The 57671-nt window shown below is 70.3% G+C and carries 52 protein-coding genes and 2 pseudogenes (1 of these 54 running past the window's edge); 31 read left to right on the top strand and 23 right to left on the bottom strand.

Annotated features, from left to right (window positions below; translation table 11 throughout):
• Together G6038_RS15565 and G6038_RS15560 are read right to left on the bottom strand one after the other, a co-directional pair.
• Positions 1-59: the beginning of a CsbD family protein gene (locus G6038_RS15565; RefSeq protein ID WP_165038742.1), read on the bottom strand. 181 nt of this gene lie to the left of the window's left edge; 59 of the gene's 240 nt are visible here — the first part of the coding sequence; its start codon is at positions 57-59; its stop codon lies off the left edge, out of view.
• Between the two features lie 83 nt (positions 60-142).
• Positions 143-406: a DUF6480 family protein gene (locus G6038_RS15560; protein ID WP_165038741.1), complete on the bottom strand. Its 264-nt coding sequence runs from the start codon at positions 404-406 to the stop codon at positions 143-145.
• A gap of 163 nt (positions 407-569) precedes the next feature.
• Here G6038_RS15560 and G6038_RS15555 point away from each other — a divergent pair, with 163 nt between their 5' ends.
• The 4 genes from G6038_RS15555 (at position 570) to G6038_RS15540 (ending at position 2296) form a co-directional block, all read left to right on the top strand.
• Positions 570-1037 carry a DUF4383 domain-containing protein gene (locus G6038_RS15555; RefSeq protein WP_165038740.1) on the top strand — a complete coding sequence of 156 codons (468 nt, stop codon included), beginning with the start codon at positions 570-572 and terminating at the stop codon, positions 1035-1037.
• Positions 1038-1104: 67 nt separating this feature from the next.
• Complete coding sequence (locus G6038_RS15550; protein ID WP_165038739.1) at positions 1105-1347, top strand: hypothetical protein; 243 nt, start codon at positions 1105-1107, stop codon at positions 1345-1347.
• 25 nt (positions 1348-1372) lie between these two features.
• The gene (locus G6038_RS15545) at positions 1373-1735 is read left to right on the top strand and encodes a hypothetical protein (protein WP_346772829.1); all 363 of its coding nucleotides are present in this window, start codon (positions 1373-1375) and stop codon (positions 1733-1735) included.
• Positions 1736-1834: 99 nt separating this feature from the next.
• Positions 1835-2296, top strand: a complete 462-nt coding sequence (locus tag G6038_RS15540) for a DUF4383 domain-containing protein (protein ID WP_165038738.1) — start codon at positions 1835-1837, stop codon at positions 2294-2296.
• Positions 2297-2336: 40 nt separating this feature from the next.
• Here G6038_RS15540 and G6038_RS31880 read toward each other — a convergent pair whose 3' ends face one another.
• Positions 2337-2636: an STAS domain-containing protein gene (locus G6038_RS31880; protein WP_346772828.1), complete on the bottom strand. Its 300-nt coding sequence runs from the start codon at positions 2634-2636 to the stop codon at positions 2337-2339.
• A 407-nt stretch (positions 2637-3043) separates the two neighbouring features.
• On the opposite strand from G6038_RS31880, the gene G6038_RS15530 reads away from it, so the two are divergent.
• Both G6038_RS15530 and G6038_RS15525 read left to right on the top strand, forming a co-directional pair.
• Entirely contained in the window at positions 3044-3475 is a 432-nt protein-coding gene (locus G6038_RS15530) for an ATP-binding protein (protein ID WP_165038736.1), read from the top strand.
• On the top strand, positions 3472-4269 hold the full coding sequence (locus G6038_RS15525; RefSeq protein WP_165038735.1) for a SigB/SigF/SigG family RNA polymerase sigma factor: 798 nt from the start codon (positions 3472-3474) through the stop codon (positions 4267-4269). Before G6038_RS15530 ends, G6038_RS15525 begins: the two co-directional genes overlap by 4 nt.
• 22 nt (positions 4270-4291) lie before the next feature.
• Here the strand turns inward: G6038_RS15525 and G6038_RS15520 are convergent, their stop codons facing one another.
• From G6038_RS15520 to aceA, 5 genes are all read right to left on the bottom strand, one after another.
• A complete protein-coding gene (locus tag G6038_RS15520; protein WP_161994996.1) occupies positions 4292-4558 on the bottom strand; it encodes a DUF4235 domain-containing protein in 267 nt (88 codons plus the stop codon).
• Between the two features lie 69 nt (positions 4559-4627).
• A complete protein-coding gene (locus G6038_RS15515; RefSeq protein WP_165038734.1) occupies positions 4628-5668 on the bottom strand; it encodes an NAD(P)-dependent alcohol dehydrogenase in 1041 nt (346 codons plus the stop codon).
• 88 nt (positions 5669-5756) lie between these two features.
• Complete coding sequence (metE, locus tag G6038_RS15510; RefSeq protein ID WP_165038733.1) at positions 5757-8042, bottom strand: 5-methyltetrahydropteroyltriglutamate--homocysteine S-methyltransferase; 2286 nt, start codon at positions 8040-8042, stop codon at positions 5757-5759.
• Between the two features lie 108 nt (positions 8043-8150).
• Positions 8151-9047 (bottom strand): 3-hydroxybutyryl-CoA dehydrogenase, encoded by an 897-nt coding sequence (locus G6038_RS15505; protein ID WP_165038732.1) that lies wholly within the window; start codon positions 9045-9047, stop codon positions 8151-8153.
• A 120-nt stretch (positions 9048-9167) separates the two neighbouring features.
• Positions 9168-10457, bottom strand: a complete 1290-nt coding sequence (gene aceA, locus G6038_RS15500; protein ID WP_165038731.1) for an isocitrate lyase — start codon at positions 10455-10457, stop codon at positions 9168-9170.
• A gap of 533 nt (positions 10458-10990) precedes the next feature.
• On the opposite strand from aceA, the gene G6038_RS15495 reads away from it, so the two are divergent.
• From G6038_RS15495 to atzF, 13 genes are all read left to right on the top strand, one after another.
• Positions 10991-12139: a globin domain-containing protein gene (locus tag G6038_RS15495; protein ID WP_165038730.1), complete on the top strand. Its 1149-nt coding sequence runs from the start codon at positions 10991-10993 to the stop codon at positions 12137-12139.
• Positions 12140-12198: 59 nt separating this feature from the next.
• Complete coding sequence (ramB, locus tag G6038_RS15490; RefSeq protein WP_165038729.1) at positions 12199-13611, top strand: acetate metabolism transcriptional regulator RamB; 1413 nt, start codon at positions 12199-12201, stop codon at positions 13609-13611.
• 160 nt (positions 13612-13771) lie between these two features.
• The gene (locus tag G6038_RS15485; protein ID WP_165038728.1) at positions 13772-14686 is read left to right on the top strand and encodes a hypothetical protein; all 915 of its coding nucleotides are present in this window, start codon (positions 13772-13774) and stop codon (positions 14684-14686) included.
• A gap of 255 nt (positions 14687-14941) precedes the next feature.
• On the top strand, positions 14942-16210 hold the full coding sequence (urtA, locus tag G6038_RS15480; RefSeq protein WP_165038727.1) for an urea ABC transporter substrate-binding protein: 1269 nt from the start codon (positions 14942-14944) through the stop codon (positions 16208-16210).
• 37 nt (positions 16211-16247) lie between these two features.
• Positions 16248-17132: an urea ABC transporter permease subunit UrtB gene (gene urtB / locus G6038_RS15475; protein WP_165038726.1), complete on the top strand. Its 885-nt coding sequence runs from the start codon at positions 16248-16250 to the stop codon at positions 17130-17132.
• A complete protein-coding gene (gene urtC / locus G6038_RS15470; RefSeq protein ID WP_165038725.1) occupies positions 17132-18250 on the top strand; it encodes an urea ABC transporter permease subunit UrtC in 1119 nt (372 codons plus the stop codon). Before urtB ends, urtC begins: the two co-directional genes overlap by 1 nt.
• Positions 18247-19029 (top strand): urea ABC transporter ATP-binding protein UrtD, encoded by a 783-nt coding sequence (gene urtD / locus G6038_RS15465; protein WP_165038724.1) that lies wholly within the window; start codon positions 18247-18249, stop codon positions 19027-19029. The genes urtC and urtD overlap by 4 nt, the downstream gene beginning before the upstream one ends.
• Position 19030: 1 nt before the next feature.
• Positions 19031-19723 carry an urea ABC transporter ATP-binding subunit UrtE gene (gene urtE, locus G6038_RS15460; RefSeq protein WP_165038723.1) on the top strand — a complete coding sequence of 231 codons (693 nt, stop codon included), beginning with the start codon at positions 19031-19033 and terminating at the stop codon, positions 19721-19723.
• Positions 19723-20412 (top strand): GntR family transcriptional regulator, encoded by a 690-nt coding sequence (locus G6038_RS15455; RefSeq protein ID WP_165038722.1) that lies wholly within the window; start codon positions 19723-19725, stop codon positions 20410-20412. The genes urtE and G6038_RS15455 overlap by 1 nt, the downstream gene beginning before the upstream one ends.
• Before the next feature lie 5 nt (positions 20413-20417).
• Positions 20418-20948 (top strand): carboxymuconolactone decarboxylase family protein, encoded by a 531-nt coding sequence (locus G6038_RS15450; RefSeq protein WP_165038721.1) that lies wholly within the window; start codon positions 20418-20420, stop codon positions 20946-20948.
• 70 nt (positions 20949-21018) lie between these two features.
• Entirely contained in the window at positions 21019-21714 is a 696-nt protein-coding gene (locus G6038_RS15445; protein WP_165038720.1) for a GntR family transcriptional regulator, read from the top strand.
• A 53-nt stretch (positions 21715-21767) separates the two neighbouring features.
• Positions 21768-25379, top strand: coding sequence for an urea carboxylase (gene uca, locus G6038_RS15440; protein ID WP_165038719.1), 3612 nt, complete (start codon positions 21768-21770; stop codon positions 25377-25379).
• Positions 25376-27103 carry an allophanate hydrolase gene (gene atzF, locus G6038_RS15435; protein ID WP_165038718.1) on the top strand — a complete coding sequence of 576 codons (1728 nt, stop codon included), beginning with the start codon at positions 25376-25378 and terminating at the stop codon, positions 27101-27103. The genes uca and atzF overlap by 4 nt, the downstream gene beginning before the upstream one ends.
• A 65-nt stretch (positions 27104-27168) precedes the next feature.
• Here atzF and G6038_RS15430 read toward each other — a convergent pair whose 3' ends face one another.
• Complete coding sequence (locus G6038_RS15430) at positions 27169-28017, bottom strand: SDR family oxidoreductase (protein ID WP_165038717.1); 849 nt, start codon at positions 28015-28017, stop codon at positions 27169-27171.
• 115 nt (positions 28018-28132) lie between these two features.
• Here G6038_RS15430 and G6038_RS15425 point away from each other — a divergent pair, with 115 nt between their 5' ends.
• On the top strand, positions 28133-28513 hold the full coding sequence (locus G6038_RS15425) for a helix-turn-helix domain-containing protein (protein WP_165038716.1): 381 nt from the start codon (positions 28133-28135) through the stop codon (positions 28511-28513).
• Positions 28514-28522: 9 nt separating this feature from the next.
• On the opposite strand, the gene G6038_RS15420 is transcribed toward G6038_RS15425, so the two are convergent.
• From G6038_RS15420 to G6038_RS15400, 5 genes and pseudogenes are all read right to left on the bottom strand, one after another.
• Positions 28523-29932, bottom strand: a complete 1410-nt coding sequence (locus G6038_RS15420; protein WP_165038715.1) for an acyl-CoA desaturase — start codon at positions 29930-29932, stop codon at positions 28523-28525.
• A gap of 16 nt (positions 29933-29948) precedes the next feature.
• A complete protein-coding gene (locus G6038_RS15415; protein WP_165038714.1) occupies positions 29949-31046 on the bottom strand; it encodes a ferredoxin reductase in 1098 nt (365 codons plus the stop codon).
• Positions 31047-31196: 150 nt separating this feature from the next.
• Positions 31197-32600, bottom strand: coding sequence for a dihydrolipoyl dehydrogenase (gene lpdA / locus G6038_RS15410; RefSeq protein ID WP_165038713.1), 1404 nt, complete (start codon positions 32598-32600; stop codon positions 31197-31199).
• A 218-nt stretch (positions 32601-32818) separates the two neighbouring features.
• Positions 32819-33657 (bottom strand): annotated as a pseudogene (locus G6038_RS15405) (SDR family oxidoreductase).
• Positions 33658-33749: 92 nt separating this feature from the next.
• On the bottom strand, positions 33750-35063 hold the full coding sequence (locus G6038_RS15400) for a wax ester/triacylglycerol synthase domain-containing protein (RefSeq protein WP_165038712.1): 1314 nt from the start codon (positions 35061-35063) through the stop codon (positions 33750-33752).
• Between the two features lie 84 nt (positions 35064-35147).
• Here G6038_RS15400 and G6038_RS15395 point away from each other — a divergent pair, with 84 nt between their 5' ends.
• Positions 35148-37163, top strand: coding sequence for a prolyl oligopeptidase family serine peptidase (locus G6038_RS15395; protein WP_165038711.1), 2016 nt, complete (start codon positions 35148-35150; stop codon positions 37161-37163).
• Positions 37164-37173: 10 nt separating this feature from the next.
• Here G6038_RS15395 and G6038_RS15390 read toward each other — a convergent pair whose 3' ends face one another.
• Positions 37174-38025: an alpha/beta fold hydrolase gene (locus tag G6038_RS15390; protein WP_165038710.1), complete on the bottom strand. Its 852-nt coding sequence runs from the start codon at positions 38023-38025 to the stop codon at positions 37174-37176.
• Positions 38026-38034: 9 nt separating this feature from the next.
• Positions 38035-39066: a patatin-like phospholipase family protein gene (locus G6038_RS15385; RefSeq protein WP_165038709.1), complete on the bottom strand. Its 1032-nt coding sequence runs from the start codon at positions 39064-39066 to the stop codon at positions 38035-38037.
• A 174-nt stretch (positions 39067-39240) separates the two neighbouring features.
• Here G6038_RS15385 and G6038_RS15380 point away from each other — a divergent pair, with 174 nt between their 5' ends.
• The 3 genes from G6038_RS15380 to G6038_RS15370 all read left to right on the top strand — a co-directional run bounded on the left by G6038_RS15380 (position 39241) and on the right by G6038_RS15370 (position 40368).
• A complete protein-coding gene (locus tag G6038_RS15380; RefSeq protein ID WP_165038748.1) occupies positions 39241-39585 on the top strand; it encodes a PASTA domain-containing protein in 345 nt (114 codons plus the stop codon).
• Between the two features lie 107 nt (positions 39586-39692).
• Positions 39693-40076 carry a phage holin family protein gene (locus G6038_RS15375; protein WP_165038708.1) on the top strand — a complete coding sequence of 128 codons (384 nt, stop codon included), beginning with the start codon at positions 39693-39695 and terminating at the stop codon, positions 40074-40076.
• Positions 40077-40161: 85 nt separating this feature from the next.
• Positions 40162-40368 carry a PspC domain-containing protein gene (locus G6038_RS15370; RefSeq protein ID WP_029545293.1) on the top strand — a complete coding sequence of 69 codons (207 nt, stop codon included), beginning with the start codon at positions 40162-40164 and terminating at the stop codon, positions 40366-40368.
• A 99-nt stretch (positions 40369-40467) separates the two neighbouring features.
• On the opposite strand, the pseudogene G6038_RS15365 reads toward G6038_RS15370, so the two are convergent.
• Positions 40468-41228, bottom strand: a pseudogene (locus G6038_RS15365) (LysR family transcriptional regulator).
• An 84-nt stretch (positions 41229-41312) separates the two neighbouring features.
• On the opposite strand from G6038_RS15365, the gene G6038_RS15360 reads away from it, so the two are divergent.
• Complete coding sequence (locus tag G6038_RS15360) at positions 41313-42302, top strand: bile acid:sodium symporter family protein (protein ID WP_346772827.1); 990 nt, start codon at positions 41313-41315, stop codon at positions 42300-42302.
• Between the two features lie 1187 nt (positions 42303-43489).
• Here G6038_RS15360 and groL read toward each other — a convergent pair.
• The 4 genes from groL to htpG all read right to left on the bottom strand — a co-directional run bounded on the left by groL (position 43490) and on the right by htpG (position 48833).
• Positions 43490-45115 (bottom strand): chaperonin GroEL, encoded by a 1626-nt coding sequence (gene groL / locus G6038_RS15355; RefSeq protein WP_006932397.1) that lies wholly within the window; start codon positions 45113-45115, stop codon positions 43490-43492.
• A 249-nt stretch (positions 45116-45364) separates the two neighbouring features.
• Positions 45365-45892 carry a DUF6764 family protein gene (locus G6038_RS15350; RefSeq protein ID WP_165038707.1) on the bottom strand — a complete coding sequence of 176 codons (528 nt, stop codon included), beginning with the start codon at positions 45890-45892 and terminating at the stop codon, positions 45365-45367.
• A 109-nt stretch (positions 45893-46001) separates the two neighbouring features.
• Positions 46002-46778: an HAD-IIA family hydrolase gene (locus G6038_RS15345; protein ID WP_165038706.1), complete on the bottom strand. Its 777-nt coding sequence runs from the start codon at positions 46776-46778 to the stop codon at positions 46002-46004.
• Between the two features lie 123 nt (positions 46779-46901).
• Positions 46902-48833 carry a molecular chaperone HtpG gene (htpG, locus tag G6038_RS15340; protein WP_165038705.1) on the bottom strand — a complete coding sequence of 644 codons (1932 nt, stop codon included), beginning with the start codon at positions 48831-48833 and terminating at the stop codon, positions 46902-46904.
• A 212-nt stretch (positions 48834-49045) separates the two neighbouring features.
• Here htpG and hutU point away from each other — a divergent pair, with 212 nt between their 5' ends.
• From hutU to G6038_RS15320, 4 genes are read left to right on the top strand one after another with little or no spacing between them, the layout of a single operon-like run.
• Complete coding sequence (gene hutU, locus G6038_RS15335; RefSeq protein ID WP_165038704.1) at positions 49046-50728, top strand: urocanate hydratase; 1683 nt, start codon at positions 49046-49048, stop codon at positions 50726-50728.
• Positions 50729-50732: 4 nt separating this feature from the next.
• On the top strand, positions 50733-51917 hold the full coding sequence (gene hutI, locus G6038_RS15330; protein WP_165038703.1) for an imidazolonepropionase: 1185 nt from the start codon (positions 50733-50735) through the stop codon (positions 51915-51917).
• Positions 51914-52909: a formimidoylglutamase gene (gene hutG, locus G6038_RS15325; protein ID WP_165038702.1), complete on the top strand. Its 996-nt coding sequence runs from the start codon at positions 51914-51916 to the stop codon at positions 52907-52909. Before hutI ends, hutG begins: the two co-directional genes overlap by 4 nt.
• A gap of 37 nt (positions 52910-52946) precedes the next feature.
• Positions 52947-54185, top strand: a complete 1239-nt coding sequence (locus tag G6038_RS15320; protein WP_165038701.1) for an FAD-dependent oxidoreductase — start codon at positions 52947-52949, stop codon at positions 54183-54185.
• Positions 54186-54188: 3 nt separating this feature from the next.
• On the opposite strand, the gene hutH is transcribed toward G6038_RS15320, so the two are convergent.
• On the bottom strand, positions 54189-55736 hold the full coding sequence (hutH, locus tag G6038_RS15315) for a histidine ammonia-lyase (protein ID WP_165038700.1): 1548 nt from the start codon (positions 55734-55736) through the stop codon (positions 54189-54191).
• 163 nt (positions 55737-55899) lie between these two features.
• Positions 55900-56424, bottom strand: coding sequence for a PadR family transcriptional regulator (locus G6038_RS15310; RefSeq protein WP_165038699.1), 525 nt, complete (start codon positions 56422-56424; stop codon positions 55900-55902).
• Between the two features lie 111 nt (positions 56425-56535).
• Between G6038_RS15310 and G6038_RS15305 the strand changes: the two genes are divergently transcribed.
• Together G6038_RS15305 and G6038_RS15300 are read left to right on the top strand one after the other, a co-directional pair.
• On the top strand, positions 56536-57048 hold the full coding sequence (locus tag G6038_RS15305) for a DUF1707 domain-containing protein (RefSeq protein WP_165038698.1): 513 nt from the start codon (positions 56536-56538) through the stop codon (positions 57046-57048).
• 52 nt (positions 57049-57100) lie between these two features.
• Positions 57101-57568 (top strand): SRPBCC family protein, encoded by a 468-nt coding sequence (locus tag G6038_RS15300; protein ID WP_165038697.1) that lies wholly within the window; start codon positions 57101-57103, stop codon positions 57566-57568.
• Positions 57569-57671 lie beyond the last annotated feature (103 nt).

Genomic DNA, 57671 nt, shown 5'->3' with positions numbered 1-57671 from the left:
TTGACATCTTCGACGACGCCCTTGACGCCTTCGCTCGGACCACTCGTGTTCTCTGCCATGCGAATCTCCCTCGTCGGGCGTTGCTCACCTACGAAACCCGAGTACCCCGCGGCGGGCCGGGCAAACCGTCCAGAACGGTGTGTCACATGAGGATGCCCACGATCGCCACGAGGAAGACGATCACGATGATCACCACGGCGGCGATCGTGAGGATTCCGGTGGGCGGGAATCGATTCCGCGTGCGCGGCTCGGGTGCCGACAGTCCGGACGTGGTGCCCGAGTCGGGCGGTGTCGAGCCGGGCGCGACGCCGCCGCCGGGTTCGAGGTCGGGCGTGCGGGCGGGGTCGGGATCGGTGCTGCGGTGCGCCTGCGGGTCGGGGACATTTCGCGGATCCGGGACGTTCATCGCCCTCTCCTTTCTCTCGATGGTCGGCGGCCCCGGGGAACCCGTCGACAGGCCTCGACCACCAGCGGACCACGTCCGTCGGGTTCCCGGCGGTCCGCCCGGTCAAACCGCATCGGGCAGCCGGCCCAAGGTTGGTGCCGCCCTTCGCGGGTACCCGCCGGACATGACCGAACCACTCGAGCCCGCGCAGCGCGCCGGCCAGCCGGAGAGCACCCGCTCCATCGTCCAGCTCGGCGCACTGTCGGCGGGCACGCTCTTCGTGGTCGTCGGGATCGCCGGCTTCGTCCCCGGGGTGACGAGCAACTACGACGAACTGGCCTTCGGCCACGAGTCCGGCGCCCTGCTCCTGGGCGTGTTCGCCGTATCCGTCCTGCACAACGTGGTGCATCTGGTCTTCGGTCTGGCGGGCGTGGTCGCGGCGCGCCGCGCAGATCTGTCCCGCTGGTACCTGATCGTGGGCGGCCTGATCTACCTCGCGCTGTTCCTGTACGGGCTGATCGTCCGGCCGGAGGGCAGCGCCAACGTCCTGCCGGTCAACGACGCGGACAACTGGCTGCACCTCGGCTTGGCGGTGACCATGCTCGGCCTCGGTCTGGCGGCACCGCGGATCCGGCCGGCGACGACGGTGTGAACCGTTTGACGTGACCGAACGTGGGGCACCCGTTCCGGGGGACAGGAACTCGGAGAGGAGGACCGTGATGGCCACGTGCGACACCTGTGGCAACGACTACGACAAGACCTTCACCGTCACCCGCGGCGACGTCTCGGGCACGTTCGACAGTTTCGAGTGCGCGGCACAGGCGATGGCTCCGCAGTGCGCCCACTGCGGTTGCCGCATTCTCGGGCACGGGGTCGAGGCCGACGGCACCATGTATTGCTGCGCGCACTGCGCCCGGCAGTCGGGTCAGGCCGCGCTCACCGACCGCGCCGACCGGACGTAGGGCCGACCGGACGTAGGGAGGTGCCGTGACGCAGGATGTGGAGAAGCGATGGCGGGACCCGCGCACCGCCCGCGCGGCGGTGCGGTACGCGGCCGTGATCGTCGCCGCCGCCCTGCTGCTGATGGCGGCGGTCGCGATCTGGGCCGCCGCGAGCGGTGACCGATGCGCCGACGAGGAATTCCTCGTGTGCACCGACCCTGCGCGGCTCGTCCTGGCCCTCGGCCCCACCGCGATCCTGCTCCTCGGGGCCGTCGGTGCGTTCGTGCAGACCTACCGGGTGTGGCGCGTGGGCGGAACGTGGCCGATCTGGCACGGCACGGGCTGGGGGCTGATGGTTCTGACCCTGGTGTACGGGTCGATCTCGTCCGGCGTCCTCGTCGCGGGCTGAGCCGCCGCTACGACGGTCGCGGTGGGGTTTCGGGGCGGCCCGCCCGGGCTATCCCTCCGTCCCGGGGCGCGGTGCCCCGCGCACCCCGATGGAGGAACGATGATCCGACCCAGCCCGTATCCCAGGGTGCAGCGCACCCGGATCCAGGGTTATGCCTTCGCGGTCGGCATCGTGTTCCTCCTGATCGGGGCGCTGGGATTCGTGCCCGGACTGACCAGCGGATACGGTTCGATGGCCCTCGCGGGGCAGGAGTCGAATGCGCATCTGCTGGGCTTGTTCCGGGTCTCGATCGCCCACAACGCGCTGCACCTGGCCTACGGTGCCGCGGGGATCCTTGCCGCCCGGCGGATCCGCGCGTCGCGGATCTACCTGATCGTGGGCGGCGCCGGGTACCTCGCGTTGTCGGCCTTCGGCATGCTCGTGGGCCACGACAGCGACGCCAATGTGGTGCCGGTCAACGCCGCCGACAACTGGCTGCACCTGGTGCTGGGCGTGCTGCTGCTCGTATTGGCGGTCGATCCCCGCGGCAACCGCCCCCCGAAGCTCCCGAAGCCGGTGTGACCCGCGCCCGGACCGGAGGACTCGCCTCGGGAGCGACGGATCAGGCCGGAACCCGCAGGGCGTGGATCGCGCTCTCGAGCGAGGCGTGCGCGTAGACCGGGTCGCCGAGCACCCGCAACAGCCGGTGTACCGGTCGCCCGGCCACGAGTGCCCACCGGGAACTTCGGCGCCGCGCCAAGGTGTCGAGCTCGTCGAACACGGTCAGTCCCGCCGACCCGAAGAACTCCACGTCGGAAAGATCGAGCACCAGGCGCGACGACGTGTGCAGCCGGTCGCCGGCGTAGCTGCGTAACGCCGGGGCGTTGCGCATGTCGAGTTCGCCCGCCACCGCGACCCGCACAAGGCCGGAACTGATTCTCTCGGTGGTGAAATCGGCCCCGGCAGACGTAAAGAAGGAGACCGGCGAGCAATCCGATCGGGTGACCCACAGCGAGGTGACTTTGCGCTGAGAAACGACAGACATGAGCTTCCCATCGTGGAAAGGGGATGGAAGCGTCGACAGAGCGGGGACCGCACCGACACCGGTCACCGCGAACGTGCGGCGCCTCCGAGTCAGGCTGTGTGCTCAACCTCACCCATACCCTACGGCAGCCCTTGCGGCACCGCAAAGGGCGGATCGGCCCGGCGCGGTGGGGCCCCGGACCGCACGCGTTCCGCATGATTGAGAACCCCGCGCCGCGGGTAGTCTCGCCATGAACACCCGCTCGCCCGGGGCCCCCAACCTGCCGCAACGGAGAAACGACACACATGGCGAACACGGCACCGATCGACTCGGCCCTCGAACGCACCCACCCCGTAGTGGAGTTGCGGGTACGGGCGGAACCAGGCCAGCTCCCCGTCCTGCGCGCGGTCGCCGCCGCCATCGCTCTGCAGCAGGGCTTCGACCTCGACGCGGTGGCCGACGTCAAGCTCGCGATCGACGAGGCGGGCACCCGGCTGATCACCCGGGCCCCCAAGGGCGCGACGTTGTCGTGCCGATTCCAGGCCATGCCGCCGGCACTGCGGATCAGCGCGTCCGCTCCCACGGTGGACGGTGGATTGACGGCGGACTCGCGGACCTTCGGCTGGCATGTGCTCAACGCGCTCGCCGACTCGGTCGAGGTGAAGGTGGACGAGACCGACGAGGGGTCCGTCACCACGATCGACGTGTCCCTGATCGACGGCAGCGCTGTTCTGTGACGGGGACCGGCGCCCAACGGCGCAGCGGCCGAGCCGCCGACGAATACGCCGACGTCATTCCGCGCTTCGAGGAAATGGCGACGTTCGACGAGGACGATCCCGCGCGCGGAGTCCTGCGGGACAGCCTGGTCGAACGATGCCTGCCACTCGCGGAACACATCGCCCGCCGGTTCGACGGCCGCGGCGAGGCGTTCGACGACCTCCTGCAGGTCGCCCGCCTCGGACTGGTCAACGCCGTGGACCGTTTCGACCCCGAGCGGGGCTCGGACTTCGTGTCCTTCGCGGTTCCGACCATCATGGGCGAGGTACGCCGGCACTTCCGCGACGCCGGTTGGGCGGTGCGGGTGCCGCGCCGGATGAAGGAGATGCATCTGGCGCTGAGCAAGGCGACCGGGGAACTGTCACAGCGCCTGGGCCGCGCCCCCACGGCTGCCGAACTCGCCGCCGAGCTGGACCTCGATCCGGAGGAGGTGGCGGAGGGCCTCGTCGCCGGCAACGCGTACCAGGCGGTCTCGGTCGACCGTCCGGCCCCGGCCGGGGACGACGGCGTCACCCTGGCGGACACTCTCGGCGACTACGACGCCGCGCTCGCGCACGTGGAGAACCACGAGGCACTGCGCCCGTTGCTGGCCGCCCTGCCGGAACGTGAGCGCACGGTCGTGCTGCTGCGGTTCTTCGGGAACATGACCCAGACCCAGATCGCCGAACGGGTCGGCGTGTCCCAGATGCACGTGTCACGGCTGCTGACGAAAACCCTCGCCCAGCTGCGCGAACAACTGGGCGAGGGCTTCTAGGACCCGCAGGCCCCGGGCGTCGTCATTCCTTCCCGGGCCAGGTGCCGGTGACGCGGCGGAAGCCCACCGCGCTCGCACGGTTCGCCGCCGCGCTCACCGCACCGAAGATCGCTCCCTGCACGGCGGCGGAGACCAGCACCTCCCGCCACCCGAAGCGACTGTCCATGGCCTCCGGCGGATCGTCCTGGCCGGCGCCGAGCGCCCACACCTTCCGGAACACCATGCCGGCGGCGACGCCCGCCAGGGAACTCACTGCGAGGCTCACGGGCCGGTACAACGCCTTCTTCACATTTCCTCCACGTCTCGAGGTACGTGGCGGGAGTACCCGGCCGCCGCGGTCTCACACCTGCCGCCCGGCTCAGATGGTGGCGGCGTCGATCACGAACCGATAGCGCACGTCGCTCGCGACGACGCGGTCGTACGCCTCGTTGATCCGGTCGGCCGAGACGACCTCGATCTCCGCCCCGATGCCGTGCTCGGCGCAGAAGTCGAGCATCTCCTGCGTCTGCGGGATGCCGCCGACCATGGAACCGGCGAGGCTGCGCCGGTTCTGCGCGAGCGAGAACGCCCGGACCGTGAGGGGGTGTTCGGGCAGGCCCAGCTCGACGAGGGTGCCGTTGCGGGCGAGCAGCGACAGGTAGGCATCCATGTCGAGGTTCACCGACACGGTGTTGACGATCAGGTCGAACGTGCCCCGCAGGTCCTTGAAGGTCTGCGGATCGGTCGTCGCTCGGTAGTCGACGGCACCGAAGCGCAGTCCGTCCTCCCGCTTGGCCAGCGAGTGCCCCAGCACGGTCACCTCGGCACCCATCGCCGCGGCGATCTTCACGCCGACGTGCCCGAGCCCGCCCATCCCGATCACGGCGACCTTCCTGCCCGGTCCGGCGCCCCAGTGCCGGAGCGGGGAGAACAGGGTGATGCCCGCGCAGAGGAGCGGTGCCGCGGCGTCGAGCGCAAGTCCCTCGGGGATCCTCAGGACGAAGTGCTCGGTGACGACGATGTGGGTGGAGTAGCCGCCCTGGGTCACCTCGCCGTCACGGCCGACGGCGTTGTAGGTGCCGGTGACCCGGTTGGTGCAGTACTGCTCGTCGCCGCTGGTGCAGGCCTCACACGCGAGGCACGAGTCGACGAAGCAGCCGACGCCGACACGATCGCCGACGGCATGCCTGGTCACCTCGGCGCCGACGGCGCTCACCACCCCGACGATCTCGTGGCCGGGCACGACGGGGTAGCGGGTGCCGCCCCACTCGTTGCGGGCGGTGTGGATGTCGGAATGGCAGATCCCGGCGTACCTGATCTCGATGAGCACGTCGAGCGGACCGAGCTCACGCCGCTCGATGGTGGTCTTGACGAGGGGGCTGTCCGCCGCGGTGGCGGCGTACGCGGCAACGGTAGTCATGCATACATGCCTACCGGCCGGCGAAACGACGCGCACCCGCGGGGCTGTCCGCGGGTGCGCGTCGGCGGGCGCGGTCCTGCCTGCCGGCCTACTGCCCGGCCGCGCGTCGCCGCAGACGACGTGCGGCAGCGACGAGGTTGCGCAGCGACGGCTCGAGCTGCCAGTAGTGCCGGGTCTTGAGCCCACCGTCCGGATTGGCCCACAAGCGGTCGAGTTCGACGGACTCCGCTGCGGTGCTGAGCAGTTCGTCGAGTTCGTCGATGTCGGGGATGCGCGCCGATCGGCTCTCGTAGACACCGGGGCCGACACCGTGCGTGAGGGCCTTGTCCTTGATGGCCTCGAGCACCCAGCGGATCGAGCGGGTCGCGACGATCGCCGTGACGTCCGCGTCGAGCCGTTCGATCGCGTCGACCACCGACGCCTGACCGGAGTAGGTCAGGTGCGTGTGGATCTGCGTCTCGGGCTTGGCACCGCCGGTCGCGAGCCGGAACGCGTCGACCGCCCAGTCCAGGTACTCGGCCCGGCCGTCCTGCCGCAACGGCAACAGTTCCCGGATGGCGGGCTCGTCGACCTGGACGATGGCGATGCCCGCCCGCTCGAGATCGGCGATCTCGTCGCGGATGGCGAGCGCCAACTGGTCGGCCGTCTCGTGCAGGGGCTGATCCTGACGCACATACGACCGCGCCAGCATCGTGACCGGGCCGGTGAGCATGCCCTTGACCGGCTTGTCGGTCAGCGACTGTGCGAACGCGATCCACTCCACCGTCATCGGCTTCGGCCGCACGATGTCGCCGTAGAGGATCGGCGGGCGCGTGCACCGCGACCCGTACGCCTGCACCCAGCCGAAGTGCGTCGTGGCGAAGCCCTCGAGCAACTCGGCGAAGTACTGGATCATGTCGTTGCGCTCGTGCTCACCGTGGACGAGCACGTCGAGGCCGATGTCCTCCTGCAGCCGGACGGTGGACTCGATCTCCTCCTGGATGCGCTTGACGTAGTCGTCCCACGACATGCGGCCCTCGCCCAGCTCGTAGCGGGCCTTGCGGATCTCGTCCGTCTGCGGGAACGACCCCAGTGTGGTCGCCGGCACCGGCGGCAGCTTCAGCCGCTCCTGCTGCGCGGCGCGCCGCTCCTCGTACGGGACCCGGCGCCGGTGCTCGGGCCGCAGTGCGTTGACGCGGGCGCGGATCGTGTGCTTCTGCTTGAAGTGCACCGACGTCGGCGGCTTGCGCCACCGCTCCTCCGCGCCGGTGGTCAGCGCCTTGGCGAGCGAGACCACCTCGCCCACCTTCTGCTTGGCGAAGGCCAGCCGGTCGGCCACGTCGCCGGGGATGTCGTACTCGGCGAGCACGTCGTAGGGCACGTGCAGCAGCGAGCACGACGTGGAGACCACCAGGTCGGGCGTTACGGCCGCGAGGCTGTTCAGGTACTCGAGCGTGCGGTGCCGGTCGGCCTTCCACACGTTGCGGCCGTCGACGACCCCCGCGTAGATGCGCTTGCGCTTGAGGCCCGGCACCGCGGCCAGCTCCTCCGCGCTCATCCGGCCGTTGACCAGGTCGAGACCGATGGCCTCGACCTTGGTGGCGGCCAGGATGGGCAACGCCTCGCCGAGGTGACCGTACGGGCCGGTGACGAGGAGGCGCGGGCGCAGCGGCGCGTGGGAGAGCGTGTCGTAGGCGCGCGCGAAGGCCGCGAGCTCCTCCGGGGTGCGGTCCTCGGTGAAGGAGGGCTCGTCGAGCTGCACGCACCAGGCGCCGGCGCGCGCGAGCTCCGCGAACAGCTTCTCGTACTCCGGCAGCAGCCGGTCGAGCAGCTCGAGGGTGGAGAACCCGTCCTGCTCCGACGTCTGCGAGACCTTGGACAGCAGCAGCAGCGACACCGGACCGAGTACGACCGGGCGCAGGTCGATGCCGCGGGCCTTGGCGCGCTCGAACTCGTCGAGTACCGCCGCCGAGTTCAGCGCGAAGGTGGTGTTCTCGTCGAGCTCGGGCTGCCGGTAGTGGTAGTTGCTGCCGAACCAGCGGACCAGCTCGAGCGGCGGGAAGTCCTCGCGGCCCCGGCACAGCGTGAAGTAGAAGTCGAGCGGGTCGAGCTCGCCGACGAGCGGGCGAAACCGCTCGGGGATCGCACCGAACAGCAGCGCGTTGTCGAGCACGTGATCGTAGTAGGAGAACGTGTTACCGGGCACCTGGGTGAGCCCGGTGGCGGCGAGCTCGCTCCAGGTGGACTCCTGGATCTCGCGGGCCACCGCGACGAGCTCGTCGCGGGTGCCGGTGCCGTGCCAGTAGGCCTCGAGGGCACGCTTGAGTTCACGACGGGGTCCGATGCGCGGATACCCGAGGATGCTCGAGCCGTATCCGTCTGCAGTGCTGGCCATTCGGGGTCGACCTTTCCCTCGATGCACCTCGCGCCCGTGTCCCGACAGTCAGCGCGACGGCTGTGCTGTCGGCACACGGGCGCCGAGGTGCGGTGTGGTGCTACCTACCTAGCTGACTTTCTTGGCGGCACGACCGTTGTCGGCGTATTCGTAGAAGCCGGCGCCCGACTTCTTGCCGACGAGGCCGGCCTCGACCATACGCAGCAGGAGCGGCGGAGCCGAGTACAGCGGCTCCTTGAACTCCCCGTACATCGAGTCGGCGATCGACTTGACCGTGTCCAGGCCCACCAGATCGGTGAGCGCGAGCGGACCCATCGGGTGCGCACACCCGAGGACCATCGCCTTGTCGATGTCCTCCTTGGTGGCGAAGCCGGACTCGACCATCCGGATCGCCGACAGCAGGTAGGGCACGAGAAGCGCGTTGGCGATGAAGCCGGCCCGGTCGGAGGACCGGACGACCTGCTTGCCGAGCACCTCGGAGGCGAAGGCCTCCGCGCGCTGGGAGACCACGGGGCCGGTCTTGAGCGTGGTGACCAGCTCGACCAGCGGCAGCACTGGAACCGGATTGAAGAAGTGCATGCCGATGACCCGCTCGGGTCGGGTAGTGGCGATACCCAGCTTCATGATCGGGATCGACGAGGTGTTGGACGCCAGGACCGCGTTCGGATCCGTGACGATCTTGTCGAGTTCCGCGAAGATCTCGGCCTTGACCTTCTCGTCCTCGACGACCGCCTCCACGACGAGCTGGCGATCGGCGAAGTCGCCGAGGTCGGAGGTGAAGCGCAGCCGCCAGGCGGCCTGCTCACGCTCCCGTTCGGTGATCTTGCCGCTGCTGACACCGCGGTCGAGGGACCGGAGGATGCGGGCACGCCCGGCAGCCGCGAGCTCGCGGGTCTGCTCGTACACAAGTACGTCGACATGAGCGCGTGCGCACACCTCGGCGATACCTGCGCCCATGATCCCGGCGCCGATCACGCCGACGCGCTGAATCTTTTCGCTGGTCACGTCAGCTCCTACTCGTCATGTGGGGGTCGTGAAAGGGGGTTCTGACAGGGGGTGGATACGGCGGCGGCGGGACCTGGTCGTCCGAGATCCCGCCGCGCGCCTACATCCGGTTGCCGGTTCCTAGTGGAACTGGCCCTCCTCGGTGGAGCCCTTCAGGGCGGCCGTGGAGGTGTTCGGGTCGACGGTGGTGGCGATGGCGTCGAAGTAGCCGGCGCCGACCTCACGCTGGTGCTTGACGGCGGTGAAGCCACGCTCCGCGGCGGCCTTGAACTCGCGCTCCTGCAGGTCGACGAACGCGGTCATGCCCTGGCGGGCGTAGCCGTGGGCGAGGTCGAACATGCCGTAGTTGAGCGAGTGGAAGCCGGCGAGGGTGATGAACTGGAACTTGAAGCCCATCGCGCCGAGCTCCTTCTGGAACTTCGCGATGGTCGCGTCGTCCAGGTGCGCCTTCCAGTTGAAGGACGGCGAGCAGTTGTAGGCGAGCAGCTGGTCCGGGAACTCGCTGCGGACGGCCTCGGAGAACTTCTTGGCGACCTCGAGGTCCGGCACGCCGGTCTCCATCCAGATCAGATCGGAGTACGGCGCGTACGCCTTGGCGCGCGCAATGCAGGGCTCGATCCCGTTCTTGACGCCGTAGAAGCCTTCGGCGGTGCGGGTGCCGTCGAGGAACTCACGGTCACGCTCGTCGACGTCGGAGGTCAGCAGCGTCGCGGCCTCGGCGTCGGTGCGGGCGATGACGACCGTCGGGACGTCGGCGACGTCGGCCGCGAGACGGGCCGAGGTCAGGGTGCGGATGTGCTGCTGGGTCGGGATGAGCACCTTGCCACCGAGGTGACCGCACTTCTTCTCCGACGCGAGCTGGTCCTCCCAGTGCGAACCGGCGACACCGGCCGCGATCATGGCCTTCTGCAGCTCGTAGACGTTGAGCGCGCCACCGAAGCCGGCCTCACCGTCGGCGACGATCGGGGCGAGCCAGTTGTCGACGGAGGTGTCGCCCTCGACCTTGGCGATCTCGTCGGCGCGCAGCAGCGCGTTGTTGATGCGGCGGACGACCTGCGGCACCGAGTTCGCCGGGTACAGCGACTGGTCCGGGTAGGTGTGGCCGGACAGGTTCGCGTCACCGGCGACCTGCCAGCCGGACAGGTAGATGGCCTTGAGGCCGGCGCGGACCTGCTGCACGGCCTGGTTGCCGGTGAGGGCGCCCAGCGAGTTGATGTAGTCCTCGTTGTTCACGAGGTCCCACAGAATCTCCGAGCCGCGGCGGGCGAGGGTGGCTTCCTCGACGACGGTGCCCTGCAGCTTGACGACCTGCTCGGCCGTGTAGTTGCGGGTGATCCCCTTCCAGCGCGGGTTGGTGTCCCAATCCTTCTGGATTTCCTCAGCGGTCCTCGGGGTGCCGGTGGTCGACATCTAAGCTCCACTCTCTAGATCGGATCCACGCTGAATGCTCTGCAGTACGTGCGTACTACTTCACATCCTTCGCGAACCTTTCGGATGTACCACTCGACAATGACACACCCGGAAAGTGCCGTCTACCTGTTGCTAGTGCCAATCTTCGCTAGTTTTTCCTCCGGCTTTGCAAAGGTTGTAAACCTTTGGCGCCTCCAACGAACCCGGCCCGGGACCCGATAGCTACCCGCCGGTAGCAATCACCTCGGCGTTGTACCGCCCGGTGGGCACACCGACCGGCGGCCGCCGACACCCCCGCACGCGCGGCCCACCAGCGACGGAGCCGTGGTGGGCGGCGGATTTTGTGACCGGTTTCACACATGAGGGTCCGGCAAATCGGGTAATCGCGCCGGTCGAATCGGCGGACGACCGAGATCGCTCGTCTAGCATGTTCGCGTTGACCAGTCGGGGTCGTTCACGTCACTCGGGCGTGCCCACTCCCCAGTCGCACACGAGCCGAGGAGGGCGCCATCCTTTCCGCCACGTCGAAGCCGGTGATCGAGGCCACCCTCCCGGTCGTCGGCGCCCACATCGGCCGGATCTCCGAAGTGTTCTACGAGAAGCTCTTCGCGGCCGCGCCGTCGCTGCGGACGGATCTGTTCAACCGCACCAACCAGGAGAACCGGGAGCAGCAGAAGGCGCTCGCGAGTTCGGTCGCCGCCTTCGCGACGCTGCTCGTCACCGAGGACGCCGCCGACATCGACGCGATCATGGCCCGGATCGCCGCCAAACACGCCTCGCTCGGCGTCCAGGCTCCTCACTACGACGTGGTCCGGCACCAGCTGTTCGCCGCGATCGGCGAGGTGCTCGGCGACGCGGTCACCCCCGAGGTCGCCGCGGCCTGGCGCGAGGTCTACACGCTGATGGCCAACTCGCTCATCGAGCAGGAGGCGGCGCTCTACGACAAGGCCGGTGTCCGGCCCGGTCAGATCTGGCGCGTCGTCGTGGTCACGGACGTCCAGTTCGACGGCGCGGAGGTCGCGACCCTGACCCTGCGCTCGCCCGACGGCACTCCGCTTCCGGATTTCCTTCCCGGACAGTACATCTCCGTCGCCACCACGCTGGGAGACGGCAGCCGGCAGATCCGCCAGTACACCCTCGTGCGCAGCCACGTCCCGGGCGAGTGGGCCGTCACCGTCAAGCGGGTCCCGGGCGGGATCGTCTCCCAGCTCCTCGTCGGGGGCGTCGGCATCGGCACCGAGCTCGTCGTCTCGCATCCGTTCGGCAGCCTCGTCGTCGAGGACGCCGACGCTCCCCTGGTGCTGATCTCCGCCGGCATCGGCATCACTCCGACGCTCGCGGCGCTGCAGCACCTGGCCGCGCACCGCTCCGAGCGCGAGGTCCTCGTCGTGCACGTCGACCGGTCGAGCTACGACCACGCGCGGCGCGCCGAGACGCAGGCCCTGGTCGACCGGCTACCGCAGGCCCGCATGCAGACGCGCTACTCCGAGTTCGAAGAGCTCCGCGAGGACGGCCACACCCCGCTCGACGGCGTCGCGTTGCCGAAGGATCCGCAGGTGTACGTGTGCGGTCCCGTCCCGTTCATGCGGTCGATCCGGCAGACGTTGCTCGGCGCGGGAGTGTCACCCGAGGCCGTCCACTACGAGGCCTTCGCGCCCGGGTCCTGGCTGGGGCTCGAGTAGAAAGCTAACGTTGCGAACCTGTCGTTGCAAAGCTGTGTAGACGCTCGTACGCTGGGCTGATGCCAAAGACGTTCGTCGGCGCCCGCCTGCGCCAGCTGCGCACCGAGCGGGGACTCAGCCAAGCGGCGCTGGCCAAGACCCTGGAGATCTCGGCCAGCTACCTCAACCAGATCGAGCACGACGTGCGGCCGCTCACCGTACCGGTCCTGCTGCGCATCAGCGAGGTCTTCGGTGTCGACACCACGTTCTTCTCGTCCCAGGACGACACCCGGCTCATCGCCGAGATGCGAGAGGTGGCCCTCGACCAGGAGATGGGCATCGACGCCGACGCCCAGGAGATCGCCGCGATGGTGTCGGCGCACCCCGGGCTGGCGCGCGCCATGGTCAACATGCACCGGCGGTTCCGCAACACCACGGCCCAGCTCGCCGCCGCCACCGAGGACCGCTACAGCGACGGCAGCGGCACCGGCACCATCACCATGCCGCACGAAGAGGTCCGCGACTACTTCTACCAGCGGCAGAACTACCTCCACGATCTCGACACCGCCGCCGAGGAACTCGCCACCCGGATCCGCTTCCACCGCGGCGACATCTCCGGCGGCATCATCAAGCGCATGGAGACGGTGCACGACGTGCAGCTCGTCCGTCGCGTCGACCTCGGCGAGAACGTCCTGCACCGGTTCGACCCCGCCACCCGAATCCTCGAGATCTCCGCGCGCCTGTCGGGTGGCCAGCAGGTGTTCAAGCTCGCCACCGAGCTCGCCTACCTCGAGTGCGGGGAGCTGATCGAGAAGCTGGTCGCCGAGGGCGCGTTCACCAGCGAGGCCTCTCTCGCCCTGGCCCGCCACGGCCTCGCCAACTACTTCGCCGCGGCGATCATGCTGCCGTACGCGCAGTTCCACGAAATGGCCGAGGACTTCCGATACGACGTCGAGCGGCTCTCCGCCTTCTACGCCGTCAGCTACGAGACCATCGCCCACCGCCTGTCGACCCTGCAGCGTCCGAAGCTGCGCGGCGTGCCGTTCTCGTTCGTCCGCGTCGACCGGGCGGGCAACATGTCCAAGCGCCAGTCCGCTACCGGCTTCCACTTCTCCACCAGCGGCGGCACCTGTCCCCTGTGGAACGTGTACGAGACCTTCGCGTACCCGGGCAAGATCATGACCCAGCTCGCGCAGATGCCCGACGGGCGCCGCTACCTGTGGGTCGCCCGCACGGTCGAGCGCCGCGCCGCCCGCTACGGCCAGCCGTCGAAGACGTTCGCGATCGGTCTCGGCTGCGAGTTGCGCCACGCGCACCGCCTCGTCTATGCCGACGGCCTCGACCTCGACGACAGCAATCCCGGTACCCCCATCGGTTCCGGCTGCCGTGTGTGCGAGCGGCTGAACTGTCCCCAGCGCGCGTTCCCGCCCCTCGGGAAGGAGCTCGTCATCAACGAGCACCAGAGCTCGGTATCCCCCTACCTCATCAAGTAACACCCGCGCGCGTGATCGTCGTACGCGAAAGCGATTGCATGCGCGCCTGACTGCGAAGTTCGCGGATCCTCCGTCCACAGGCGGACGGTTCATCCACAGATCGCCGCCTCGGGCCTCCGGCGGCGGACACAGCGCAGGTCTTCGGGGCACCCTCACACGCATGAGCGAACCTGTTCCGCTGCTGCGCCCTGCCGTGCTCGCCGCCGGCATCACCGATGCTGAACTCCGCCGCGGCATCCGCACCGGCGACCTCGAGCGGATAGTGCCCGGCGTCTACGTGGACCGGGAAGGTGCCGGGCAACTCGACGACGTGGGACGCCACCTGCTGCGTATTCGGTTGACCGCGGCGCGGTTGCGGGAGGGCGCCGCGATCAGCCACGTCTCCGCCGCCGTCGTCCACGGCTTCGACATCTGGCGCACCGACCTGTCCCGCATCCACCTGACCCGCGATCGCGCCTCGGGCGGTAGACGCAGCCCACGACAGCACATCCATGCCGCTTCGCTCGAGACCGACGAGGTCGATCTCGTCGACGGGTTCCGTGTCACCTCTGCGGCCCGGACGATCGCGGATCTGGCCAGGACGGTCACCGCCGAGGAGGCGGTGGTGACGGGGGACTCCGCGTTGCGCGGGCGCCCCAGCCTGCGGCCGGCACTGGCCGCCGCACTGCAGAGGGCCGGGGCGCGAACGGGAATCGCCGCAGCGCGCCGCATCGTGCCGTTCCTGGACGGACGCAGCGAGAGCCCGGGCGAGTCGATCAGCCGCCTCCGCATCCACCAGGCCGGGTTGCCGGCGCCCGCGCTGCAGCACGAAGTCCGGACGAGCGACGGCCGATTCGTCGCACGTACCGACTTCTTCTGGGAGGACTTCGGGATCGTCGGCGAATTCGACGGAATGGGCAAGTACGGTGCCGGCGATCCCGGAACCACCGCCGAGACGGTACGCCGCGAGAAGCTCCGTGAGGACGCCCTGCGTGACCTCGGTTTCGAGGTGGTCCGCTGGACGTGGGCGGATCTGTTCCGATTCCCGACGGTCATCGCTCGCTACGAACGGGCCGTCGCCCGATCGCGTCGCTGAGAACAGCCGCGAAATTCGCAGGCATCCGCATCGGCAATTGCTGGCGCGGACGGCTATTCGTGGTGTGGATAGGGTGCTACCTCGGCGTGTGCGCGTTCGGAAATCGGGCCGTAACACGGGTCACGAACTCGTCACCGCAGGACATTCCCATGCAACACCGGCCGCCTACTCTTCGGTCCACGGATACAGCGCTGTATACGCAGCCCGGATACATCGGGCCCCGTCCGGCTCCCATCTTCGAAGAAGGGCACCTCCATGCCAGTTGCCACGTCCAAGTTCGCCAAGCGCGCCGTCGCCGCGCCGGCCGCGCTGGCCGCCGTCGGCCTCGTGCTCAGCGCCTGCGGCAGCAAGGCCACCGAGAGTACCGACGCTGCCGGGTCCGCCTCGTGCGTCGACACCTCCGGCGACACGATCAAGGTCGGTTCGCTGAACTCGCTGTCCGGCACCATGGCGATCTCCGAGGTCACGGTGCGCGACTCGATCGCACTGGCCGTCGAGGAGATCAACGCGAACGGCGGCGTTCTCGGCAAGCAGATCCGGATCGTGGCCGAGGACGGCGCCTCGGAGCCGACGGTGTTCGCCGAGAAGGCCGAGAAGCTGATCAGCTCCGACTGTGTGGCCGCGGTGTTCGGCGGGTGGACGTCGTCGAGCCGTAAGGCGATGCTGCCGGTGTTCGAGGACAACAACGCGCTGCTGTACTACCCCGTGCAGTACGAGGGCCTCGAGTCGTCGCCGAACATCTTCTACACCGGCGCCACCACCAACCAGCAGATCGTGCCGGCGCTGGACTACCTGAAGGAGAAGGGCGTCGAGTCCCTCTACCTCGTCGGCAGCGACTACGTCTTCCCGCAGACCGCGAACCGCATCATCCGCGCCTACGCCGAGGCCAACGGCATCGAGATCAAGGGTGAGGACTACACCCCGCTCGGGTCCACCGACTTCTCCACGATCGTCAACAAGGTCCGCACCGCCGACGCGGACGCGGTCTTCAACACCCTCAACGGCGACTCGAACGTCGCCTTCTTCCGCGAGTACTCCAACGTCGGCCTCACCGCCGCCGACATGCCGGTGATCTCGGTGTCGATCGCCGAGGAGGAAGTGGTCGGAATCGGCGCGCAGAACATCACCGGCCAGCTCACCGCCTGGAACTACTACCAGACCGTGGACAGCCCCGAGAACACGGCCTTCGTCGACGCGTACAAGGCGAAGTACGGTGCGAACAAGCCGACCTCCGACCCGATGGAGGCCGCATACGCCTCGGTGTACCTGTGGAAGAACACCGTCGAGAAGGCGGACTCGTTCGCCGTCGCCGACGTGCAGGCCGCGGCCGACGGCGTCTCGTTCGACGCACCGGAGGGCACCGTCACGATCGACGGGGACAACCACCACATCACCAAGACGGCTCGCATCGGCGAGATCCGGGGCGACGGACTGATCTACACGGTGTGGGAGTCGAACGGCCCGATCGAGCCGGACCCGTACCTCGGGAGCTACGACTGGGCCGCCGGCCTGTCCGGCAGCTGACCACCGTGACCGGGAAGCCGACGAGAAGGGAGGCGACATGGATGTCGTTGTAGGACAGTTGTTCACGGGACTGAGCATCGGTTCGATCCTACTGCTGGCAGCGCTGGGCCTGTCGCTGACGTTCGGGCAGATGGGCGTGATCAACATGGCCCACGGCGAGTTCATCATGGCCGGCTCCTACACCGCGTACGTGGTGCAGCAGGTGGTCTCGGCCGCCGGGGTGTCCCTGCTGGTGTCGCTGCTCGTCGGTTTCCTGGTCGGTGGCGTGATGGGAGTGCTGCTCGAGCTCACCCTCATCCGCCGCATGTACCATCGCCCGCTCGACACGCTGCTGGTGACCTTCGGCGTGGGCCTGCTGCTGCAGCAGGCCGCACGTGACATTTTCGGCGCACCCGCCGTCAACGTGGTTGCGCCGCAATGGCTCTCCGGAGGCATGGAGATCCTCGGGGCGGTGGTGCCCCGGACCCGGCTGTTCATCCTCGCGCTCGCCGTGGTGTGCGTGGTGATCCTCATCGCGGCGATGAAGTTCACCCCGATGGGCCGGCGCATCCGGGCCGTCGTGCAGAACCGCGATCTCGCCGAGACCGTGGGCATCTCGTCGCGGCGCACCGACATCACCACGTTCTTCCTCGGCTCCGGCCTGGCCGGCCTGGCCGGGGTGGCGCTGACCCTGATCGGCTCCACCAGCCCCACCATCGGCCAGTCCTACCTGATCGACGCGTTCCTGGTGGTCGTCATCGGCGGCCTCGGACGGATCGAGGGCGCCGTCATCGCGGCCGTCGCGCTCGGCCTGCTCAACTCGTTCATCGAATACTCCACCACCGCATCGATCGCGAAGGTGATCGTCTTCGTGCTCATCGTGATCTTCCTGCAGGTCCGGCCGCAGGGCCTGTTCGCGGTCAAGACAAGGAGCCTGGTCTGATGCCTGCCCCGACACGTCTGCCGGCGCTCACCCGACCCGGACCGGCCCGCACGTGGGCCGGGTTCGCCCTCGCCGCACTCGTTCTGTTCGTCCTCGCCCCCGCCGTGCTGTCGGACTTCCGCCTGAACCTGCTCGCGAAGTTCCTGTGCTTCGCGATCGTCGCCGTGGGCATCGGTCTCGCGTGGGGCCGCGGCGGCATGCTCACCCTCGGCCAGGGCGTCTTCTTCGGCCTCGGCGCCTACCTCATGGCGATGCACCTGAAGATCGCCGACGCCGGACTGCGGGGCGACACCGTCCCGGACTTCATGCAGATCGCCGGCATCCGCGAATTACCCGGCTACTGGGCGCCTTTCGCGTCTCCGCTGGTGACGATCGTCGCGATCCTCGTGCTGCCCGCACTGGTGGCGGTGGTGCTCGGGCTCGGCGTGTTCAAACGCCGCGTCAAGGGCGCCTACTTCGCGATCCTCTCCCAGGCCCTGACCGCCGCCTTCGCGATCCTGCTGATCGGCCAGCAGTCGATCGGAGGATCGAACGGGCTCAACCGCTTCCGCAGCTTCTTCGGCCTGTCCCTCGCCGACCCGGCCAACAAGCGGATGCTGTTCTTCGTCGCCGCCGGCGTCCTGCTCGCCGTCGTCGCGCTCACCCGGCAGCTGATGTTCTCCCGCTACGGCGAGCTGCTCGTGGCCGTGCGCGACCAGGAGGAGCGGGTCCGCTTCCTCGGTTACGACCCCGCCAACGTCAAGGTCGTCGCCTACGCCGCGGCGGCCTTCTTCGCCGGCATCGCGGGGGCGCTGTTCGTGCCCATCGTCGGCATCATCTCCCCCGCCGACGTCGGCATCGTTCCCTCCATCGCGTTCCTCATCGGCGTCGCCATCGGCGGACGCACGACCCTGCTCGGCCCGGTCCTCGGCGCCATCGGCGTCGCGTGGGCCCAGACCGCCCTGTCGGAGAACTTCCCCTCGGCGTGGACCTACGCGCAGGGCCTGCTGTTCATCGTCGTCATCGGGTTCTTCCCCGCCGGCCTGGCCGGGCTGGCGACGTTGCGCCGGCGACGCACCCGCACCGGCCCGGCGCAGCCGATTCCCGAACCGACCACGACGAGGGAGCCGGTGAGATGACCGAACCCCACTACGGCGGCAACGCCGGCATGTCCAGCCAGTACCTCGAGATCCGCGACCTGCGGGTCGGCTTCGACGGCTTCACCGCAGTCGACGGCGTGGACCTCACCCTGTTGCAGGGCGACCTGCGCTTCCTCATCGGCCCCAACGGCGCCGGCAAGACCACCCTCGTCGACGCCGTCACCGGCCTGGTGCCGGCCACCGGGTCGGTCACCAAGTCAGGCGTCGAACTGCTCGGCAAGAAGGTGCACAAGATCGCCCGCCTCGGTGTGGGCCGCACCTTCCAGACCGCGTCGGTGTTCGAACAACTCACCGTGCTGCAGAACCTCGACATCGCCGCCGGCTCCGGCCGCTCCCCGTGGTCGCTGCTGCGCCGCCGCACCACGGTGCTGCCGCAGATCGAGGAAGCCCTCGAGACGATCGGCCTGGCCGACCTGCGCGACGTGCCCGCCGGCATCCTCGCGCACGGGCAGAAGCAGTGGCTCGAGATCGGCATGCTGCTCGTGCAGAACTCCGACGTGCTGCTGCTCGACGAGCCCGTCGCCGGGATGAGCCACGACGAACGCGAGGAGACCGGGCAGCTGCTGCGCCGGATCGGGGCGCAGCGCACCGTCGTCGTCGTCGAACACGACATGGACTTCATGCGCGCCTTCGCGACGTCCGTCACCGTCCTGGCCCGGGGCCGGGTCATCGCCGACGGCACCGTCGAAGAGGTGCAGAACGATCCCCGGGTCCAGGAGGTCTACCTGGGCACCGCGACCGCCGCGCAGGAGGCCTGACATGCTCGAGCTCGTCGACGTGCGCACCGGCTACGGCCGCACCGAGATCATCCACGGGGCCACCCTCACCGTCCCCGCCGACGGGGTCGTCGCCGTCATGGGCCACAACGGGGCCGGCAAGACCACCCTGCTGCGCGCCGCGGTCGGCCTGCTGCCCACCACCTTCGGCAGGATCGTGTTCGACGGCGAGGACGTCACCGCGCTACGGCCGTCCGCGCGCGTCGCCCGCGGCCTGGCCTACGTCCCCCAGGGACAGCAGTCCTTCGGGCAGCTCACCTGCGCCGAGAACCTGCAGGTCGTCGCCGACGGACGCAGACGCGGCAAGCAGCTCGTCACCGAGATGCTCGACCTGTTCCCCGCCCTCGTGCCGCTGCTGGACCGGCGCGCCGGCCTGCTCTCCGGCGGCCAGCGCCAGCAGCTCGCCATCGCCCGGGCCCTGATCACCGAGCCCCGCATGCTGATCCTCGACGAACCCACCGAGGGCATCCAGCCGTCGGTCGTCGCCGAGATCGAGAACACCGTCGTCGAACTCAGCCGGCGCGGCGATCTCGGGGTGCTCCTCGTCGAGCAGCACATCGGCTTCGCGCTGCACGCCGCCCAGCGGTACTACGTCCTCGAATCCGGCCGCATCACCGCCACCGGCGACGGCGGCACGGACGCCGCCGGTACCGTCCGCGCCGCCATGGCGATCTGATGAGCGCCGGTGGCACGCGGCGCGAGCGGGTCTACCGGGCGCTGCGTTCGGACCTGATGACGGGCGTCCTGCCGCCGGACGCACGGCTCGGCGAGGAACGTCTCGCCGAGCAGTACGGGGTCTCCCGCACGCCGGTGCGGGAGGCGCTGGCGCGGCTGGTGTCCGACGGGCTGGTCGAACGGCGCGAGCAGGGCCTGTTCCCGTACCGGCCGCGCTTCGACGACCTCGCCGATCTGTACGAGCTGCGGACCACGTTGGAGCTGCGCGGGATCCGGCGCGCGCTGGCCGATCCGTCGATCCGGCACGATCCCCACGTGCTCGGCGCCGAGCTCGACCGGTGGTATGCGCTGCGCCGTGACCTGCCCGAGCCGGATGCGGGCTTCGTCGGGCTCGACGAGCAGTTCCACCTGGCGTTGCTGTCCTCCGCCGGCAACCCGGCCCTGTGCGACGCGCTGGCTACCGTGAACGCGAAGGTGCGGCCCGTGCGCATGTTCGACTACCTGACGCACGACCGGATCACGGCGACCGTCGACGAGCACATCTGCGTGGCGGAGTCGGTGCTCGCCGGCCGCCTCGAGGACGCCCACGCCCAGCTCCTCGCCCACATCGACACGTCCCGGGCGGTGGTGGTGCAGCGCGCCGAGCAGGCCCGGACGATGGCCCGATTGGCGCGCGCCGTGCGAGACTGACCGGCATGTCACCTCGCATCCGGCCCGGACGGTTCAAGGAGCTCGGCCCGCTCAACTGGGCGACCTGGCGCGTGCTCTCGACGGTGGCCGGCACGAAGGACGCGCACCTGTTCAGCACCCTGGGCCGCACCGGTGGCCTGTTCCGCGGCTGGCTGCACTACTCCGGGAAGCTCATGCCGTTCGGGCGGTTGCCCCGGTTCGAATCCGAACTGGTCATCCTCCGCGTGGCGCACCTACGCGAGTGCGGCTACGAGCTGGACCATCACACCCGGCTCGGCCGCCGCGCCGGGATCACGCCGGAGATCCTGCAGCGCATCCTCGACGGGCCCGCGGCCCCCGGCTGGAGCCCGCGGCACCGGGCGATGCTCACGGCCGTCGACGAACTGGTCACCACCAGGGACCTCGGCGACGAGACGTGGCAGGCGCTGGCCGCTCACCTCGACGACCGGCGGATGATCGAATTCTGCCTGCTGGTAGCGCAATACGACGGCCTGGCCACCACCATCGGCGTGCTGCGCATCGAGCGGGACTTCTGAGAGCTCTTCCTAACCGCCGCTTTACCGCGGGCAATCTCGGCGAAACACGACGTCCATAGCGTATACAGCTATGTCGACACGTACGGATACAGCCACGGCGCAACCGCTCCGGACGCGGGTGTACCGGGAACTGCGCACCGAGTTGATGAACGGCTCGATCCCGGTCGGTGAGCGGCTGACCGAGCCGAAACTGTCGGCGCGCTTCGGCATCTCCCGCACCCCGGTCCGGGAGGCCCTCGCGATGCTGTGCGCGGACGGCCTGCTGCGCCGCGAGGAGTACGGATTCTCGCCGGTGCCGCCGAGCATCCCCCGCATCCGCGACCTCTACGAGCTGCGGATCACCCTGGAACTGCAGGGCATTGCGCGGGCGATCGACAATCCCGATGTGCGGCACGACCGTGCCGCCCTCGCCGCCGAACGCGAGCGGTGGGTGCGCCTGTCCGCCGACCCGCCGCAACAGGAACCCGGCTTCGTGGTGCTCGACGAGGAGTTCCACGTCGCGCTGCTCGCCGCATCGGGCAACGCGGAGCTGGCCGGCTCGCTCGAGTCGGTCAACTCCCGGATCCGGCACGTGCGGATGTACGACTTCATGGTCAACAGCCGGATCGAGACGTCGATCGCCGAGCACCTCACCATCGTCGACGCCGTGCTCGGTGACGACCTCGAGCGTGCCCACCGGTTGCTGCACCGGCACATCGGTGAATCCCTCGCAGTGGTGCTCGACCGGGTGACCCGCGCCGTCACCGCGATGTCGTTCGCTCGCTGACGTCCGGTTCCGCCCCGATATCTTCCTCTTCCCCGTCACCGAAGGAGCCTGTCGTGACGTTCGCTTTCGACACCCTGCTCGTCGCCAACCGCGGCGAGATCGCCTGCCGGATCATGCGTTCGGCGCACACACTGGGGCTGAAGACCGTCGCCGTGTACTCGGACGCGGACGCGTCCGCCGCACACGTCGAAATGGCGGACATGGCCGTGCGCCTCGGTCCCGCCCCGGCCGCGGAGTCGTACCTGCGGGCGGATCTGGTGATCGAGGCGGCCCTCGCGACCGGCGCGGGCGCGGTCCACCCCGGGTACGGGTTCCTCTCGGAGAACGCCGAATTCGCGGCCTCCTGCGAGGCGGCGGGCATCGCGTTCATCGGGCCCACGCCCGGGCAGCTGCGGGTCTTCGGCGACAAGCACACCGCTCGCGAGGCGGCGCGCGCCGTCGGCGTCCCGCTCGTCGAGGGCAGCGGCCTGCTCGGGTCCGTCGACGCCGCCCTCGCCGCGGCCGAAACCGTCGGATACCCCGTGATGCTCAAGGCCGTCGGCGGCGGGGGTGGTATCGGCATGCAGGCCTGCCACACCCCCGACGAGCTGCGGGACGCATACGAGCGGGTGCAGCGTCTCGCGTCCGCACACTTCTCCTCGTCGGGCGTGTTCCTCGAACGGTTCGTCGCCCACGCCCGCCACATCGAGGTGCAGGTGTTCGGCGACGGCCGCGGCCGCACGATCAGCCTCGGCACGCGCGACTGCTCGTTGCAGCGACGCAACCAGAAGGTCGTCGAGGAGGCGCCCGCCCCGAACCTGCCCGACGCGGTCGTCGAGGAACTGCTCGCGTCGTCGCGCCGGCTCGCGTCGTCGGTGAGCTACCGCTCCGCCGGCACCGTCGAATTCGTCTACGACGTCGAACGCGGCGAGGCGTCGTTCCTCGAGATGAACACCCGCCTGCAGGTCGAGCACCCGATCACCGAGGAGGTCACCGGTGTGGACCTGGTCGAGTGGATGCTGCGGCTCGGCCGGGGCGAGACCGAGATGCTCGACGCGCTGCCCGACAGCGGACCGCGGCTCACCGGTCACGCCGTGGAGGCGCGCGTGTACGCGGAGGACCCGGGGCACGACTACCGGCCCAGCGCCGGACTGCTCACCGCCGTCGAGTTCCCGGCCCACACCCGCGTCGAGACGTGGGTGGACACCGGCACCGAGGTGAGCTCGTTCTACGATCCGATGCTCGCCAAGATCATCGTGCGCGGCGAGTCCCGTCGCACCGCGTTCGCGGCGCTCGCCGAGGCGCTCGACGACACCCACCTGTACGGCGTGCAGACGAACCTGCCACAGCTGCGGCGCATCTGCACCGCCGAGCCGGTGCTCGAGGCCGCACACACCACCGCGACGCTGCGGGACGTGCGGGCGACGGGTCACCGCATCGACGTGCTGCGCGCGGGCACCATGACCACCGTGCAGGACTTCCCCGGCCGGATCGGTCTGTGGGAGGTCGGCATTCCGCCGTCCGGCCCGATGGACGACCTGTCGATGCGCGCGGCCAACGGCGCCGTCGGCAACCCGGAGGGGGCACCGGCGCTGGAATGCACGCTGCAGGGCCCGCGCCTGAAGTTCTCCGACCCGACGCTCGTGTGCGTCACCGGCGCCCCGGTCGTCGCCACCGTGGACGGTGTGCCCGTGCCGATGTGGGAGCCCGTGCAGATCCCGGCCGGCGGCGTGCTCGACATCGGCGCCCCGGCCGAGCAGGGCCTGCGCACCTATGTCGCGGTACGTGGCGGTCTCGACGCCCCGCTCTACCACGGCAGCGCGTCGACGTTCACCCTCGGCGGCTTCGGCGGCGTCACCGGTAGAGCCGTGGCCACGGGTGATGTGCTCGGCGTGGCGGAATCTCCCGCCCCCGCCGGCCCGGCACCCGTACCCGTACCCGTCGAGCGTCGCCCGGAGTTCACCCACACGTGGCATCTCGCCGTCACCGAGGGGCCGCAGCCCGCACCGGCCTACTTCACCGAGGACGACCTGGCCCAGTTCTACGACACCACGTGGACGGTGCAGTCCCACGCGAACCGCACCGGCATCCGCCTGGACGGCCCGAAGCCCACCTGGTCGCGGACGGACGGCGGCGAGGCCGGGCTGCACCCGTCGAACCTGCACGACAACCCCTACTCGGTGGGCGCGCTCAACGTTTCCGGCGACACCCCGATCCTGCTCGGTCCGGACGGCCCGAGCCTGGGCGGGTTCGCCTGCCCGCTCACGGTCGTCTCCGGTCACCGCTGGAAGATGGGGCAGATCCGGCCCGGGGATTCGGTGCGGTTCGTTCCCGTGACCGACGAGGCGGCGGTCGAGCTGCGCGGCGCGGCGGCCCGTGCCCTCGACGTCCCGCCCGTAGCGCGGCCCGCCGCGCTCGACGGCGGCCGACTGGCCGGTACCCCGGCGTTCCTGGACCGTCCCGAGGTGGTGTACCTGCGCGGCGGCGACGACAACATCCTCGTCGAGTACGGCGACAGGGTGCTCGACCTGGGGTTGCGGATGCGGGTGCACGCCCTGTCCGAGGCGCTCGCGGCCCTGCGCCTGCCGGGGATCGTCGACGTCACGCCGGGGGTGCGCTCGCTGCACGTGCACTTCGACCCGGACGTGCTGCCCCAGCACCGCCTGCTCGGGACCCTGCAGGATCTCGAGACGGAACTGCCGGCCACCCACGACCTGGTGGTGCCCAGCCGCACCGTCCGGTTGCCGCTCTCGTTCGACGACCCGTCGATCTCCGAGGCGATCTCCCGCTACCACAGCGGTGTGCGCGACTCGGCGCCGTGGCTGCCGTCGAACACCGAGTTCATCCGGCGCATCAACGGACTCGACTCGGTCGAGCAGGTCCGCGACACGGTGTTCGACGCCGAGTACCTCGTCCTCGGCCTCGGTGACGTGTATCTCGGTGCGCCCCTGGCCGTTCCACTCGATCCCCGGCACCGGCTCGTGACGACGAAGTACAACCCGGCGCGTACGTGGACCCCGTCGGACGCCGTGGGCATCGGCGGCAAGTACCTGTGCGTCTACGGCATGGAGTCCCCCGGCGGCTACCAGCTGATCGGCCGGACGGTGCCGATCTGGTCCGGGTACCGGCAGGCCGGCCCGTTCGAGGACGGCACGCCGTGGCTGTTCCGCTTCTTCGATCGGATCGTGTGGGAACCGGTGAGCCCGGAGCAGCTGCTCGAGTACCGCACCGCGTCCCTGGCGGGCCGGTTCGACGCCGAGGTCTCCGAGGGCACGTTCGCCCTCGCCGACCACCTGCGGTTCCTGGCGGCGAACACCGAGTCCATCGACGCGTTCCACGAGCGTCAGTCCGCGGCATTCGAGACCGAGAAGCAGGCGTGGCACGCGGCCGGTGAGTTCGACCGGACCGAGCCGGCACCGGTCGAGGTGGTCGATCCCGTCGACCCGCTCGCCGGGATGCCGGCGGGATCGGTCGTCGTCGAGGCTCCCATGGTCGGCAACGTGTGGCGGGTCGAGGTGGCAGAGGGCGACAGGGTCGCCGACGACGACACCGTCGTCATCCTCGAGGCCATGAAGCTCGAGATGCCCGTGCCGGCAGCTCTCGAAGGGACCGTCCTGAAGGTCCTCGTCGGGCCGGGCGCGAAGGTCGCCCCCGGCACCCCCCTTCTCGTGATCGGAGCAGCATGAGCATCGTTGTGGAAAATGGACTTTCGGCTGCGCCGTCGCCGAGCAGGATCCGAGCGGAGGCGGCGCTGCGCCGCATCGGCGAGGTGGACCGGCCCGAGGTGTGGATCGCGCTGCGGCCGCCCGCGGATGTGCTCGCCGACGCCGACGCCGTGGATGCGCGCGTCGCGGCGGGCGAGGACCTGCCGCTCGCGGGCCTGCTGGTGGCGGTGAAGGACAACGTGGACGTCGCCGGAATACCCACCACGGCCGGCTGCCCCGAGTTCGCCTACACCCCCACGGACACCGCGTCGGGCGTCGCGCGCCTCGTCGCTGCCGGTGCGGTGATCCTGGGCAAGACCAACCTCGACCAGTTCGCCACCGGCCTCGTCGGCACCCGTAGCCCGTACGGGGCGGTGCGCTGTTCCTGGGATCCCGAACGCGTGTCGGGCGGATCGAGTTCGGGCTCGGCGACCGCAGTCGCGCTGGGCATCGCGGACATCGGGATCGGCACGGACACCGCGGGTTCCGGCCGGGTCCCGGCCGCGCTGCAGGGACTCGTGGGCATCAAGGCCACGCTCGGCGTGATCCCGGCCCACGGCGTGGTGCCGGCATGCGTGGACTACGACTGCCTCACCGTGTTCGCCACGTCGCTCGACCTGGCCGGGGCGGCGGCGAAGGTGATGGCCGGGCCGGAACCGCGCGACCCCCGCAGCCGGAGGTGGCCGTCGGACGTGCCGTTCGCCGCACCGTCCACGCCGCGCGTGGCGGTGCCGCGCGCGGAGGACCTCGCCGAGTTGTGCGACGAATATCGAGATGCGTTCGCGCGCACTGTCGCCGCAGGGCGTGCGGCGGGACTCGACGTGACCGAGGTCGACGTCTCGCCGCTGCTGGACGCGGCGACGCTGCTCTACGACGGCGCCGTCGTCGCACAGCGGTACGCGGCCGTCGGGGAGTTCCTGGCGACGAACCCCGCCGGGGCGGATCCGACGGTCGCCGCGATCGTCGCGGCCGCGGAGCACCCGGCGGCGCACGAACTGGTGGCCGATCTCGACACGCTGACCCACGCCAAGGCGTTCGCGGCGGACCTCCTCGACGGGTTCGCCGGGTTGCTGCTGCCCACCACCACCGAGCATCCCACGATCGCCGCGGTACAGTCCGACCCGATCGGGATCAACCGGCGGATGGGCACGTTCACGAACTTCTGCAATCTGCTCGACATGGCCGCGGTCGCGGTACCTGGTGCACCGACCGCCGAGGGCCGTGCCTTCGGGGTGATGTTCGTGGTGCCGGCCTTCGCCGACCAGGTCGCCGTGGATCTCGCGGCGCGGTTGACGGGCGTCGCCGCACCGGGATTCGTCTCCGGCGGGGTCGAGCTGGCGGTGTTCGGGGCACACCTGCGTGATCAACCGTTGCACTTCCAGCTCGAGGAGATCGGTGCCCGGTTCGTCGAGGAGGTCCGCACATCCGACGCGTACCGCCTGACGGCGCTGAACACCACTCCCCCGAAGCCCGGCCTCGTCCGCCACGGCGCCGGCCGGGGCGCGCCGATCGCCGGCGAGTTGTTCCGGGTCTCGGAGGCCGGCCTGGGCCGGTTCCTGGCCGCGCTGCCCGCGCCGATGACGCTGACCAGCGTCGAACTCTCCGACGGGCGGTGGGTCGTCGGATTCGGTTGCACGCACGACGCCGCGGCGGACGCCGTCGACATCACCGAGTTCGGCGGCTGGGTGGCCTACCTGACTCGCTGAATTCCCGCCCGGCACCGGAATCCGCCCACGCTGTGTCGTGGGCGGATTCCGGTTCACGGCATGGACTATCGGCTCAGCACCGTGGCCACCGGCGTGCTCGGCCGCCCGATGAGCCGCTGCAGATCACCGCTGTCGGTGTCGAGTGCGCCGACGGCGATGCCCGCATCGGAGTCGGCGAGGACGGCGGCCATCGGAGTGGGCACCCCGGCGCTCTCGAGGACCTTCGTGTACTCGTCCCGGGGCAGGTCCTTGTAGGCGACGGGCGCGCCGACGATCCCGGACAGGACGTCGGCGAGCTCCGCGTAGGTGAGGCGCTCGTCGCCGCCGAGTTCGTGGATCCTGCCGGCCTGGTCGCCGGCGAGCAGCACGGCGGCGGCGGCCTCCGCGTAGTCCTTGCGGGCGGCACCGGCGACGTGGCCGCTGCCGGCGGCGCCGAACAGGGCGCCGGTCGCCTTCGCCGTGTCGACAGCTGCGGCATAGTTCTCCCAGTACCAGCCGTTGCGCAGCAGCACGACGTCCAGCCCGGAGGCGGCGAGCAGGTCCTCGGTGGCCTTGTGCTCGGCGGCCAGCGCCAGGGGGCTGCGCTGCGCGTCGAGGACGCTGGTGTAGGCCACGAGGCCGACCCCTGCGGCCTTCGCGGCCTCGATGACGTTGGTGTGCTGCGCAATCCGTCGGCCCACCTCGCTACCGGAGATCAGCAGGAGCTTGTCGACGCCGGCCAGGGCGGCGACGAGTGCGTCCCGGTCGGCGTAGTCGGCGACGCGCACCTGCACGCCCCGGGCGGCGAGGTCGGCAGCCTTCGCGGCGTCGCGGACGATCGCGACGACGTCGGACGGCTCGGCACCGCGGTCGAGCAGGGCAGTGACGACGTGGTGGCCGAGGTGGCCGGTGGCACCGGTAACGGCGATGGTCATGAGATCTCCTCGAGAACGAAAGTCGGGAACACCGCCATCAAATCACTTACTAATCGTAAGTGCAACCACTTCGGTAAGTACGGCACGTAGTGTTCGTGCATGTACGCTGGGAGGCGTGACGACGGATCCCGCACTCGAAGCGAACGTGTTCGCCCGCGCGTGCACGTCCCGGCAGGTCCTGCAGAACGCGACCGGCCGCTGGGGCGTGCTCGCCCTGGCCGCCCTGGGCGAGGGCCCGCACCGGTTCGGTGAACTGCGCCGACACGTCGACGGGGTGAGCGAGCGCATGCTGTCCCAGACGCTGCAGCAGCTCGAGCGCGACGGCCTCGTCCACCGTCATGTGGAAACGACCATTCCACCCAAGGTCGAGTACAGCCTCACGCCGCTCGGCGCGCAGGTCGCCGAGCACCTGCGTGCCCTCATCGGGGTACTCGAGTCGAGCATGACGGAAGTGCTTGCGGCACAAGCGGAGTACGACCGGACCCATCGGCCGTAGCAACGATCGTCAGCGCGGCGGCGGTTCGACCTCCACACCACCGTGCTCGTGCTCCGGGCCTGCTGCGGGGTGGTCCGCGGGCAGCCGGCTACGGAACCGGGCGGCCTCGCTCGTCGCCGGCTTCCGCGCCGACGAGTCGTCCGCGCTGCGGTACGGACCGGGCTTCGGCCGCGGCTTGCCGCCGGGGAACGCGAGGCGCAGGATCGTCCGGTGCACGGTGCCCCACTGCCTGGACAGGGGCCCGGTGTTGTACGGCAGCCCGTACCGCTCGCAGATGTCCTTCACCTCGGGCGCCACCTCGGCGTACCGGGTGCTCGGCATGTCGGGGTAGAGGTGGTGTTCGACCTGGTAGCCGAGGTTTCCGCTGATCACGTGGAACAGCGGACTGCCCTCGATGTTGGCCGCACCGACCAGCTGGCGGACGTACCATCCGCCGCGGCTCTCGTTCTCGACCTCCTTCCGACTGAAGGTGTACGTCTGGTCCGGGAAGTGGCCGCAGAAGATGATCGCGTGCGACCACACGTTGCGGATGATGTTGGCGGTGAAGTCCGCCGCCAGGGTGGCCAGGAACGTCTTCTCCACGCCCGGCAGGACCCTGTCGAGCACGTCGGCGACCCGGTCGGCCCGGCGGCCGGCCGCGCGGCCACGCCCGAGGCGGCCGAGTCCGCGCAGCCGGCGCCCGATCCGGGAGGTGGCCGGCTGCGGCATCCGGCCGCCCGACAGCAGCGCCGCGGCGGCGAACGCGCCGGCGGAGACCAGGGGCCAGCCCACGTAGTCCTTGACGAACTGCCGCCGCGCCTTGCCCGCGATGCCCTTCAGTTCCTCGAGCACCTGCGCCGGGGTCTTCTCCCCCGCCCACAGCGCGTCGAGATCGAGGTCGTGCAGCGCCACGCCCCATTCGAAGAACGCCATGAGCAGCACGTTGTAGAACGGCTGCGCCAGGTAGACCGGATGCCACTTCTGGTGCGGGTCGATCCGCATGATCTCGTACCCGAGATCCTTGTCCTTGCCGCGGATGTTGGTGAAGGTGTGGTGAATGTAGTTGTGGGAGTGCTTCCAGCCCGCCGCGGTCGAGGCGGTGTCCCAGTCCCACACCGACGAGTGGATGTCCGGATCGTTCATCCAGTCCCACTGCCCGTGCATGACGTTGTGGCCGATCTCCATGTTCTCGAGGATCTTGGCCAGGCCGAGGCATGCGGTGCCCGCGACCCACGCCGGCTTGGACGCCGAGCCGAGCAGCAGGGCACGGCCGGCGACGGCGAGCTGTCGCTGCGTCGCGATCACCGTCTTGATGTAGCGGCGGTCGCGCTCCCCCAGGTCGGCGTAGACCCTGTCGTGGATGGCGTCGAACTCCTTCGCCAATACCTCGAGCGTTTCCTCGCTCAGATGCGCGAGGGGACTCTCGATCTCCGTCGTCATCTCGCGTTCCTTTCGTTCACAGCTCGATTTCGATGTCGCCTTCGGCGGTGTGGATGCATGTGCGGACCGCGGCGCCGACGGGTTCGGCGACCTCGTCCGTGCGCAGGTCCCGCACTCTGCCGGAGCGGAGCGTGCCCACGCAGGTATGGCAGATCCCGATCCGGCATCCGTACGGAAGCTGCAGGCCGGCCTGCTCGCCCGCTACCAGGATCGGCGTGCCGCCGTCGCATTCGACGTCGGCCTCGCTGTCGAGGAAGTGAACCGTGCCGCCCTCACCCGATCCCGCATTCCCGCCGATGATCGGCTGGAAACGCTCCATGTGGAGTTTCTTCGGATCACCGTGGTCGTTCCAGTGCTCGACGAACGCATCGAGCATCTCGCCGGGGCCGGAGCAGAACGCCTCCCGCTCCCGCCAGTCGGGGCACAGCTCGTCCAGATCGGCCGGCGTCATGCGGCCCTGCTCCGCGGTGAGCCGCAGCACCAGGCGGAACCCGGGACGACGCGCGTCGAGGTCGCGCAGCACGGACGCGAAGATGACCTCGTCGGCGGTGCGGGCCGAATGCACCAGGACGACGTCGTCGAGGGCGTCGCGGTGGTCCAGGCTGCGCAGCATGCTCATGATCGGCGTGATACCGCTACCGGCACTGACGAACAGCATCTTCCCCGGCAGCGGGTCGGGCAGGGTGAACACACCCTCGACCTCGCCGAGCCGCACCACGTCGCCGGGCCGGATCCGGCGCACCAGGTGGGGCGAGACCACGCCGGTCTCGACGACCTTCGGGGTGACGCTGATCAGTCCGTCGTCGGGCTCGGGATCGGAGGTCAGCGAATAGGCCCGCCAGTGGTAGACGCCGTCGATGATCACTCCCAGCCGCACGTACTGGCCGGGACGGTGCCCCCGCCATTCGTACGCGGGACGGATCAGCACGGACGCCGCCTCGGGACCTTCGGGTACCACCCGCTCGACCCGGCCCCGCAGTTCCCGGGTGGTCCACAGGGGATTGATCATCTCGAGGTAGTCGTCGGGACGAAGGGGAGTGAACAGGTGTCGCACGGCGCGCAACATCATCCTGCGCACCGGATGCACCTTGGGAGTCGCACCCCGTTCAGCCATGCCGACAACGTACCCCGCGTCACGGGTATCGAATCAGGTTTCGTCTCCGAAGACGACGACAGCCCGCGGCGACGTTTCGGTCGCCACGGGCTGAAGCCGGTACATCCGAACGGGGATCTGCCCGCGCGGAGGATCTTCGACGCGCTGGGATCAGAAGTTGATCATGTGCCCTGCGAGGCCGTGGATGGCCTCCTGCAGCGCTTCGCTCAGCGTCGGGTGGGTGTGGACGTTGCGGGCCAGTTCGTTGACCGTCAGGTCCCACTTCTGCGCGAGGGTCAGCTCGGGCAGAAGTTCGGAGACGTCGGGGCCGATCAGGTGGCCGCCGAGCAGTTCCCCGTGCTTGTTGTCGGCGATCAGCTTGACGAAGCCGTTGGGATCGCCGAGGCCGTGGGCCTTACCGTTCGCGGTGAAGGGGAAGGTCGAGACCTTGACGTCGTAGCCCTCGTCGCGCGCCTGCTGCTCGGTCAGGCCGAAGCTGGCGACCTGCGGCTGGCAGAACGTCGCGCGCGGCATCATCCGGTAGTCGTCGAAGGTGAGGGTCTCGGCGCCGCCGATCGTCTCGGCCGCGACCACGCCCATCGCCTCGGCGACGTGCGCCAGCATGAGCTTGGCGGTGACGTCACCGATGGCGTAGATGTGCGGCACGTTCGTGCGCATCACGTCGTCGATGGCGATGGCGCCGCGGTCGGTGAGGGCGACACCGGTGTTCTCGAGGCCGAAACCCTCCACGCGCGGGGCGAACCCGACCGACTGCATGACCTTGTCGACGACGACGGACTCGACGTTGCCGGACTTGTTGTCCTTGATCGCGACGGTCACCTTGTTGCCGTCGTCGTCGATCGACTGCACCGCGGCACCGGTCATGATCTTCACGCCGAGCTTCTTGTACGCCTTCGCGATCTCCTTGGAGATGTCGGCGTCCTCGTTGGGCAGCGCACGGTCGAGGAACTCGACGATGGTGACGTCCACGCCGTAGTTGGCCAGCACGTAGCCGAACTCCATACCGATGGCGCCGGCACCGACGATCAGGATCGAGCCCGGCAGCTCACGGGTGAGGATCTGCTCCTCGTAGGTGACGACGTTGTTGCTCAGCTCGGTGCCGGGCAGCAACTTGGTGACCGAACCGGTCGCGATGATCGCGTTGTCGAACGTCACCGTCTCGGTTCCGCCCTTGTTGAGCTCGACCGAGATGGTGTTGGCATCGACGAAGGAACCCGCACCGTCGTATTCGGTGATCTTGTTCTTCTTCATCAGGAAGTGCACGCCCTTGACGCGGCCGTCCGCGACCTTGCGGCTGCGGTCCAAAGCGGCGCCGAAGTCGAAGGACACGTCCCCGGACATGCCGAACGTCTTGGCCTCTTTCGTGAAGAGATGCGCCAGTTCGGCATTGCGGAGAAGCGCCTTGGAGGGAATGCAGCCCACGTTCAGGCAGACACCACCCCAGTACTTCTTCTCGATGATGGCGGTACTCAGTCCCAGCTGTGCCGCGCGGATAGCAGCGACGTACCCACCGGGACCGGCTCCGAGGACAACGACGTCATAGTGTGAGGTCACGAACAAACAGGGTAGACCTGCCGCTCCGGCGTGTCTGCGGATGGTCCGGTTACTTGCCGGTAGCCCCGACATGCGGCGCGAATCGGGCATGCGCACGGCGTCGAGCAGGAGAAAACCACGGCGAGGGGGACGCTGCCGCGACGGACGTCGAGAGCCGCCCGCGACAACCGCCCCCTCGGGCGCAGAATTGCCTCGGCGGCGGAAGCCGCAGCGCCACCTCAGCGGCGGAAGCTCCGCATCCGCCGCACGTACCGCAGCACCTTCCGCACCGGCACCGGTCGCGGCCAGTCGACCGCACGGAACCATGCCTCGCTACCGCCGTCGACCACCACCACGGAGCCCACGAGGAAGTCCGCGGCCGGCGAGAGCATGAACTCCACCCATTCGGCGATCCGGTCCGGATCACCGAACCCGCCGATCGGAACCGGAAAGCTCCTGACCCGGTCACCTTCCGGGCTCTCGAGCTGAGTCTCGAGCAGCGGAGTCGCCACCGCGCCCGGCGCGAGGACGTTCAGCCGGATCCCGCCCCCGCCCAGTCCGGGGTCACCGCGTTCCGGCGCACCCAGTGGGTGACGGCGATCTTCGACGCGGCGTAGGTGAAGGGGGCGGCCGCCGGCCGGATCCGGCCCGCCCGCCGCACGCCCTTCTCCAGGTCGCCCGCGAGAAACGCCCGCACCGCCGACATGGGGACGGCCGGGGTGGTGGTCGTCGAATTCGACCCGAACACGACGACCTTGCTGTTTCCGGCCGCGGCGAGCGCCGGCCGCCACCCCTCGAGCAGCTCGATCACGCCGCGGACGTTGACCTGGGCCATGGTCTGTTCCTTGCCGGGCACCGGACCGAGGCCGGCGGCGAGGACCGCACCGTCGAGCCGGTTCCCGGCCAGCTCGAGGGTCTGCCGCACCGCTCCGGAACGTCCCACCGGGGTCGAGAGGTCGGCGACGACGTCGCCCTCCTTCAGGTCGACGGTGATCACGGTGTGGCCGGCGGTCCGCAGCCGTTCCGCGCTCGCCGCGCCCATGCCGGACGCCGCCCCGGTCACCGCGTACACGCCCATCGTCACTCCCTCGTCGATCCGTTCCGACCGGCACGCTACAGCCGCAACCGCCCCGAACCAAGCAGTTGCTCGACAACGCCGGGGCGGTCCCCCTACGCGTGCGCCACCTGCGCGACGGCGGCACGCAACACGCTCTCGTACCGGTCCAGTTCCCCGGGCTCGATCACCTGCGGGCTGGTCGTGACCGACAGCGTGACCACGTCGCCGATCCCGTGCACGCCGTGGGTCAGGCCCATGGCCGGCGACAGGCCCGGGAAACCGGCGGTGAAGCGCACGGCGGCGCCGCCGAGCACCAGATCGCCCGCGCCGCGGTACACGCTGGACACGACCGTGTTGCCGGTGACGGTCCGCGGCACCGCGCCGAGGTCGGCGCGGGCGAGTCCGAACCGCAGCAGCGGTGCCGGGACGTGCGCGAACGGAAGATCTCGCAGATCCATGGCCGGATGCGTGATCCGTCGCCGTCGCTGCGCCAGGTCGTCCGCGATGGCCTCGGCACGTTCCCGAGGATCGTTCACGTGCGCGAACAGCCGGACCCCGGCACTGCGGTAGGTGTTGCGCGACAACCCGTTTCCGGCGAGAGAGATGGGTACCTCCGCACCGAGCCGGTCGGCCGGGAAGTCGCCGAGGAACTCGGCGAGCGCGGACCCGATCGCGGTCAGCGCACCGACGGTCACGGTCCCCACGGTGCGCAGGTCCGTCGCCGGGCACACGATCGTCCGCACCGCGCGCCGCGGGCCGGGATCGGTGTTCACGGCGCTCGGCGGGCATCCCGGGGCCGGTGGCGGGACGGCCGGATCGGCCAGTTCGCGTTCGGCGCGGCCCGCGCGTGCCCCCGTCACCAGCAGGGAGCCCAGCTGGACCGGAAGCTTGGCCGCGGCGCGCAGGAGCATCACCGGAACCGACGGGGCGGTGCCGTCGGCCGCGCCGCCGCCGGCCGGGGCGGTGCCGGACAGCAACGCCCGGGCCAGGGCGGACGCGCGGGTACCGTCCGCGAAGGCGTGTGAAACCTGCAGCACGACAACGGTTGCGGCCGCGGCGCAGCGCGGCGCCCCCGTCACGCCGGGCAGCAGGTGCAGCCGCCACGGCGAGGCCCGGATGTCGAGCCGGTCGGTGAGCAGCGCACCGAGGGCCTCCTGCACGCCCGGCCACGACGGATCCGGCAGCCGGTGCACGACAAACCGGTCGGCGCCGACGGGCCCGGTCGCCCAGTACGGATAGTCCAGATCGCCCGGCACCGCCACGGCGTGCAGCCGCAGCTCGGCGACGGCCGACGCCCGTCGCCGCAGCTCCGCCACCAGGCGGTCCGGGTCGTCGGCCGGCCCCTCGAAGCAGAACAGCAGGAACTGGTCGCTGCGGACGCGGTCGTCGAGCCAGTCCCGCTGGGCGTCGGAGGGGTGGAGCTGCATGCCGCCAGTGTGGCGGGTGCGGCGTTTTGTCGCGTGCTGCGGTCCCCATCGGGTCGCCCGGGACCGGATGAGCAACAATTGCCCATGACCGACGACACGAACGACCCGTACCTCTGGCTCGAGGACGTCACCGGCGACGAGCAACTCGGGTGGGTGCGCGCGCACAACGACCGCACCGTCGACGAGTACACCCGCACCGAGGCGTTCGAGACGCTGCAGTCCCGGATCCGGGAGGTCCTCGACACCGACGCGCGCATTCCGTACGCGCGGCGTCGCGGCGAGTACCTGTACAACTACTGGCGCGACGCTCGGCACGTGCGCGGTCTGTGGCGGCGCACCACCATGGAGCAGTACCTGCGCGACGCCCCGGACTGGGACGTGCTGGTCGACCTCGACGCGGTCGCCGAGGCGGAGGGCGAGAACTGGGTGTGGTCGGGGGCGCAGGTGCTGCGGCCCGGCCAGTCCCGGGCCCTGATCGGCCTGTCGCGCGGCGGCGCCGACGCCACCGTGATCCGCGAGTTCGATGTGGATTCACGGAAGTTCGTCGGCGGGCCGGACAGTTTCACGGTGCCGGAGGCGAAGACCGACATCGGCTGGATCGATGCGGACACCGTGTACGTCGGCACCGATTTCGGCGACGGCTCGCTCACCGACTCCGGGTATCCGCGCCTGGCCAAGCGCTGGCGCCGCGGTACCCCGCTGTCCGAGACCGAGACGGTGTACGAGGGCGACAAGTCCGATGTCGCCGTCTCGGCCTGGTACGACCGCACCCCCGGCTTCGAGCGCAGTTTCGTCGAGCGCGCGATCGACTTCTACACGTCGCACCGTTTCGAGTTGCGGCCCGACGGGAAGCTCGTCCGGATCGAGGCTCCGGACGACGCGAAGGTCTCCGTGTATCGCGACCACCTGCTGATCAGGACCCGGTCGCCGTGGCTCGGACATCCGGCGGGCACCCTGCTGGCCGCGAACTACCCGGAGTTCCTGGCCGGGTCGCGCGAGATGACGGTGCTGTTCGCCCCGGACGCGCACACCTCGCTGGAACAGTACGCATGGACACGGAACCACCTGCTGGTGGTCGCGCTGCGCGACGTGCAGACCGAGGTGCGGATGCTCACCCCCGGAGCGGACGGGTGGACCGATCGCCCTCTCGCGGACGTGCCGGCCGCGACCTCCACCTCCGTGATCGACGTCGACCCGCTCGAGAGCGACGAATTCTTCCTCAACTCCAGCGGTTTCACCGTGCCCGCGACGCTGCTGTCCGGCACGATCGGCAGTCCGCTGGAGTCGATCAAGCAGGCCCCGGCGTTCTTCGACGCCGAGAACATCGCCGTCACACAGTATTTCGCCACCTCGGACGACGGGACCCAGGTTCCGTACTTCGTGGTGGGCCGCAACACCTCGTCCCCGGCCCCGACCCTGCTGTACGGCTACGGCGGATTCGAGAACTCGATGGTGCCGGCGTACAGCGGCGGCGTGGGCCTGGCGTGGCTCGAACGCGGGTACACCTACGTGATCGCCAACATCCGCGGCGGCGGAGAGTACGGGCCGCAGTGGCACACCCAGGCGCTGAAGGAGAACCGGCCCAGGGTGTTCGAGGACTTCGCCGCGGTGGCACGGGATCTGGTCGCGCGCGGCATCACCACCGCCGACCGGCTCGGCATCCAGGGTGGCAGCAACGGCGGTCTGCTCATGGGCGTGATGCTCACCCGCTACCCCGAGCTGTTCGGGACGATCGTGTGCCAGGTGCCGCTGCTCGACATGAAGCGGTATCACCTGCTGCTCGCCGGGGCGTCGTGGATGGCCGAGTACGGCGACCCCGACGACCCCGACGAGTGGGCCTTCCTGCGCGAGTACTCGCCGTACCAGAACACCGACCCGGAGGCGGCGTACCCGCCGATCCTGATCACCACCTCGACCCGGGACGACCGGGTGCATCCCGGTCACGCCCGGAAGATGGTGGCCCGGCTCGAGGAACAGGGCCACGAGGTCTGGTACTACGAGAACATCGAGGGCGGGCACGGCGGTGCCGCGGACAACGCCCAGGCCGCGTTCAAGGCGGCACTGACGTTCACGTTCCTCGAGCGCATGCTCTCCCGGTAGGAGGCCGCGCTCACCGGTCCTTCAACCAGGCGGCGATCCGCTCGACGGTGTCCGCGTTGTCGCGGATCCATCCGTTGTGCCCCAGCGGCCGGGACTGGTGCCACGTCGTCACGTCGGCGGCGGGCATCTTCTCGAGCAGGTGCCGGGCGGCGGGGACGGGCGTCATGTCGTCGCCCTCGACGGTGACGGACAGCACCGGCAGGCTCAGCTCGGCGAGCCGCTGCTCGTAGTCGACGTCGGCGCCGCGGGGCTCGAAACGTCCGCTGCGGGCCAGGCGCGCCCAGTCCGAGATGAGCAGCCGGGACTGACGGCCGAAACCGGCGACGTCGAACCGATCGCCGGGCCAGAACCCGGCGACGCTCGCGGTGATCGACATCGCCGCGGACCCGAGGAGCAGACCCGGCCCGCGGATGCCCGCGTGGTGGCGGTAGTAGGGGGTGCCCGCGGCGACGAGGACCAGCCCGCCGAGCCGTCCGGGATTGCGGGCGGCATAGAGCGCCCCGAGCTGACCGCCCATCGAATGCCCCAGGAGGTACGGGGTGGAGTCGAGGAACCGTTCGTGTACCACCTCGAACATCGCCGGCAGGTCGACGGCCGCCAGTTCCTGGTACCCGTAGTCGCTGTCGGGTCCGGGACGGGGGCGGCTGTCGCCCTGCCCGGGCAGCTCGCAGAGCGCGGCGTCGAACCCGTATCCGGTGAGCGCCTCGGCGAAGGGCTCGTAGTAGCCCGCCGGGATGCCGAGGCCGGGCAGGATCACCACCACGGGCCGCGGCACGTCGATGCGGGCCGGTTGTTCCGGACCGGGAAACAGGCGGACCGGTGTCGTCGTGCCGCCCGGCAGCTGGATCGGTACGGTCTCCACCGGCTCAGCCTAGGCGGTTCCGGCGTCCGGGTCAGCCGGTTCGGCGACCGGCGCGGCACCGAGCCCCGCGGCGTCGAGGGCGGACTCCGTGAGGCTGCGGCCGAGCGCGATCATCTCCGCCGCGCGGTGGAAGTCGAGGCTGCGCCCCGACTTGCGCGGAATGCGGATGAGCACGTCCGGCGGGTACCCGGCGAGCTGATACCGGGCCAGGGCCGACTGCATCAGATCGAGCGAACGGTTCATCACCTCGAAGCGGCTGAGCTTCGGGACCGGTACCGGATCGTCGACGACCTCGGTCTCCTCGAGCGCCACGTCCGCCGCGGCATCGCTGCGTGCCACCTGCGCGCTGCCGAACCGCCCGACCACCGAGCGGACGACGTCGCGCTCGAGCAGTTGCGCGGCGCTGCGGCGGAAGCGGCCGATCCACTCGTCGACCGGTCGCGGCTCCGCACTCGCGTGGGCCGGGGCGCCGCCCTCGACGTCGCGCTCCTCCGCCCCGAGACTGACACCGATGGTGACGTCGGCACCGGCGGCGAGGATCGGGGCGAGCGGCAGCGGATCGAGGATTCCACCGTCCGCGAGCACCCGCCCGTTGAGCACGTACGGGGTGATCACGCCGGGGATCGCGATGGAGGCGCGGATCGCCACGTCGACGGGGCCGCGCTGGAACCACACGGACCGGCCGGCGGCCAGGTCCGTCGCGACCGCCGTGTACGGGATCCGCAGCCCCTCGATGGGGGTGTCGCCGAGGATCTCGCGCACCTTGTCGAGGATCTTCTCGGCGTGGATGGCGCCCGGCGCGGACAGCGACACGTCGAGCAGGCGCAGCACGTCGAGCTGGGTCAACGACGTCGCCCAGCGGGTGTAGTCGTCGAGCTTGCCCGCCGCGTACAGCCCGCCGACGAGCGCACCCATGGACGAGCCCGCCACCCCGGTGATCTCGAAGCCGCGTTCCTCGAGCACCTCGATCACGCCGATGTGGGCGTAGCCGCGGGCGCCCCCGCTGCCCAGGGCAAGCGCCACCCGCGTCGGTCCGGCCATGCACAGATCCTACGGAGCACGGCGCACGCGAACCCCGAGACGAAAGATCAGGGTGCGGATCGGGGCGTCACCCGATGCGGAGCCGGCCCGCCGGTCGGCACGCTGAAAGGCATGACATCCACCACGAGCAGTTCCCACTTCGTTCCCGAAAAATCCCACCGTGGAAGGGGTTTGCTGCACACCTCCGTCACCGCGGCCGTGTGCGCGGCGGCCGCGTCGGTGCTGCTGGGCGCCGGGACGGCGGTGCTGCTGGGCGCCGGGACCGCGGCGGCCCAGCCGGCTCCGAACGTGGTCGGCATGAGCGAACACAGCGCCCGGGCCGCGCTCGAGGCGCAGGGCGTGCCGTACGGCGTGGTCAACCGCGCCGGCACGGCGTCCGGCGACTGCCACGTGACCGAACAGCGCGACAGGGGCTACCGCACCGAGATCGACATGCGGTACAACCACGACAAGGACGAATTCGAGCGCGTCGAGACGCAGGTTTGGCGGGGCGTGGGCCTGGCGGTGGTCTGCATCTGACGAGTTCTCGCGCCGACGATCCGGCGCCTCGAGGCGGGCCGGGATTCCGGCTCGCCTCGTCGGCTTTTCGGTTCACCGTCCCGGCCGGCGGAGGATACTCTCCTGGCATGGTCCGTCTGCTCGCGTCCGCGGTCGTCGCACTGCTCGCCAACGCACTGGCGCTGCTCGTCGGTGCCTGGGTCCTGCCCGGCATGACGCTCGACAGCGTCGCCTTCGTCATCGCCGTCGTCCTGTTCACCGTGGCCGCGATGCTCGTCGACCCTCTGCTGCGCCAGCTGGCGGTGACCAAGACCCCGGCGCTCCTGGGCAGCAGCGCGCTCATCTCGACGTTGGTGGCGCTGATCGTCACCTCGCTCGTCAGCGACGGCCTGCAGATTCGGGGTGTGGCGACCTGGATCCTCGCGACGGTGATCGTGTGGGCCGTCGCGCTGATCACCCGGATGCTGCTGCCCCTGGTGATCTTCAAGAAGACGCTCGCCAAGCGCCGCTGAGGACGAACCCCGAGACGAAAGATCAGGGTAGGAATCGGGGCGTCACCCGATGTGGCCGGCAGGCCCGCGGCGGCACGCTTGTCGCATGACATTCGAGAACAGCACCCCCGGTCCCCGTCCCTTCGCCCGTTCCCGCTCGCAGCGCATGCTCGGTGGCGTGTGCGGCGGTCTCGCCGAGTACTTCGGCATCGACGTCAATCTCGTCCGCGCCGGCGTGGTGGTCGCGGCGTTCGTCACCGGAGGCGGTGCGGCGCTGGTCTATCTGGCGCTGTGGATGCTGCTGCCCGAGTGAGTGGGACGAGCTCACCACAGTCCCCTGCAGCGTGCGAGTCCCCTGCAGCGTGCGCCCGTTCCGACCGGCGAAGCGGGCGCACGCTGCGCGCGACGGCGGTCAGCCGTCCCGGCCGAGCCGATCGGCGTTCGCGAGGATCACGGCACGCAGCGCCCGCTCGGGTTCGTTGAGGACCGAACGCCGCGACAGCAGCACGAACTCGACCTCCCCGGCGTCGGGCAGCCGTCCCGCGCGCACGGGAACGAGCCCCGCCGGCGGCAGCCGGGCGGCGTGGAGCACGACGCCGAGCCCGGCGAGGACGGCTGCGCGCAGGCCGTTGAGGCTGTCGGTGGTGCAGGTGATGCGCGCCCCGAGTCCGGTGCGGCGTGGAACACCAGCCGGTCCCGGAAGATCAGTTCCCCGTGTCGTTCCCCCGGCCGGCGCTTGCCGAAGGCCAGGTCGAGGTCCCCGTCGTCGAGGCGCCGATGCAGGTCCTCGCTCAGCGCGACGGTGAGCTCGAAATCCACCCGGGGATGACTGCGCCGGAACTCCGCGAGGATGGCGGGCAGTTCGTGCAGCACCAGATCCTCCGAGGCCCCGAAGCGCAGCCGCCCGCTGATCGGCGACTCCGAGAAGTACCGCCGGGCCGCGTCGTGCCGATCGAGGATGTCCCGGGCGAAGCCGAGCATGGCTGCGCCGTCGGCGGTGAGATCGACCGCGTGGGTGTCCCGCAGGAACAGTCGGCGTCCGGCGGCCTGTTCGAGCTTGCCGACGTGCTGACTGACCGTGGACTGGCGCAGGCCGAGTCGTCGCGCGGCAACAGTGAAGCTGCGGGCGCGTTCCACGGCCAGGAAGCTGCGCAGGTGGACGGGATCGAACACCCCGGTATTCACTCACGATTCGTGATTACAGTAATCGCGGTGATCGGTTTCCTGGATGGGCGTGCGGTGGCCTAGCGTCGACTCGTGTTCTCCAGGATCCCCGTGCTCGGACGCCTCGACCCCTTCCTCGTCGGCATCCTCGCCACCGTTGCGATCGCGGCGCTGCTGCCGGCCGAGGGCACGGCCCTGACGGCCTTCACGTGGGCCTCGAAGATCGCCATCGGCCTGTTGTTCTTCCTCTACGGGGCTCGCCTGTCCACGCACGAGGTCCTCGAAGGCCTCGAGCACTGGCGCCTGCACCTGACGATCCTCGCCACCACGTTCGCGGTGTTTCCGGTGCTCGGTCTGGCGACGAAGGTCCTCGTGCCGGCGGTCCTGACCGAGCCGCTGTATCTCGGGGTCCTCTACCTGTGCCTGCTGCCCTCGACGGTGCAGTCGTCGATCGCGCTGGTCTCGGTGGCCCGGGGCAACATCCCGGGGGCGGTCGTCTCCGCCAGCGCGTCGAGCCTGCTCGGCATCTTCGTCACGCCGCTGCTCGTCGCGCTGACGATGACCACGCAGGGCGTGACGTTCAGCGCCTCGGCGGTGCTCGACATCGTGCTCATGTTGCTGGTTCCGTTCCTCGTCGGCCAGCTCGTGCGCCGCTGGATCGGCGGGTGGGTCAAGGCCCACGGCAGGCCGCTGAAGATCGTCGACCGCGGTTCGATCCTGCTCGTCGTGTACGTCGCATTCAGCCGCGGCATGAACGAGGGCATCTGGTCGAGCCTGTCGCCCGCGCGGCTGCTCGCCCTCGTGGGTGTGTGCCTCGTGCTGCTCGCACTGGTCCTGGCGATCACGTGGTTCGGCGCACCGCGCCTGGGCTTCTCCTACGAGGACCGCGCGACGATCCTGTTCTGCGGCTCGACGAAGTCGCTCGCCACGGGCCTGCCGATGGCGACGGTGCTGTTCCCGGGCCAGCCGATCGGGCTGATCGTCCTGCCGCTCATGTTGTTCCACCAGATCCAGCTGCTGGTGTGTGCCGCGATCGCGGCGCGGCTGGCGAAGCGGGCGGTCGCGCCGGCCGTCGCGGTGTGAGCCGGACGGACACCTCACGGCCGCAGCCGCAGCGGCGGAAGATCCTGCGGCTGCGGCTGCGATTCGACTGCGGTCTCGGGCCCGGGACTAGTCCGCGCTGCCGGAGCCGAGGTCGGCGATCAGTTCGAGGATGGGCGTGATGAGGTCGAGCAGGCTGCCGATCATGATCTTCTCCGTCCGGGTGGTGGGTGGTCCCTAGTCGTCGCCGGCGCTCAGCGAGTCCAGAACCTCCAGCAGATCGAAATTCTCGAGTACCCAGCCGATGATGTCCGCGAGAGAACCCATGGCGACTCCTCCTTGATTTCGTCGGTGTCACGGATGCGCGGTTCGGAACTGCGACCGCGACGCCATTGTTACAACATGTCACGAGCCGGGAACGCAGAAATCGGAAAAATCACCCTGTCGACCGGAACGGATCGGTCGCACCGGAAACCCCGGACAGCACTCGGCCGCAGCGACGACGTGTGCCGCTGCGGCCGAGCGCTGTGGATCGAGGCGGCTCGAGAAGAGAAACCCTCCGACTCCCTCTCGGGCCGACGATCAGCTCACAGCCTGCTGGGTGGTCTCACCGGCCTCCGCGCTGCCCGTGCCGAGGATGTCGGCGAAGTCACCGAAGGCCTCCAGCAGGAGGTTGAGAATGTCCTGGACGGATCCGAGCATTGTTCGACTCCTTTGTCTCGTGTTCCTCGGCCGGCCGGAATTTCCGGCCCGCCGTTTCTGCACGCGACCGGATCGTTCCCGATCACAATTCCGAGTGTGGCACGGGCTCCGCGAATTACGCGCTCCGAGTCGGCGAATTCAGGGCGTGAGACAATTCACACCGCGGAAATGCAGCCCTGCTGCCGATGGATTTCCACGGCATTTGCGCAGGTGCAGGCCGCAAACTCCCCGTTGCGCACAGAATTCCGCAGTGCGAGTGCAGAAAAACGGAATGTTCAACGAAAAGAATTGAGTACCCAGCCGCCCGGGAAACGCCGCGCAGCCGTCCCGAACTGCACTCCCGCGCTCGGCGCGGCGGAACATTTCCCCGTTTCCCGGCGCCGGCAGGCATTCCTGCATCCAGCGGAACTTCGCGTACGCCGGTGCCTGCGCACCCCGGCGCTCGGCTCGGCGGGGCCGAGTCCTCGACGCCACGAGGCCCGGCCCCACCGAAGTGGAACCGGGCCTCGAAGACGGTCGGGGGTGGATCAGAAGTCCATGCCACCCATGCCGCCGGTCGGGTCGCCGGCGGGAGCGGCGGCCTTCTCCGGCTTGTCGGCAACGACAGCCTCGGTGGTCAGGAACAGGGCCGCGATGGACGCCGCGTTCTGCAGCGCCGAGCGGGTGACCTTGACCGGATCGTTGATGCCGGCAGCCAGCAGGTCCTCGTACTCGCCGGTGGCGGCGTTGAGGCCGTGGCCGGCGGGCAGGTTGCGAACCTTCTCGGCGACGACGCCGGGCTCGAGGCCGGCGTTGAAGGCGATCTGCTTCAGCGGGGCCTCGAGGGCAACCTTGACGATGTTGGCACCGGTGGCCTCGTCACCCTCGAGCTTCAGGTCGTCCAGAACCGGCGCGGCCTGCAGCAGCGCGACGCCACCACCGGCGACGATGCCCTCCTCGACCGCAGCCTTGGCGTTGCGGACGGCATCCTCGATGCGGTGCTTGCGCTCCTTGAGCTCGACCTCGGTGGCGGCACCGGCCTTGATGACCGCAACGCCGCCGGCCAGCTTGGCCAGACGCTCCTGCAGCTTCTCGCGGTCGTAGTCCGAGTCCGACGCCTCGATCTCGGCGCGGATCTGGTTCACGCGACCGGCGATGGCGTCGGCGTCGCCGGCACCGTCGACGATGGTGGTCTCGTCCTTGGTGACGACGACCTTGCGCGCACGGCCGAGCAGCTCGAGACCGGCGGTCTCGAGGGAGAGGCCGACCTCTTCGCTGATGACCTCGCCGCCGGTGAGGATGGCGATGTCGGCGAGCTGGGCCTTGCGGCGGTCACCGAAGCCGGGGGCCTTGATGGCGACCGACTTGAAGGTGCCACGGATCTTGTTGACGACCAGGGTGGACAGAGCCTCGCCCTCGACGTCCTCGGCGATGATCGCCAGCGGCTTGCCGGACTGGATGACCTTCTCCAGCAGCGGCAGCAGGTCCTTGACGGTCGAGATCTTGCCCGACACGAGCAGGATGTAGGCGTCCTCGAGCACGGCCTCCTGACGCTCGGCGTCGGTGGCGAAGTACAGCGAGATGTAGCCCTTGTCGAAGCGCATGCCCTCGGTCAGCTCGAGCTGCAGGCCGAAGGTGTTGGACTCCTCGACGGTGATGACGCCTTCCTTGCCCACCTTGTCGATGGCCTCGGCGATCAGCTCACCGATCGCGGGGTCGCCCGCGGAGATGCCGGCGGTGGCTCCGATCTGCTCCTTGGTCTCGACCTCCTTGGCGGTGTCGAGCAGCTTGGCGGTGACGGCCTCGACGGCCTTCTCGATGCCGCGCTTGAGGCCGAGGGGGTTCGCACCGGCGGCGACGTTGCGCAGACCCTCGCGCACCAGCGCCTGGGCGAGCACGGTGGCGGTGGTGGTGCCGTCACCCGCGACGTCGTCCGTCTTCTTGGCAACTTCCTTGACCAGCTCGGCGCCGATCTTCTCGTACGGGTCCTCGAGCTCGATCTCCTTGGCGATGGACACACCATCGTTGGTGATCGTGGGGGCGCCCCACTTCTTCTCGAGCACGACGTTGCGACCCTTGGGCCCCAACGTCACCTTGACAGCGTCGGCGAGGCTGTTCAGGCCCCGCTCGAGGCCGCGACGGGCCTCTTCGTCGAACGCGATGATCTTGGCCATTGCGAAGTGATCCTCCGGATATGGGGGTGACACGCAGGGCGACCGCTCGTCGGGTCGCCCCATGTACGCCTTCGGCCGGAAGCAGTGCCCGCGACGGACGACCAGGGGTGTCGATATTCCCGGCCTCACCGTCCCGACCTGGCACTCACGTGTTGCGAGTGCCAACAGCATTCTTAGCACTCGCGGGTGGCGAGTGCAAGGTCTGGAGCACCCGCCACCCCCGTCGCGCAAGACCGGTCCGGTGTGTCCTCAGCGACGCGTGGAACCGACCCCGACGGCGCACCACTGACCGGTGGCCGTGTTGACAGCGAACGACTGCGGGCCGACGCAGGTCACCCCGGTCGGATCGGCCGTCGCCCCCGACCCCCAGCCCGCGACCGACACCGTCGTCACCGGGCCCTGCGCCGAGGAATGGCTCAGTCCGCCGCCGAGGGCGTACGCGTAGGAGCGGCCACCGTTCCGGGCGCCGCTCAGGGCGGTCCCGAACCCCGTCGCGTGGGCCTCGGCCGCGCCGGCCGTCTGCGCCGCCGACACCGCGGTGCCGCTCTCGGAGGCGAAGGAGTGGGCCGTGCCGCCCTCGGTGGCCGTCGCGCCGCAGCTCGCGGCGTCGGAGACCAGGATCTCGTCGGCCGACGGCGGCGACACGCACGTCACCGGCGCCGCCGTGGCGGTACCCACGCCGAGCAGGGCGGCCGACGCGACGCCGAGGGCGGCGACGACACCGGCCCGGAGGAGGCGGCGGGGGACTACGACGGCACGAATGGATCGGATGGACAACAAGGTCTCCTCTGCACTGGGCCGGGACTCGCTGGGCTCGGATGCCCGGACGGGGGCGACTCCCCCGGCGGCGAGGGTACCGGTCACACCCGCCCGGAGCGAGACGGCGTCACAGCGTGTCGAGGAGCTCCGGCAGGGCGGCGACCGAATCGATCACCCGATCGGGACGCTCGACCGCGAGGTCGAGCACCGACTGCCGAAACTTGCCGGTACGCACCAGGATTCCGGTCATTCCGAGGCGCTGGCCGGGGATGACCTCCGCATGGAGATCGTCGCCCACCACGGCCATCCGGTCCGGTTCGGTGCCCATCAGCTCGGCCGCGGCGAGAAAGCCCCGCATCGACGGCTTGCCGACCGCGACGACGGTCTGCCCGGTGAGTTCTTCGAGGCCGGGCAGGTACACGCCGGTGTCGATGCGCAGACCGTCCGCGGACTGCCATGTGGAGCCGCGGTGCATCGCGACCACCGGCACCCCGTCGAGCATGAGTTCGGCGACGCGGCTGAGGGCGCGGTGGCTGAACTCCGGCCCGGCCCCGCCGAGCACGACCACCTCGGGATCGCCCTCGTCGCGCACGATGCCCTCGAGGTCCGCCTCCACGTCGCCGTGGTTGAGCACCCAGCAGCGCCGGTCCGGGTAAGTCTGGCGCAGGTACTCGGCGGTGAGGGACGCGGCCGTCACGATCTCGGCGGGCTCGACCGGCATGCCCAGCCCGGTGAGGGTCTCGGCGATCTGCGCGCAGGTCCGCGACGTGGTGTTGGTCAGAAAGGCCCGATGCACCCCGCGCTCGCGGAGCCCGGCGAGCACCTCGGCGGCGCCCGGCACGGGCTCCCACGACGTCACGATCACGCCCTCGATATCGAACAACACCCCGTCCACGCCGGCCATGGTGTGAGCCTATCGGGTCGCCGCACCCCCACCGCGCACGGACCGAATGTCACACCGCCTCGATTCGATCGACGCGATGTGACATTCGGCCGGAGAGGCGGGGGTTGGTCGGAGCGGCGAGGGCTACAGCGTGCGCGCGAGACGATCGGCGAGCAAGCGGGCGAACGCCGCCGGGTCGGCTAGTTCGCCACCCTCGGCGAGCAGCGCGGTGCCGTACAGCAACTCGGCGGTCTCGCCGAGCGTCGGGTCGTCGGCGCGCCGGGTGTGCGCGTCGCGCAGCGCCGTGACCAACGGGTGGTCCGGGTTGAGCTCGAGGATGCGCTTGGTGTGCGGGACGGGCTGGCCCGACGCCCGGTACATCCGCTCGAGGGCGGGCGACATGGCGAACGTGTCGCCGACGAGGCACGCGGGCGACGTGGTCAGCCGCGACGACAGCCGCACCTGCTTCACGTGCTCGTCGAGCGTCTCGCCGAGCCACGACAGCAGGTCGGCGTACTCCTTCTCCCGTTCCTCGCGCTCGGCCTCCGCGGCCTTCTTCTCGTCCTCGGTACCGAGGTCCACCTCGCCCTTGGCGATCGACTGGAACGGCTTGCCCTCGAACTCGGGTACGGACCCCACCCACATCTCGTCGACCGGGTCGGTGAGCAGCAGCACCTCGAAGCCCTTGGCGCGGAAGGCCTCCATGTGCGGGGAGCTCTCGATCTGCTGCCGGGACTCGCCGGTCATGTAGAAGATCTCGTCCTGGCCTTCCTTCATCCGCGAGACGTACTCGGCGAGCGTCGTCGTCGAGTCCTCGCTGTGCGTGGACTCGAAGGAGGACACGGCGAGCAGGGTGTCGCGGTTGTCGAAATCCGAGAGCAGACCCTCCTTGAGGACCCGGCCGAACTGCGACCAGAAGGTCCGGTACTTCTCCTTCTCGGAGGTCGCCATGTCCTGGATCGTGGACAGGACCTTCTTGGTGAGCCGCCGGCGGATCGCGCGGATCTGCCTGTCCTGCTGCAGGATCTCGCGCGAGACGTTGAGCGACAGGTCCTGGGCGTCGACCACGCCCTTGACGAACCGCAGGTACTCCGGGATCAGCTCCTCGCAGTCGTCCATGATGAACACGCGCTTGACGTAGAGGTGGATCCCGGTCTTGCGCTCGCGCATGAACAGGTCGAACGGCGCCTGCGACGGGATGAACAGCAGCGCCTGGTATTCGAATGTGCCCTCGGCCTTCATCGGGACGACCTCGAGCGGCTCGTCCCACGCGTGGCTGACGTGCTTGTAGAACTCGCTGTACTCCTCGGCGGAGACGTCGTCCTTCGAGCGCGCCCACAGCGCCTTCATCGAGTTCAGGGTCTCCGTCTCGCGGATCACTTCGGCGACGGACCCCTCCCCCTCGGCGGGCTTGGTGTGCTCGACCTGCATCCGGATCGGCCAGGCGATGAAATCCGAGTAACGCTTGACGATCTCCTTGATCTTCCACTCGGCCGTGTAGTCGAACAGATGATCCTCGGCGTCCTCCGGCTTGAGGTGCAGCGTCACCGACGTGCCCTGGGGTGCGCCCTCGACCGTCTCGATCGTGTAGGTCGACTCGCCGCTGGACTCCCACCGGGTGCCGTCGTGCTCGCCGGCCTTGCGGGTCAGCAGGGTCACCTTGTCGGCCACCATGAAGGTCGAGTAGAAACCGACCCCGAACTGGCCGATGAGTTCCTCCGGCGCAGCCGACTCCTGCGCCTCGCGCAGCTTGCGCCGCAGTTCCGCGGTGCCCGACTTCGCGAGGGTGCCGATCAGGTCGACCACCTCGTCCCGGGACATGCCGATGCCGTTGTCGCGGACGGTGAGGGTGCGCTGCTCCTTGTCGATCTCGATCTCGATGTGCAGATCCGAGGTGTCGACCTGCAGGTCCTTGTTGCGGAACGCCTCGAGCTTGAGCTTGTCCAGCGCGTCCGACGAGTTGGAGACGAGTTCCCGGAGGAAGGTGTCCTTGTTCGAATACACCGAATGGATCAGCAGATCCAGCAGCTGGCGCGTCTCCGCCTGAAACTCGAGCTGTTCGATACCCGTGGTCATGGATGGTTCCCTTCGACAGCAGAACGTTCGACGAAATCGTACGACCGCGCCGTCCCGCTGTTCCACGGGGCTGCCGGGCGGGCCGCAGCCGGCCGCTCGGTCTCGGATCCGACACATCCGCCCGGACCGGTTGTCGCGGGGTGGTCCGCCGCAGTGTCATGGGAATGAGTCGCGACGCCGGCGCGCCTCGCCCGGTTTCGAGAGGAGGCCCCATGGCCACCGGAACAACCCCCTCCGCCCTCCCGGGCCCGCGGCCCGTGCGCGCCCCGCGCGGTCCGGAGCTGCGGTGCCGGGGCTGGCAACAGGAGGGCGCGCTGCGCCTGCTGATGAACAACCTCGATCCCGACGTCGCCGAACGGCCGGACGAGCTGGTGGTCTACGGCGGCACCGGGCGGGCGGCCCGCAACTGGGCCGCATTCGACGCGATCGTGCGGACCCTCGAGACCCTCGGCGGCGACGAGACGCTGCTCGTGCAGTCCGGCAAGCCCGTCGGGGTGCTGCGCACCCACGAGTGGGCACCGCGCGTGCTGCTGGCCAACTCGAATCTGGTCGGCGACTGGGCGAACTGGGAGGAGTTCCGCCGCCTGGAGGCGCTGGGGCTGACGATGTACGGGCAGATGACCGCCGGGTCCTGGATCTACATCGGCTCGCAGGGAATCCTGCAGGGCACCTACGAGACGTTCGGGGCCGTCGCCCGCAAGCGGTTCGGCGGCAGCCTCGCCGGCACCGTCACCCTGACCGCGGGCCTGGGCGGCATGGGCGGGGCGCAGCCCCTGGCGATCACGATGAACGAGGGCATCGCGATCTGCGTCGAGGTCGACGAGACCCGGGTCGACCGCCGGCTCGCGCAGGGTTTCCTCGACGCCAAGGCCGACAGCGTCGAGGCGGCGCTGGCCTCGGCGCTCGCGGCACGGCATGCGCGCGAGCCCCGCTCGATCGGGGTGGTCGGCAACGCCGCCGACGTCGTGCCGGCGCTGCTCGCGATGCAGGCCCCCATCGACATCGTCACCGACCAGACCTCCGCCCACGACCCGCTGTCCTACCTGCCGCGCGGGGTGACGGTCGAGGAGTGGCACACCCTCGCGGCGAAGGACCCCGTGTGGTTCACCGAGCAGGCCCGCCACTCGATGGCCCGGCACGTGGAGGCCATGGTCGGGTTCCTCGATCGCGGCGCCGAGGTGTTCGACTACGGCAACTCCATCCGCGACGAGGCCCGCAAGGGCGGCTTCGACCGGGCATTCGCGTTTCCCGGCTTCGTACCCGCGTACATCCGTCCGCTGTTCGAGGAGGGCCGCGGACCGTTCCGATGGGTCGCGCTGTCGGGAGATCCCGCGGACATCGCAGCCACCGATCGGGCCGTGCTCGAACTGTTCCCCGAGAACGAGCATCTCGCCCGATGGCTCACCCTGGCCGGGCGCGCGGTGCCCTTCCAGGGGCTGCCGGCCCGCATCTGCTGGCTCGGCTACGGCGAACGGGACCGGGCCGGGCTGAGGTTCAACGAGATGGTCGCCGCCGGAGAGGTCTCCGCTCCGATCGCCATCGGCCGCGACCACCTCGACGCCGGGTCGGTGGCCTCGCCGTACCGCGAGACCGAGGCGATGGCCGACGGTTCGGACGCGATCGCCGACTGGCCGCTGCTCAACGCCCTGGTCAACACGGCCTCCGGCGCGTCGTGGGTGTCGATCCACCACGGTGGCGGGGTCGGCATCGGCCGGTCGCTGCACGCCGGACAGGTGTGCATCGCCGACGGCACCGATCTCGCCGCGCGCAAGCTCGAGCGGGTGCTGACGAACGACCCCGGCACCGGCGTCCTCCGGCACGTCGACGCCGGGTACCCCCGGGCCGCCGAGGTCGCCGCGCGCCGCGGACTGCGCATCCCGATGCGGGAGGGCTGACGTCGTGTCGCCCGGACGGAACTGGACACTGCTCGACAACATCGGCTGCCTCGTCACGAACGACCCGGAACTCGACCGGGGGCCGCTGGGGGTGCTCGTGGACGCCGCGGTGGTCGTCGGCGAGGGTCTGGTCCGGTGGGTGGGGCCGGGCGACCGGATCCCCGAGGGGGCCGCCGCGGACCGGCACGACCTGCAGGGCCGCGCCGTGCTGCCCGGATTCGTGGACAGTCATGCGCATCTCGTCTTCGCCGGCGAGCGCGCCGAGGAATTCGCCGCCCGCATGGCCGGTGCCCCCTACACGGCGGGCGGCATCGCCACGACGATCGCGGCGACCCGCGCGGCGACCGATCGCGCGCTGGCGGCGACGGTGTCGCGGCTCGTCGCCGAGGGCTGGCAATCCGGGACGACCACGGTCGAGTGCAAGTCCGGGTACGGCCAGTCCGTCGCCGACGAGCTGCGCAGCCTGCGGGTCGCCGAGGTGTTCACGCCGGAGACGACGCTGCTCGCCGCGCACTCCGTGCCGCCGGAGTTCGCGGGCCGCCCCGACGACTACGTCCGGCTGGTGTGCGAGGAGATGGTCCCGGTGTGCGCGCCGCACGCGAAGTGGATCGACGTGTTCTGCGAGCGGGGCGCGTTCGACGCCGACCAGTGCCGGGCGGTGCTGCAGGCCGGGATGGCGCACGGCCTCACCCCGCGGGTGCACGGTAATCAGCTCGGTCCCGGGCCGGGCGTCCAGCTGGCGGTGGAGCTCGGTGCGGCCTCGGTGGACCACGTCACCTACACGACGGCGGCGGACGTGGCGGCGCTCGCCGGCTCGGGCACGGTGGCGACGCTGCTGCCGGGCGCCGACTTCTGCACGCGCAACCGGTATCCGGATGCGCGGGCACTGCTGGACGCGGAGGTGACCGTCGCGCTGGCCACCGACTGCAACCCCGGCACCTCCTACACCACGAGCATGCCGTTCTGCATCGCGCTGGCGGTGCGGGAGATGCACATGAGCCCGGAGGAAGCGGTCCGCGCGGCGACCGCCGGGGGCGCCGCGGCGTTGCGCCGCGACGACGTCGGCGTCGTCCGGGCGGGCGCGCGGGCAGATCTGATCGCGTTGGACGCCCCGTCGTACCTGCACCTGGCATACCGCCCGGGAGTGCAGCTGATCCAGGAGGTCTGGCAGGAAGGACTGCTGATGTGACGATTCCGGTCGACGTGCCGCCGGCGCCGTGGACAGGCCGCGACGACGGACCCGGTCCCGAGCACCTGCGCTGGCACGATGTGGTCTCGCCGCTGCCCGTGGACGCCGCGCGGGCGCAGGTCCTGCTCGGATTCCGCAGCGACGAGGGCGTGCGCCGCAACCAGGGGCGGGCCGGCGCGGCGGACGGGCCGATCGCGTTGCGGCGTGCCCTGGCGTCGCTGGCGCTGCCGGCGCCGGCGACGATCCACGACGCCGGCGACATCGCGGTGCACGGCGGCGCCCTCGAGGACGGGCAGCGCCGGCTCGGCGCCGCGGTCACCGCGCTGCTCGACGCGGAGCATGCGGTGGTGGTCCTCGGCGGCGGGCACGAGGTGTCCTTCGGCAGCTACCTGGGCTGGGCCGGGTCCGCGGCCGCGCGGGCCGGGACCCGCTGGGGCGTGCTGAACCTGGACGCGCACTTCGACCTGCGGGCGGCGCCCGTCGCCACGTCGGGCACCCCGTTCCGGCAGATGGCCGAACGCGAACGCCGACTGGGCAGGTCGCTGCGCTACGCGGTGGTGGGCATCGCGCAGCCGAGCAACACGGCCGCGCTGTTCGCCGCCGCGGACGAGCTCGGGGTGCGGTACCTGCTGGACGACGAGTGCCGCGCGGCGAACCTGCCCGTCGTGGAGACGTTCGTCGAGGAGTTCGTCCGCGCGGTGGACGCGGTGCACCTGACGGTCGACCTCGATGTGCTGCCCGGCTGGGTGGCGCCCGGGGTGAGCGCCCCGGCGGCCTGCGGGGTCGCGTTCGAGGTGGTGCAGCACGTGTGCGACGTCGTGGCGCGCAGCGGCAGGCTCGCGCTCGTCGACGTCGCCGAGCTGGCGCCGGCCGTCGACGTCGACGGGCGCACGGCCCGGGTGGCGGCCCGGCTGATCCACCGGATCGTCACGGGGCGGCCGGCGGGCGACCACCCCCGGTTCGCGACCACCGAGCCCGGCGACGGTCCATGATGGAGGTGATGGGGTACCTCGAGATCGGGAGTGCGTCATGGCGATTCGTCGGGTGGTCGTCGTCGGGGCGGGCTTCGTCGGGTTGTCGGCGGCCTGGTTCCTGCAGGAGCGCGACGTCGAGGTCACGGTGCTCGACCGCGCCGGTGTGGCCGCCGATGCGTCGTGGGGCAACGCGGGCTGGCTGGCCCCCGCGCTGACCCTGCCGTTGCCGGAGCCGGCGGTGCTGCGGTACGGGATCCGTTCGATGCTCACGCCGTCGTCCCCGGTGTACGTGCCGCCCGCGATCGACCTGCGGTTGTGGCGGTTCCTGGCGGGATTCGCGCGGCACTGCACCGCCCGCCGGTGGCGGGCGGCGATGGCGGTGTTCGCCGAGGTGAACCGGAGGGCGCTCGGCGCCTACGACGATCTGGCCCGCGGCGGTGTCGTCGAGCAGACCCGCCCGGCGGATCCGTTCCTGGCGGCGTTCGCGTCCGAGGACGACCGTCGCGTGCTCGTCGAGGAGTTCCGGCAGGTGGTCGCGGCGGGCGGCGAGGTGGATTTCGACCTGCTCGACGGGGACACGATCCGCACCCTGGAGCCGCTGCTCGGCGACGGGGTGCGGGCCGGGATACGGCTGCGGGGGCAGCGGCTCGTCGACCCGCCGCGGTTCGTCGCCGCGCTGGCGGAGTCGGTGCGCGACCGTGGCGGTGAGGTCGTCACCGGGTTCGAGGTGCGGGCGGTCCGGGACGGCGCGCGGGATGTGCGCGTGGTGGGCACCGGCGGCGGGGACCGGGTGGCGGATGCGGTGGTGCTGGCCACCGGGGCCCGGCTGAACGACCTGGCCCGGCCGTTCGGGGTCCGGATGCCGGTCCAGGCCGGTCGCGGCTACAGCTTCAGTGTGCGCCCGGCGGACCTGCCGAAGAACCCGATCTACTTCCCGGCGCAGCGGGTCGCGTGCACGCCGCTGCGCGATCGGTTCCGCATCGCCGGGATGATGGAGTTCCGCCGGCCCGACGCCCCGCTCGACCCGCGACGGATCCAGGCCATCGTCGACGCGGCCCGGCCGCTGCTGACCGGCGTCGACTGGGCCGCCCGGGCGGAGGAGTGGGTGGGCTCGCGCCCCTGCACCCCGGACGGTCTGCCGCTGGTCGGGGGCACCCGCTCCGCGCGCGTGTTCGTCGCCGGCGGTCACGGCATGTGGGGGGTGGCGCTGGGCCCGCTGACCGGCCGCCTGCTGGCCGACGCGATGACCGGTGCGCCCGCGGCGGTGCCGCGGCCGTTCGACCCGCTCCGCTGACGGTCAGTCCAGGGCTCCGATCGCGGATTCCGCCGCGGCGACGAGTTCTCCGCTCACGGCGAGCCGGACCGCGGCCTCGATCTCCGGGGCGAGATGCCGGTCCGGGCCGGGACCGGCCACGTGCCGGCGCAGCGCGGCGACCACCGCACCGGTGCCGGGGGCCGGGGTGAGCGGGGCGCGCAGGTCCAGTGCGCGTGCCGCGGTGAGGGCCTCGATGGCCAGGACGCGCGTCAGCGCGCCGAGGCCGCGGCGCAGCTTGCGGGCGGCGGACCAGCCCATCGAGACGTGGTCCTCCTGCATGGCCGAGGACGGGATCGAGTCGACGGCGGCGGGCACGGCGAGGCGCTTGAGGTCGGCGACGAGCGCGGCCTGGGTGTACTGGGCGATCATGTGCCCGCTGTCGACGCCGGGGTCGTGGGCGAGGAACGGCGGCAGGCCGTGGCTGCGGGCCACGTCGAGCAACCGGTCGGTGCGGCGCTCGCTGATGTTCGCGACGTCGGCGACGACGACGGCGAGGAAGTCGAGGACGTACGCCAGCGGGGCGCCGTGGAAGTTGCCGTTCGACTCGATCCGGCCGTCGCGGGTGACGACCGGGTTGTCGATCGCGGCCGCGAGTTCGCGCCCGGCGACCTGTTCGGCGTGGGTCAGGGTGTCGCGCGCCGCCCCGGCGACCTGCGGGGCACACCGCAGCGAGTACGCGTCCTGCACCACCGGGCAGTCCGGTGTCCGGTGGCTGGCCACGACGGCGGAGCCGGCGAGGAGCCGGGTCATGTTGGCGGCGGCCACCGCCTGACCGGGGTGCGGCCGCAGTGCGTGCAGGTCGGCGGCGAAGACCCGGTCCGTGCCGAGCAGCGCCTCGACGCTCATCGCGGCCGTGACGTCGGCGAGCCGCAGCAGGGCGCGCAGATCGTGACAGGCGAGGACCAGCATGCCCAGCATCCCGTCGGTGCCGTTGATGAGGGCGAGCCCTTCCTTCTCGGCGAGCACGACGGGCTCGAGGCCCGCCGCGGCGAGGGCCTGCGCGGCCGGCACGAGCGTGCCCGCGGCGTCGCGGACGTCGCCCTCCCCGGTGAGGGCGAGGGCCACGTGGGCGAGCGGCGCGAGATCCCCGGAACAGCCGAGGCTGCCGTGCTCGGGCACCACCGGCGTGATTCCCGCGCTCAGCATCGCGGCGTAGGCCGTGGCGGTCCCGGGGCGAACCCCGGTGTGCCCGGTGGCGAAGGTGGACAGGCGCAGCAGCATCATCGCGCGGACCACCTCTCGTTCCACCTCGGGACCGGCCCCGGCGGCGTGGGACCGGATCAGGCTGCGCTGCAGATCGATTCGCGATTCCGGAGGAATGTGACGGGTGGCGAGCGCCCCGAATCCGGTGGTGATGCCGTACGCGGGCCGGGGGTCGCGGGCGAGCGCGTCGACCACGGCACGGGCGGCGCCGATGAGGGCGAGCGCGTCCGCAGAGAGCCGGACCGCCGCACCGGACCGCGCCACGCGCAGGACGTCGTCCGTCGAGACGGGACCGATCCCGACGACGACCTCCTCGACCACGGCCACCTCCCGATCGATACGCGTTATCCGGATTGTGTCCCCGGCACCGGCCGGCGCGCCGCGGAATCGGGTCGAGGAGGCCGGCTTCGCACCGGATCGCGGTGACCGCTCGCCGGGACCGGCCGCTGCCGTGTCGATCGCCGGGTGGGCACGGCCCCACGCCTCCGGTTCACGAGTCCGGCCCCAGCGTGTCCGCCACCCGGCCGAACCACTCGAGCACGGCCCGTTCGTAGACGATGCCGAAGTCCAGGGTCGCCGACGAGTACGGGTCCGCACAGTGCTCGGCGGCGGCGCGCTCGTAGTCGGCGAGCCGGCGTTCGTGGGCGGCGCGGTGGACGGCGAGCATCTCGGCCAGCCTGCCGGGCGGCAGGTGCCTGCCGAACGCGACGGTGAGCAGCAGCGGGTAGCGGATGTTCTCCGGTCCGGGTTCGCGCTCGATCCACTCGGCGAATGCGGCGCGACCGGAACCGGTGAGCGCGAAGGGCTTGCGATCACGCGGGCCCACCTCGCCTGCCTCGACGAGACCGGCCCGTTCCATCGCGGCGAGTTCGCGATACACCTGACTGGTCGTGATCGACCAGAATTTCCCGATCCGCTCCTGCGCGGTCACCACCAGATCCCATCCCGTCTTCGGACCGTCGTGCAGGAATCCCAGCAGCGACGCCGCGGTCGCATTGAGCGGACGGTCGAGCATGGCGGATACCTTTCGCAGGGGGTTGACATTCCACTGTGGCATATCCACCATGGTGGTAGCGACATTCCACTGTGGAATCTCAGTGGTCTCGACCCTCCGCAGGAGGCAGCGATGGAATACGTCAACGGTGTCCGGATCTCCGACTCCGAACGCGAGCGGCTCGTCGGCGAGCTGGGCCGGCACCTCACCGCCGGCCGGCTCACGATCGGCGAGTTCGACCAGCGGGTCGGCGAGGTGTACCGGTCCGTCACCACGGACGAGGCGCACCGGGTGCTGAGCGACCTTCCGGCGATGTCCCCGGCCCCACCCGCACCCACGCCCGTCCCGGTTCGCACCCCGGACCGCCGGCTCCCCTTGCATCAGCGGATCGAGTGGGTAGCCTGGGCCGCGGCCGGGACGATCAACCTCGCGATCTGGGCGATCGTGTCGATCGCCGTCGGCGCGGCCGTGTACCCGTGGCCGGTCTGGGTGATCGGGCCGTGGGGCCTGGTGCTGCTCGCCCGGACCCTCACCGGACGGGAAGGCACCGACCGCCGGGCGCGTCCCGGCCGGGGCCCGGTGCGGCCCCTCCCCACGGTCGGGGGGTGCACGTCCGGGTGGCGGCCGTCACAGACTCGGCTATGATCGACCGGAAGTATTTGTAACTCGCGGTTACGCGAAGGATCAGGGAGGCCCCGTGTCGAAGACCCTCGAAGCCACCGTCGAGATCGCCGCATCGCCACAGCAGGTGTGGCATGTGATCTCCGACCTGAAGCGGATGGGCGAGTGGAGCCCGCAGTGCCGGAAGATGGCCGTGCTCGGCGGACCCGTCGGAGTCGGGACCACGACGATCAATGTCAACCGCAAGGGCCTGCTCGTGTGGCCCACCACCGCCAAGGTGCTCGCCTTCGAGCCGGGGCGCCTGCTCCGCTTCCGGGTCAACGAGAACCGCACCGTCTGGTCGTTCACCCTCGAACCCACCGACACCGGCACCCGGGTGATCCAGCGACGGGAGGCGCCCACCGGCACCAGCAAGGTCTCGCAGTTCCTCATCGACAAGGTCCTCGGTGGCGCGACCGCCTTTGACGACGACATGGCGGTCGGCATGAACGCCACCCTCGCGCGCATCAGGAACGAGACGGAGGGCGCAGCCCTCGCGCGGTGACCCTCCTCGCGTAGGCTGTGATAGCCCGCGGGCCGCACGCCCGCGGGTCACACCGCGCGACACTAAGAGGAGCCGTGGCCCGAAAGCCCACACCCCCCGGAAC

Origin of the sequence: Rhodococcus sp. 14C212, assembly GCF_011058195.1 — a bacterium.
GTDB classification, from domain to species: Bacteria; Actinomycetota; Actinomycetes; order Mycobacteriales; family Mycobacteriaceae; genus Rhodococcus; species Rhodococcus aetherivorans.
This window is presented reverse-complemented; position numbering and strand designations above follow the sequence as displayed.

Excerpts from the sequence above, each read along its gene's own strand:
- G6038_RS15345 (WP_165038706.1), bottom strand. The coding sequence starts at position 46,778 with ATGGCCGGCGTGGACGGGGTGTTGTTCGATATCGAGGGCGTGATCGTG.
- urtA (WP_165038727.1), top strand. The coding sequence starts at position 14,942 with ATGCCAGTTGCCACGTCCAAGTTCGCCAAGCGCGCCGTCGCCGCGCCG.
- urtE (WP_165038723.1), top strand. The coding sequence starts at position 19,031 with ATGCTCGAGCTCGTCGACGTGCGCACCGGCTACGGCCGCACCGAGATC.
- G6038_RS15385 (WP_165038709.1), bottom strand. The coding sequence starts at position 39,066 with ATGGCCGGACCGACGCGGGTGGCGCTTGCCCTGGGCAGCGGGGGCGCC.
- G6038_RS15310 (WP_165038699.1), bottom strand. The coding sequence starts at position 56,424 with ATGCTCGACCGTCCGCTCAATGCGACCGCGGCGTCGCTGCTGGGATTC.
- G6038_RS15455 (WP_165038722.1), top strand. The coding sequence starts at position 19,723 with ATGAGCGCCGGTGGCACGCGGCGCGAGCGGGTCTACCGGGCGCTGCGT.
- urtD (WP_165038724.1), top strand. The coding sequence starts at position 18,247 with ATGACCGAACCCCACTACGGCGGCAACGCCGGCATGTCCAGCCAGTAC.
- G6038_RS15415 (WP_165038714.1), bottom strand. The coding sequence starts at position 31,046 with ATGGCTGAACGGGGTGCGACTCCCAAGGTGCATCCGGTGCGCAGGATG.
- G6038_RS15420 (WP_165038715.1), bottom strand. The coding sequence starts at position 29,932 with ATGACGACGGAGATCGAGAGTCCCCTCGCGCATCTGAGCGAGGAAACG.
- hutU (WP_165038704.1), top strand. The coding sequence starts at position 49,046 with ATGGCCACCGGAACAACCCCCTCCGCCCTCCCGGGCCCGCGGCCCGTG.
- G6038_RS15445 (WP_165038720.1), top strand. The coding sequence starts at position 21,019 with ATGTCGACACGTACGGATACAGCCACGGCGCAACCGCTCCGGACGCGG.
- G6038_RS15370 (WP_029545293.1), top strand. The coding sequence starts at position 40,162 with ATGACATTCGAGAACAGCACCCCCGGTCCCCGTCCCTTCGCCCGTTCC.
- atzF (WP_165038718.1), top strand. The coding sequence starts at position 25,376 with ATGAGCATCGTTGTGGAAAATGGACTTTCGGCTGCGCCGTCGCCGAGC.
- G6038_RS15430 (WP_165038717.1), bottom strand. The coding sequence starts at position 28,017 with ATGACCATCGCCGTTACCGGTGCCACCGGCCACCTCGGCCACCACGTC.
- aceA (WP_165038731.1), bottom strand. The coding sequence starts at position 10,457 with ATGTCGACCACCGGCACCCCGAGGACCGCTGAGGAAATCCAGAAGGAT.
- metE (WP_165038733.1), bottom strand. The coding sequence starts at position 8,042 with ATGGCCAGCACTGCAGACGGATACGGCTCGAGCATCCTCGGGTATCCG.
- G6038_RS15305 (WP_165038698.1), top strand. The coding sequence starts at position 56,536 with ATGGAATACGTCAACGGTGTCCGGATCTCCGACTCCGAACGCGAGCGG.
- G6038_RS15320 (WP_165038701.1), top strand. The coding sequence starts at position 52,947 with ATGGCGATTCGTCGGGTGGTCGTCGTCGGGGCGGGCTTCGTCGGGTTG.
- htpG (WP_165038705.1), bottom strand. The coding sequence starts at position 48,833 with ATGACCACGGGTATCGAACAGCTCGAGTTTCAGGCGGAGACGCGCCAG.
- groL (WP_006932397.1), bottom strand. The coding sequence starts at position 45,115 with ATGGCCAAGATCATCGCGTTCGACGAAGAGGCCCGTCGCGGCCTCGAG.
- G6038_RS15560 (WP_165038741.1), bottom strand. The coding sequence starts at position 406 with ATGAACGTCCCGGATCCGCGAAATGTCCCCGACCCGCAGGCGCACCGC.
- G6038_RS15515 (WP_165038734.1), bottom strand. The coding sequence starts at position 5,668 with ATGACTACCGTTGCCGCGTACGCCGCCACCGCGGCGGACAGCCCCCTC.
- urtC (WP_165038725.1), top strand. The coding sequence starts at position 17,132 with ATGCCTGCCCCGACACGTCTGCCGGCGCTCACCCGACCCGGACCGGCC.
- G6038_RS15450 (WP_165038721.1), top strand. The coding sequence starts at position 20,418 with ATGTCACCTCGCATCCGGCCCGGACGGTTCAAGGAGCTCGGCCCGCTC.
- ramB (WP_165038729.1), top strand. The coding sequence starts at position 12,199 with ATGCCAAAGACGTTCGTCGGCGCCCGCCTGCGCCAGCTGCGCACCGAG.
- G6038_RS15375 (WP_165038708.1), top strand. The coding sequence starts at position 39,693 with ATGGTCCGTCTGCTCGCGTCCGCGGTCGTCGCACTGCTCGCCAACGCA.
- G6038_RS15530 (WP_165038736.1), top strand. The coding sequence starts at position 3,044 with ATGGCGAACACGGCACCGATCGACTCGGCCCTCGAACGCACCCACCCC.
- urtB (WP_165038726.1), top strand. The coding sequence starts at position 16,248 with ATGGATGTCGTTGTAGGACAGTTGTTCACGGGACTGAGCATCGGTTCG.
- G6038_RS15540 (WP_165038738.1), top strand. The coding sequence starts at position 1,835 with ATGATCCGACCCAGCCCGTATCCCAGGGTGCAGCGCACCCGGATCCAG.
- G6038_RS15400 (WP_165038712.1), bottom strand. The coding sequence starts at position 35,063 with ATGCAGCTCCACCCCTCCGACGCCCAGCGGGACTGGCTCGACGACCGC.
- G6038_RS15550 (WP_165038739.1), top strand. The coding sequence starts at position 1,105 with ATGGCCACGTGCGACACCTGTGGCAACGACTACGACAAGACCTTCACC.
- G6038_RS15555 (WP_165038740.1), top strand. The coding sequence starts at position 570 with ATGACCGAACCACTCGAGCCCGCGCAGCGCGCCGGCCAGCCGGAGAGC.
- G6038_RS15395 (WP_165038711.1), top strand. The coding sequence starts at position 35,148 with ATGACCGACGACACGAACGACCCGTACCTCTGGCTCGAGGACGTCACC.
- G6038_RS15485 (WP_165038728.1), top strand. The coding sequence starts at position 13,772 with ATGAGCGAACCTGTTCCGCTGCTGCGCCCTGCCGTGCTCGCCGCCGGC.